Origin of the sequence: Moorena sp. SIO1G6 (assembly GCF_010672795.1) — a bacterium.
Classification (GTDB): domain Bacteria; phylum Cyanobacteriota; class Cyanobacteriia; order Cyanobacteriales; family Coleofasciculaceae; genus Moorena; species Moorena producens.
Map to the genome: position 1 here is coordinate 192,393 of NZ_JAAHFZ010000012.1, position 57,671 is coordinate 250,063.

The following is a 57,671-nucleotide window of genomic DNA, read 5'->3' on the forward strand; positions in this document are numbered from 1 at the left end:
GCGATCGCTTCTTTTATGAATTCAGTAACTACGGCAGCTACGAGAAACTCACTACGGATGGTTTGACTCAATGGCATCCCGCGTTTTTAAAGCTGGGTCATAGCCTAGATGAATGTGCTAGAAAATATCGCGGATTTTGTAACCGATACAAACCGAAAAGTAAACCAGCCAGGAAATGCCACTGGGGGAATAAATTCCTAGCTGGCATACAGGTTAATCCTCGAACCTCAGCCCCCAAACCCCCAACCTTGGGGGCTTTGAATCCGGGTTCCCCCCAAACTTGGGGGGCTAGGGGGGCAAGAGGGTGCCAGGTAAAAGAAAGTCCCGAGGTATACGAGATGAAGTTCATCGAGGCAAATCAGGCTCCGTGGCAAGCCAAACATGATGTCAAAGACGTTTAAGATTCGTGGTATAATTAGGTCTGACTCTCGGCTTCGTCTCCATCAAAAGAACACAAACATTTCTTCCTTGCTTCAGAAATAAAATCAAATGGTGCAAGGGCAGGAGCAAACGATTCATCTTGCAAAACTTCTTCTGACAACTCAGCTAACTCAGCAGGCAATTGACCAGAAGTAATCCGGTTGATGGGCTGGTTTTGTTCAGGGGTGATGTTTTTCTTATCCATGAGATTTTACTTGACCTGTGTTTGTTTACAGTTGATTCGTAACTCGTGAATCAGTCTCCTTCTACCTTGCGGTGAAGCTTGTTGTGGCAACTCGGTTGGGTCGGGTTGGGAGTTGCGGCAAAACTTTAATTTTTTGTGGGGCAAGCGATCGCTTCTTTTATGAATTCAGTAACTACGGCAGCTACGAGAAACTCACTACGGATGGTTTGACTCAATGGCATCCCGCGTTTTTAAAGCTGGGTCATAGCCTAGATGAATGTGCTAGAAAATATCGCGGATTTTGTAACCGATACAAACCGAAAAGTAAACCAGCCAGGAAATGCCACTGGGGGAATAAATTCCTAGCTGGCATACAGGTTAATCCTCGAACCTCAGCCCCCAAACCCCCAACCTTGGGGGCTTTGAATCCGGGTTCCCCCCAAACTTGGGGGGCTAGGGGGGCAAGAGGGTGCCAGGTAAAAGAAAGTCCCGAGGTATACGAGATGAAGTTCATCGAGGCAAATCAGGCTCCGTGGCAAGCCAAACATGATGTCAAAGACGTTTAAGATTCGTGGTAGAATTGGTCTCTACTCTGCGTCGTCACCATCAAAAGAACACCAACACCCCCGACCGGGAGTCGAAGAAAGGGGCTCAAGGGCAGGGGCAAACGACTCATCTTGCAAAACTTCTTCTGACAACTCTGCTAATTCAGCAGGCAATTGACCGGAAGTAATCCGGTTGATGGGCTGGTTTTGTTCAGGGGTGATGTTTTTCTTATCCATGAGATTTTACTTGACCTGTGTTTGTTTACAGTTGATTCGTGATTGAGTGAATCAGTCTCCTTCTACCTTGCGGTGAAGCTTGTTGTGGCAACTCGGTTGTAGAGGTTTGGGAGTTGCGGTAAAACTTAAAACTTTGGGGCATAGGGATCGCTTCCTCCTAGCTTTTTGCCCCCACCGGTCCCCCAAGTTTTGATCCTCTGTGTAGGGTGGGCAAAACCTTGTACCCCCTCTTGACTTGTTTAATAAGGGGAAGACCAAGAGCGAACTTCACCCAGGGTCACAGGAATCAAATCGCTAACATCGATGGTAAAGCGGTAGATTTTCTTCGCTCGACGACTGTTTTCGGGGTCAAAGAATTTCAGTTTCACATCCCAACAATCACTATCCATGCGACAGAAGGGACTTTTCTCCACGGTGACACTATCCAACTCCATCCCTTCAGCCACAGCTTGACCAAAGGTGGAAGCAGCTTGAAAGGCATTGGTCACTGAGAAATTCAACGCCCGGTCTTGAGAGGTAGTACCCAGGTTGCGTAAATCGTAGTACACCCGATTCAAGAAACTGCCCAAGGTGCGGCGCATGGCGTCTTCGTTGGCCTCGTTTTCTTCGGTGACCACCTGCATGGCGGCATTAACCAAACTATTGACTTTCCAGCCATACAGTCCCCTAGTATTTTGGGGTTGAATGAGGGGAACCACTTGACCAGAAAACAGCTTGACAGTTTTACCTGTGAGTACCCCAGGAATACTGACCCGTTCGATATAATCATCGCTATCTTCCGGTTGAATTTGACCAGAGAGGAGCTGTTGCAAGACTTGATAGATTTCCCGAGCGAAGGGTCCATGGGGTTCAATGGCATAAACCGGGGTGAGTTCAATATTTAATGTCCAAATTAGAGAACGGGCTTCTGCTAGGTTACTCTCTAAGTGATCCACCATTTGCCGGGCATCGTAGGGGTTGGCGGGAACCATGGTGCCAGCAATTTCATTGGCGGGCATTAACTGCTTGAAGGAGTCACGACGGGCTTCCGTACCAAAGTCATAACCGAGGGTTCCCAGGGCGTAAACCAGTGAGCCTAATTCTGCCAGTTGACTGGGGGCTTGGCTGGCGGTGACTAAATTTGAGGCTTGATTGGACATGATGGATGGTTGAGCAGGTTGAATACTAGGTGGAACAGTTGGGGACACTGGGGCAGGGTTGGGAGCCGTTTCAGATGGGGCTACATCGGCTGATTCTGGGGTGATAGCTCCGGGGTCTGGGGACTCCGTTAAACCACCGCCACAACCGCAGTCAGAGGCTTCTACGCCCTGGGCTAATACGGATGCTTCCGCCTGATTTTCAGTCATAGTTTCTCCTTGTAATAACGTTAATGCGCCGGAAATATTGAGTTTTCCTGCCAAACAGCGCTGGCCAACCTCTGACAGTTCGGCATCACAGGGTAAAGCACTCTGTAACAACAGCTTGCGAATTCCATGGGGATCGGGGGGCTTACCCTCCTGCACCTGTAAACTCAGGAGCAATGCTGCTACGCCGGAAACAATGGGGGCAGCAAAGCTAGTACCGTTGAGCCTATCTGTGCCACCCCCCGGTTTCGCCCCCAGGATATTCTCACCAGGGGCGAGTAATCCTTGGGATTGATAGGCTGCTCCCCAGTTGCTGAAGTCGCTGGGTTTACCCTGGCTATCCATGGCTCCCACAGCCAGTACGCTGGACAGGGCAGCAGGAACGTGCAGACAATCACAACCGTCATTTCCGGCGGCTGAGACAATCAGAACATTATTCTGTTGGCAGAGATTAACAGCATTTTCTAGCCAGCCCTCTGCTTCCCCAAAATCGGTGAGTTGACCACCGCTAATGTTAATAATGTGAGCCCCCGCCGCCACCGCCTGTTCAATGCCCCGCGCCAAGTCCAGTTGGGAAGCCCGTAGCCTATCGTCGGCAAATACGGGGATAATTAGACCCTTGCATTGGGGGGCAATGCCTTCAACGGGGCTACCGGGTTGACCAAAGATAATGCTAGCCACATGGGTTCCATGGGCGGACATGCTGCCGGAGGCTTGGGATTCTCCTTGTACTAAAGTGGGTAAGCGGGTGAGATTGGCTCCTTGAAAACACTTATGGTCTTGGTCTACGATGCCATCGAGTATGGCAATGCAAATTTGGCGATCGCCTTTGGTTAGGGATGATAAATTTGACAAGGGTATATTATCAAATCAAGTACATTAGGGTAATTGGTGTTAATTTATATTAAGATTCGCCACCTTCATCAACCAATCGCCAGTATTTTCCCATAAATAGGGTTTGCTGAAAAGTAAACTGAAACAATTCACAACAAAAATCAGCTAAGTAGGTGGGCGTAATTAAGTGTAAAATAGCTGAGGGGGTGACAACATGAGCCATGAAAAGCTTGCTCTATAAGGCTAATATGCCAATGAATTCAGGTAAGATCTAGTCCCAAATTAACTCTCGATTCATTGTCTTGATGCAGTCGCTCATGGGGGAAACCCCCTGTTCCCTTGCTGCATCGCTTTTTAGGTATTACTGTTTGATAAGATTCCCAAAAATCTGTATAACACACAGCACATTGTCGAACTACTGGAGGGAAAGACTTCCATAATTTATTTGCTGATCAAGGGCTGCGATCTCCAATATAAAATCCAACAATTTCTTTAGTTTCTTGTTCGCGTAGCGTGGCCAACGGCCAATGGCTAACCAAATCCATTGTTTATTATCTTTTTTTGTCTTGATCCCAAGCGCGAGTGGTTTGTTCGCGTTCGCCTTTGGCGTGGCCTACGGCCAAGCGTCGCCTTTGGCGATAGTTACCGTAAGACAGGCTCGCCTTAATCAATGGAGGCGCGCTTTCCGCTTGAAGAATTAAATTACGGGGTCGCGCCTCAAGTTTTAACCATGCATCTGCATAGCCTACCAACCATAAAGCCCAGTAGATATAGTAGATGTAGGGTGGGCAGTGCCTAATATAGCGCTACGCGCTCTACTTTTAATTAGAGTGTTCATGCAGCCAGTTGAGTAAGTCCTCACTGGTCTGAAAATCCCAGATGGCTTCTGATAAACGGTTTAGATCTTCGTTGGTCAAGGTTTCGATTAATTCGATGGCATTAATCGTTAGTTTGCCAAAGCGGCTCTCAAGCTGTCGCAATAGTAAATTTCTTTCCCCTTCTTCTCGTCCTTGCCTTTTCGCGAAACTCAATGCACCTCGCTTATCCTCCAAGACCATCTCCTGTTTGCGGAGTTTTTCCACTTCTGATACACTCAACCCCGCTTGATTCGCTATAGTTAACGCTTTTTCCAGCTGTGGGATTTCCCTGAACTTGTCAGGAATAATTTCTAAGTTGGGCGCTTCTTTAATAAAATATATCCACTTATCGATCACACTTTCTAACTCTTCCAGTTGCTTAGTAAATTTTGGAAGTTCCACAAACACCAGCTTTAACTCGTTCTCCTGATAAGGCAAGTGGTCTTCTTCCTCTTGAAAGTAAAAACAGCTAATTACTTTCTCGGTTGAGGGGAATAACTTAAAATCCGTGATGGTTAAAGCAATGACTGGATTTAGATCGAAATATCCCTGTCCCAATTGCAGTTGATTCCCATAGGTTTTGCACAAGTTATAAACCACTCGCTTCTTGAAAGCTTCCACATTCCAGAGTTGCATCTCGATGATGACAGTTGTTCCATCCTCTAATACTGCCTTAACATCCAGATAAGTGTCTTTTAAATCCACTACATCCCCCGCGCTATAGGGATCAATAATTTCTAAATCCTGGATGACGGAATTACCAGAGTAGATCATGGCATTGAGGAAGGAAATCAGAATATCCTTACTCTGATCTGAGCCAAAGATTTTCTTGAAAGCAAAGTCAGTTTTGGGACTGATGAATCTCATGGTTTTATACCTTTACTAGGTTTATTTATAGCAATTTTAAATTAGGTGAGGTACAGAGTAATGGGTTTTAGGGAATAGGGAACAGGGAACAGGGAACAGGGAACAGGGAACAGGGAATAGAAAATAGGCAAGAGGCAAGAGGCAAGAGGCAAGAGGCAAGAGGCAAGAGGCAAGAGGGAAAAAAGCCTGTGTACCTCATTATTTTAAAAAAAATCTATAGTAGTATTTTAACTAAGGTAGCAGGGAGCTTAGCAGCAGGAGTAATAAATGATAAAAGCTATAGCATTTATACAGTAAATATTAGATATATGTCTGGTTATTTACTATTATTTATTACCTATTTATTATTATAGCCATTTTCAATTTATTAATAAAAAAAAATTTCCTAAACCCCTTGACATTAAATTAATTTATGTATATATTAATAAGGTAAGCAGTTTTAAGGAATTACTACTGATGAATCACAACCTTCCACCCAACTCCGATGAAAATACCAACCCTGAAAACCCAGGTCGTAAACCTAAGAAAGTCAAGCACATCTTGGTCGGTTCTCCTAAACAAGTTCGCAAAACAATTAATGCTATCTATTCGCTTAAATACGCCTATCCCGACGAGTGGAGCGCTTTCGAGCCTACCGGAAAATCTGGTCAGGTTACGACCTTTTTGATTCGATACTTATACCTAGACTAGGATAGTAAATTGCCAGGGCGTCGCCCTGGCGACCAGGAATGGTAAAAATTGTTTTGTGGAGGGGTATATATCAGGATGAAGGATGAGTTGGTATGTAGTTACTTTCGAGTAGTTGCTGACTAATTCAATAATAATTTATTAGTTAATCAGTAGCGATGCAGCGCGGTCTTGGGGGTCCCCCCCATGAGCGACTGCATCAAGACAGTGATTTAGATTTGAGTGCAGCTCAGCTGTACTTGTGGAAGCTTACATAATATAAATCGGTCAAGACTTGGGGTTAACCAGAACTTGACCGATTTTTTTTTAGTTATTTATTGGTATAGTTATAGCGTTTATATAGCAATCCTATCTGATTCGTGAAATAAATCGGCTGCTTTAAGGCAGAAGGCAGAAGGCAGAAGGCAGAAGTGACAGGAGTTGGAGCTAGTTTTTAAAAACTTCAGTGATTTTACAAGCGATGCAGAGGTGCGACAATCAAGCGAATTTAATTCGCCTACGGAAAACGCACCATTACGGTCTTGGGGAGGCAGCGCGGTCTTGGGGGTCTCCCCCATGAGCGACTGCCGTGGTTTCCCCCACTCGCGCTTTGCATCAAGACAATGATTTAGGATTGCTATAGCGTTTCTCATACCTATGAGGTACAGTCTTGATTGGCGCTTATTGCCTTAAGACCTTCTTGCCTTGCTGCCTTCTGCCTTCTGCCTTCTGCCTTAAAAGGATAAACCTTGTCCTCATGGCTCTGAGAATTGCTATATCATACCTATGACGTACACAGGATTGATTTTTTTCCAATTCCGACTTCCCTGCTCCCAGCTCCTTTCCCGTAGCCTGGCCTACGGCCTCAGCTCCCTTTGCTATATTAATCAGAGTATTGCTAACAAGATATAATAATGACAGACCAAAATTTTGTAGCTGATAACGCTACTACCACAGAAATACTGGAACAAGTGATTGAGGAAATACAGCAAACTCCCCAAGAATACTTACCAAATTTGTTACAGATAGTTCGTCTGTTTCGTGAGAGTGTTACACAGAATAAGGTAGAAGAAAGTTTTCGTCAGGGATGGCAAGAAGCCATGACAGGGAATGCACTTCCTGTTTCAGAGCTTTGGGATGGGATTGATGCAGAATGAACCAGCAAAAATCGAAATCAAGGTTACCCCTGAGTTCAAGAGAAGCCTACGCACTCTAGCTAAACGGTATCGTAATATCCGCTCTGATGTCCAGCCGATTATTGAGCAGTTACAGTCAGGTGAAATTATTGGCGATCAGATCCCAAGCATTCCCTACACGGTATTCAAGGTCAGGGTTAGGAATAGTAATATTCAAAAGGGAAAAAGTGGGGGTTATCGCGTCATTTACTACCTCAAAACTTCAAGCAACATTATTTTGGTTACTATTTACTCAAAGTCAGATCAAGGAGATATTACATCCGACACAATCAAGAGGATCGTGGCTAATTTTGAATCCCATTAATCCCATTGCTTCACTGCGATCGCGAGCTATAGCGTTTCTAAAACCGTTGCTCATGGGGGGAACCCCATTTGGCCTCACTCGCTGCAATAGTTTTCCAGCACCCTCTGCTCTCCTCCCATTACTGCCATCGGTTCTGGCTTTAAATTGCGACAATGCAATAGTTTTTAACCACTCATACCCTTTATAAATCCCATAATTCCCATTACCCTCATCGGTTCTGGCTTTAAATTGCGACAATGCAATAGTTTTCCACCACCCTCTGCCCCCACACAACCCACACAACCCACCCTCTCCCCAAAACATCTAATTACTCAAAAAAGCCTCTTGTTCCAAATTATCCAGTAAATCCTCAGCAATTTGATACCAAGCTTGCCGGAATTGAACATCATCTTGTTTATCGGAAAGAGTCTTTCCCTTTAATTGGGGATATGTACTATAAAAAAATTGATCAACTTTCTGATAAAAAGTCCCTGGATCAATGTTCAAATCTACGCAACGCTGATAAATTTGCTTTTGCCGTTGCTGCTCGGTGTTACTCACAGATGGTTTAGAAGGCAATGATGGTATAGAGGGCAAAGACCAGGATATCTTGGGTAATTTTGGTGTAGGAAACCCTCCTCTGGCTACTGCTACCGTTCCAAACACTACTAATAAAGCAATGGACATAGAAAGACCAAAAAACTTTAGTTCACGGTTAGTGGATTGCTGTTTGCGATTCAGCACAGCAGTGAACGTTGTTTTAATGGTTTGACCAGGAGCAGCAACTAAGGTAGCAATCTGGGTAAATAGTGTATTTGGTTGTTTATTTGCTGGCTTAGTTGGTAGGTTATTTGGTTGTTTATTTGGTAGATTATTTGGTAGCTTAGTTGGCTGCTGGCTACTTACCGGCTGGGGAATTACGGTTTCTAGGGCTTCACTGACCTCTTGGGCTGACTGATACCGTTGTTTAGGAAGATTAGCCAGCATTTTAGCCAAGACCGATTTGAAGCTGGGGCTAATAGTTATCTCTTGCCAAAGCCAGGTAGCGTGATAACTATCATAAAAGTCTAGAGGCTGTTTACCGGTTAGCAATACTAAAGCAGTTACCGCTAAAGCGTAAAGGTCGCTAGTGGCATCAGCTTTGCCATATCGTAACTGTTCATCTGGGGAGTAACCCCGCTTTCCCACTTGAGTGCCAATCACATATCCGGTTGATTGGACAATCGCAGTGGTTACCATTTCTTTGACACAACCAAAGTCAATTAATACTGGCTTGCCGTCAGAATTCCGTTTAATCAGATTATCGGGAGAAATATCCCGATGAATGATCTGCTTAGAGTGGATATAATCTAAAACTGGCAAAATGTCTTGGAGCAGTTTAATCACATCTGCTTCCCTAAACTTTTGACCCTGGACTAAAAGCTGGTGATAGCTGAATCCTTCCACATAGTCTTGTACTAAAAATAGATGATTTTTACGACCGATACTGGTTCTAAGTAACTCTCGAAAACAAGGAATTTGGTTATGTCTGAGCTGGTATAACATCCCAGCTTCTCGCTCAAATAATTCTTGAGCTTTTTGTAATTCATAGTTGTTTTGAAGTTGGGGAGCAAATTCTTTGAGTACACAACGCTCTTGATAGCGATTAGCATCTTCAGCGAGATAAGTCCGTCCAAAGGTTCCTTGACCTAAGTCGCCTAAGATTGTATAGCGGTCTTTGATAATTGCTCCAGTTTTTAAGGTATTAGACATAATAGCCGCCAGTAATTGATAATCTATAACGCTGGGTGTGACGAGTGTGGGGAGTGTGGGGAGTGTGGGGAGTGTGGGGAGTGTGGGGAGTGTGGGGAGTGTGGGACGTTAGTCGAGTAACCAATCATCTGGATTGGTAATCATCTTGACTAATCCACTAAGGATTTGATTGTAACTTCCGTAGAGTTCTCTTACTTGTTCGACCGTGAGATACTGACATTTCATTGCAAACGTTAACCAAACTTGAGTCTCTGCTGCTTCTGCCTCACAATCATTCAGTTTAGCTACAAAAGCGGCTTTATATCTCCGTTTTCTCCAAGCTTCTGCGAGATTAGCACAGACTGAGCGAGAGGAACGACGAATTTGATCAGTTAAGGAATATTTTTCTTCAACTGGGAACTTTTTAGAATGTTCAAAAATTCGCATCGCTGTCTCAAATGCCAATTTATAAATAACCAAATCCTCATGAGTTCTAAAATACTTTTTCCGTTTTTCGTTTTCTGCTCCCATCTTCTTTAATTTCGATCGCTATCTTCTGCTCTAGATCTTCCCGCGCCCCCGCCCCAAGCTCCCAAAACTTTCCCATGTCACCATCTCCCCATCTCCCCACACTCCCCACACTTCCCACACTTCCCACACTCCCCACACTCTCTTAATGATCCAGCATCCCTTGTGCCTTCTTAATATTGTCACGAACTGATTCAGCGGATATCTTGAGGGAGGACAGTTCAAGATCTGTCAACTTTAATTCCAAAATTTTTTCGATGCCTCGACACCCCAATCGGGTGGGTACTCCTATAAAAATATCTTGCAAACCATATTCACCCTGAAGGTAGGCAGCTGCGGTGATTTGGCGGGATTGGTTGTGTAATATTGCTTCTACCATCAAACAGGCGGAGGATGCTGGGGCAAAATAAGCACTGCCAGTGCGCATCAGTTCTACAATTTCTGCCCCTCCTCGACGAGTCCGTTCGATCAGGGCTTCTATCCGGTCTGGTGTCATCAGTTCCGTGATGGGAACACCACTAACGGTAGAGTAGCGGGGTAGTGGCACCATTAAGTCCCCATGGCCTCCGAGCACTACTGCATTCACATCCGCAACGGATACACCATTTTCCATGGCAATGAATGTCCGGAATCGGGTAGAATCCAACACCCCTGCCATGCCCATGACGCGATGGGGTGGTAAGTCAGTAGCTTGCCAGGCTAGGTAGGTCATCACATCGAGGGGATTGGTGACCACGATTAACATGGCATCTGGGGATTTTGCGATCGCATTTTTAGCCGCTTCCACCACAATTCTGGCATTGATCTGTAGCAGGTCCTCCCGACTCATGCCTGGTTTGCGGGGACTTCCTGCCGTAATCACCACCACATCGGAACCAGCAGTATCAGCATAGTCATTAGTTCCGATAATTTGGCAATCGTGGCCTTCAATGCCCCTGGCCTCTAGTAAATCTAGAGCCATGCCTTGGGGCATACCTGGTACAATATCGAGGAGTACGACATCGGCCAGATTTTTTTCAGCAATCCGTTGGACAAGAGTACTCCCTACTCTACCACCACCGATGACGGATACACGGTTGTCGTGGCAAGCAATTGGGGAGTTGGGATAGGGTACCATGATCGGAATGGGTAGCGTGGAAATGCGTTCGCCTAGCGTGGCCTACGGCCAATCGCTTTTCTCGAACTCCCCCCGAGCGAGCAATCCCTCGCTCGGGGGGATTTAGGGGGCTATGGGTGCCAAAGCTCACAAGGGTAGGTTTGTGAACATTGGGGCGAGTATGTACTTTCGTTACTTATACTTCTAAATATGTATCTAATTATACAATATTTTTCGGAATAATTCACTCCATCTCCCCATTTCCCTACTCCCTACTCCCTACTCCCTACTCCTCAAGACGAGATTTCCAACTGGTCAATACGTAACCAAATGTTCGGGGTGGGTACCCGACCAAATTTGACCAGGGCATAATCCCCCTTGATATCAAGAATTTCCCCATCAGTTTCAAACAGATAAGAGGAAAAGCGGGGGTCACTTGCTTTGGCTTCCAGGCTACCTTCTAACTGGGCTTGGATAGCCCGAACCAATACTCCCTTTTTAATTTTCCCAGCCATAAAATCTTTTTTGTCTTTCCTCTTCTATTGTATCCAAATTTGATTACACTTCGCCGCAGTTGTCGGTAATCGAGATTTTACCCTTGAATTTCTGGATTGATTTGAGTCATTTCTGCTCACCACCACAAGTCAGCTTTGTGTCTTTATTTTTACCACGAAATATATCAAACCCCATGAGCCACTAATTAGTACAAAAGTACTAATTAGTGGCTCATGGCAAATGACTATTATTATCAATTAGTCTTGGTAACACTGGGGGGTGCGGAATGTGGGTATTAACGTGCCATAGCTCTTCTAGTTTACCGTTCGCCCACATCCGGTCACCCCACACCCAGTAAGGCTAATCATGCTGCTTGTCACCCCATCAGCGGAGTGAGTACAGGCAGCTAAGTCATTAACCTACATCACCAACCCCTTTCAGGCTCCATTCAGCACTAACAGGAGTGCCAATATTGATACCTCCGGTTCGTTGACCGTTACTCATCGCCCAGTAATGAACTTGTCCATCTCGCCGTTGCCAGACGATGTCATCCGTACCGTCACCGTTGACATCACCAACCCCTTTCAGGCTCCATTCAGCACTAACAGGAGTGCCAATATTGATACCTCCGGTTCGTTGACCGTTACTCATCGCCCAGTAATGAACTTGTCCATCTCGCCGTTGCCAGACGATGTCATCGGTAGATTGTCGGGTGTTTGCTAATGCAGAGCTAGGGTTTGAAATTAGTGACAAGCTCGCAACAAATAGCGTTACAACCAAAAAACGACTCACATTTTTCATTTTGGTTATTTCCCTTTGTTAAAGATAGAGGAGGAAGGTATCAAGGTCTCCTACAATTTATGTCAGCAGGGCATGCTGTATCCTCCAAAACCAAGCTAATTCTACCATTGTGGCTTTGAGATGTCAATATCGGATTGATAGAACCCACATTCGGCATGTTTGTCAGACGGCGTTGCTCAATTAAAGTAATGAATAGAAGTGGGGTGGGCATCCTGCCTGCCCGGAAATATTGGTAACGGGCAAGATGCCCATTCCACAACCAGATGCCCATTCCACAACCAGATGCCCATTCCACAACCAGATGCCCATTCCACAAAACTATTCAAATCATTCCATTATTAAGCAACGCCCAATAACCAGCCCGATAGCTGTTCTGATCAACGCTGACAGTTCGGACAAAAGTGAGTTGAGCGACCGACTAACTTGGTTCGCTGGATGGGGTTGCTACAGATACGACAGGGTTCTCCGGTGCGACCATAAACCCAGGCAATCCCTTTATAGTTGCCATTGACTCCCTGGACGTTGATAAAATCACTAAAGGTGGTACCACCAGACTCAATCGCTTTTTGCAATACTTGGATAATCGAGATGCTCAGCTTTTCGATCTGCTCTAACCCCAAATCTTTACAAAGGGTTTCTGGTCGAATACCACTCAAGAATAATGCTTCATCGGCATAGATATTACCTATTCCTGCTACCAGGGACTGATCGAGCAAGGCTGTTTTAATCGCACGCTGGCGGTGATGTAGCTTACTGACTAGGTAATCTGTAGAAAATTCCTGGGAAAACGGTTCTGGTCCGAGTTGCTTTAGACCAGTGATAATGGTTTCTGGTAAATGGGATGGCGGAATCCACCACATTCGACCAAAAGTGCGCTGGTCGATAAACCTTAACTCCTGGTTGTTTGGGAAAAATAATCGCACTCGCGTGTGTTTTGGCTGAGGCTGGTCTTGACTTAGCCATAGCAGTTGACCAGTCATCCGGAGGTGAACACCTAACCAACCGGCTTGATCAGTATCTGACTTGGTTAGTTTAGCGAGTAGGTATTTGCCCCGTCGATGCCAATCACTAATGGTGACAGTTTTGAGTTGGGCTAAAAAATCTTTCGGAGAAATAGGGTGGGCGATGGTGCGCGATAGTAACACCTCTCCACCCTGGATTTCCTGGCCTGTGGTCACTTGATTTAGACCCAGGCGAATTGTTTCAACTTCTGGTAGTTCCGGCACGATTTAGTGCTTTAGTTGATCAATGGTGAGTGCTACCGTGTTAACTTAGCACTCTACAGACACCAGGAACTCAAATTCCTGAGTCTGGCTAGGTTAACCAACTACTTCCAGTTCAGTGGGTGCAAAGTTATTGGTGTTCACCCCAGAGGGGCTACCACTATAGCCAGCGTAGTTGACCTTATCAAAGCGGACAATCACTGGGTATTTGATACCACTTTTGTCTACACTAGCCACAGTTCCCACATCGTTATACCAGTAGGATTCTTTTCTTTTAATCCGAACTTTTGCACCACGTTTTAGTTCTGCCATAAAAAAATTTACCTTACGCTCTAGTTCTACAGCGTACTACTCAATTAGGCTTCTCCGTTGACTTGATTGTTTAAGTTTTATTAATTTACCTGTAGGGAGTCGGGAGTCGGGAGTCGGGAGCGGTGCGACCCAAGGGCGATTTACTCGCCCATTGGAAAGCGCACCGAGGGAATCGGCAGTCGGCAGTCGGCAGTCGGAAGAGTGAGACTACAAACGCTGCCAATTCAGCTTTGATGTTTCCTCATCCAGATGCCAGCGTAATAACTGAGCTGGTTGACCAATGGTGAGGCTTGGTAAACCGATGGCTTGGCGAGGGGAAACCGTTGCGAGGGCAATGCCATTCTCAACGCTACAAATCCCCCACTGGACTAAATTCTCTACTCCCACCAATAAGGGCAAGGTTGTCCCAGATAATGTCCCATCTGCTAGCTGTGCTGTTCCGTTTTTGACCTCTATCTTGCGGGTGTCCCAGGGATAGACGCCATCGGGTAATCCCATTGGTGCTAGGGCATCGCTAACTAGAAAAATCCCTTGTTGATAACCCCCAGCACGGAGCAGCAATTGGATCATGGTGGAACAAACGTGCTGACCATCGGCAATTAGTCCACACTGGACACCGGGAGTAACTAGGGCAGCTCCCAGTAATCCTGGTTTGCGGTGATGGAGTCCTGGCATGGCATTAAAGGCATGGGTTACCATGGATGCCCCATCTTCAAAAGCTCTTTGGGCTTGCTCTGCTGTGGCTTGGGAGTGACCGAGACTAACAATTATGTTGCGCGATCGCAAATACGGAATCACCTCACCAATGCTCTCTAACTCTGGCGCTATTGTAATAATCTTGACCAGATCACCATAGTCTCCCAAAACTTCCTTGACATTTTCAAGATTAAGTGGTAATAGATACTCAAGAGGATGAGCCCCCCGTTTTTGGGGATTGAGAAAAGGCCCTTCTAGATGGACACCCAAGATGCGGGCGCTTGGGGTCTGGTAAGGTTGGGAAGGGATAAATTCAGCAAAGACAGAAAGCGTACGCTGAATCTTCTCGACCGAGGTAGTGACCAGAGTGGGTAAAAACTGATCCACACCCTGATGCCAAAGGAATTGACAAATCTCCTGGAGTAAAGGGATGTGGTGAAAATCGACATCGGTGAAGGCTAAGCCTAGCCCCCCATTAATCTGCAAATCCACACCCCCTAGGGAGACCCAATCCCCAGCAACGTCAAGGATAGCCGGGTTAGGAAGAGTATCTAGCTTAGGAAGAGTTTCTAGCTTCGGTGCGATCGCGTCAATAATTCCATGATCATTAATATGAATATTCTGTAAACCTTGGTAACTAGGGACACGAGCATTGATAATATCTAGAGTCATTAGGGAATGTGGCGAAGTCTAATCATATACCATCAAACATGATTCATGACCAATAACCAACCGTTAATTGGGATTATTATGGGCAGCGATTCCGATTTGCCCACCATGCAAAATGCGATCGCAGTATGTGAAGACTTCGGTGTTCCTTGGGAAGTAGCGATTGTCTCCGCCCACCGCACCCCTGAACGGATGGTAAATTATGCCCAAGATGCTCACAAGCGTGGACTCAAAGTTATTATCGCTGGAGCTGGGGGGGCAGCTCATCTGCCTGGGATGGTAGCGGCTCTAACACCCTTGCCTGTGATTGGGGTCCCAGTGTCTAGTCGTCAAATGAAGGGTATTGATTCCCTATACTCCATTGTTCAAATGCCTGGGGGAATTCCCGTCGCTACTGTAGCAATTGGTAATTCCAAGAATGCAGGATTGTTAGCAGTGCAGATTTTGGGCACTCATCAGCCGGAATTACTAGAGAGAGTGCAGCAGTATCGCCAGAATTTAGCGGAATCAGTGATGGAAAAGCAAGCATTGCTTGATGAGTTAGGTTATCAGCAATACTTAGGGCAGATGGGTTAATCTGGTTCAGGAACCGTGATAAGGTGAGCCTTGAAAAAGGGCAAAAATCCCCATTAACTTGGTTGGCATCAGGGTAAGCCACTATAGGGGGGATGTGACAGAAAATAATTCGAGGGCAATCCGACTCGTTCTACTACCTGAAGCTGGGGTCTCTCAAGAGCATCCCACCGAAGGGAAGCATTTGTTATAAATGAGCCGAGACTAAAGGCCATAGGACTTACGAGGTTGAGTTTGGTGTTCAGCTGAAATACCAATACCCTATCCACACCAAATCCAAGTCATGTCAACCAAAAATCTAGGAGGTAAATAGAGTTCATGGAACATCGTGGTGTTACAGTATGGTTAACTGGTCTTAGTGGTGCTGGAAAGACCACTATTACTAAGGCATTAGAAGAAAAACTAAACGCCCAAGGATGCAAGCTGGAAGTCTTGGATGGGGATATCGTCCGTCAGAACTTAACCAAAGGACTCGGATTCAGTAAAGAAGACCGGGATACAAACATTCGCCGCATTGGCTTTGTTGCCCATCTTTTAACCCGCAATGGAGTTATTGTATTGGTATCAGCGATATCCCCTTACCGCGAAATTCGAGAGGAGGTCAAGCAACGGATTGGTGACTTTGTAGAAGTTTATGTTAATGCTCCCCTAAACGTTTGCGAAGGCCGAGATGTCAAAGGACTTTACAAACGAGCTCGTGATGGAGAAATTAAGAATTTTACTGGTATTGATGACCCCTACGAGCACCCATTAAATCCGGAAGTGGAATGTCGTACTGACCAAGAAGAATTATCAGAAAGTGTGGACAAAGTTATCAAAAAGCTGGAAGAGTTAAATTATATTTCTAGTACTTGAAGCAGAATCTTTATAGAAATCTGAACTCAAGAAGCACACCTACACAATTTGGAGTGGGAGTCATATCTTGAGACAATTCTTGAGACAATTGTAGAATCTAATTATTATTCCTAGAGTATGCAAAGCCCGGTGTTAAGCCATCCTTCACAAACTATCCCAGCTCACGGTGGTCAACTGGTCAACCGTATCGCTACACCCGAACAACGGCAGGAATTTTTGGAGAAAGCTGAATTTCTGCCCAGAGTCACATTAGATAAACGGGCTGTCAGCGACCTTGAAATGATTGCTATCGGTGGCTTTAGTCCTCTGACTGGCTTCATGACGAAAGAAGACTACCAATCAGTGGTAGACCGGATGCGTCTCGCCAATAACCTACCGTGGTCAGTTCCAATCACCCTCTCGGTTACCTCTGAAGTAGCTGCTCCTCTGCAAGAGGGGGGGTTAGTCCGTTTGGATGATACCAGTGGTCAGTTTATTGGTGTATTAGAACTGACGGAAAAATATCCTTACGACAAAACCCATGAAGCAGTGCAAGTTTACCGCACTGATGAAGACAAGCATCCTGGTGTGAAAGTCGTGTATGACCAGGGAGAGATTAATTTAGCTGGTTCGGTATGGTTACTGGAACGGTTACCCCATCCCCAGTTTCCCCCCTACCAAATCGATCCAGAAAAATCGAGAGCCATGTTCTCGGAACGGGGTTGGAAAACAGTGGTAGGTTTCCAAACCCGTAATCCCATTCATCGGGCTCATGAATATATCATCAAGTGCGCTCTAGAAACTGTAGACGGTCTACTCCTTCATCCCTTAGTGGGTGCTACTAAAAGCGACGACATCCCAGCCGATGTGCGCATGCGTTGCTATGAAATCATGTTGGAGAATTATTTTCCCAATAACCGAGTGATTCTGGCAATTAACCCTGCTGCCATGCGTTATGCTGGCCCAAGAGAAGCCATTTTCCATGCTTTGGTACGGAAGAATTATGGCTGTACCCATTTCATTGTAGGACGGGATCACGCTGGTGTGGGAGACTATTACGGTACCTATGATGCCCAACACATTTTTGGTGAGTTTGAGCCAGGTGAGTTGGGGATCATGCCGATGAAGTTTGAGCACGCTTTCTACTGCACTCGCACCCAGGGTATGGCTACCGCAAAGACGAGTCCAAGTACACCAGAGCAGAGGATTCATTTATCCGGTACTAAGGTACGGAAAATGCTACGTCAGGGAGAGTTACCACCACCGGAATTTTCCCGACCTGAAGTGGCAGCAGAACTAGCTAAGGCAATGCACGAGACGAGTTGAAGGTTGAAGGTTAGACCGTTGAAGGTTGAAGGTTGGAGGTTATTTGGTTGAAGGTTGAAGGTTGAAGGTTGAAGGTTGAAGGTTAGACCGTTGAAGGTTAGACCGTTGAAGCTTGAAAGTTGAAGGTTGGAGGTTGAAGGTTAGACCGTTGAAGGTTAGACCGTTGAAGGTTGGAGGTTAGACCGTTGAAGGTTGAAGGTTAGACCGTTGAAGGTTGAAGGTTGGAGGTTAAACCGTTGAAGGTTGCCGGTGACGCGGTTATTTGGTTATTTGGTTAGGCGGTTATATTCCAAACCTGTAACCAAATAACCTGTAACCTGTAACCTTAAACCAAATAACCTGTAACCTGTAACCTTAAACCAAATAACCTGTAACCTGTAACCTTAAACCAAATAACCTGTAACCTGTAACCTTAAACCAAATAACCTTCAACCTTCAACCGTCTAACCTTGGCCATATGGCACGCGCGTCGCGTTCAAGCTTTAACTAGTGAACTAGTGAACTAGCTGAACTGGAAATCCCACAGCTTGTGGCCGTGGGAGCCCCAATCCTGGTAGGCTGATAGCTGAAATCTGAAAGCTGAAGCGCGGATATGGGACTTAATCGCCGGACTTTTCTGCAAAAAGCTAGTTTGGGATTGGCAACATTAGGAGTAAGTGAAACATTACTATCCCTCCTAGGGAATAGTGGTTTAGCTGTTCCTGGAATAGACCGTTACTTCCAAGTATTAGCACAACCCCTTGGGCGAAAGTTAGCCCTACTAGTGGGTATCAACAAGTATCCTCGTAGCACACTATTGGATGGCTGTGTTACTGATGTAGAACTACAACAAGAACTATTGATTCATCGGTTTGGCTTCAACCCGAAGGATATACTTATACTTAACGATGACCAAGCGACTCGCGAAAATATTGAAACGGCTTTTATTGAACATCTGACGGAGCAAGCGAAAGCGGGTGATGTGGTAGTCTTCCACTTCAGTGGCTTCGGTAGCCAGGTTAAGCTATCTCCAGGATATCAAACCGATAGGTCTGTTGCACTTCAAAATAGCTTGGTTCCAGTAGATGGGAGCCTTACCAAAAAAAATCCTAAGGTAGCCAACGATTTACTGGAAGAAACGCTAGTTTTGCTATTGCGATCGCTCTTCACTGACCAAGTCACTACAGTACTCGATACTAGCCACACGGTAGCTGATAGCCTCCTCCAAGGAAATATTAAGGTACGCTCTAGTACTAACCGACCAGCCCGAGAGGCTAGTCGGGACGAACTGGCTTTTCAAGAGGAACTGCGGCGGCGGATACAGGATTCTGGGAAAGGGATTGTAAACCGGCAATCCGTCTCGGTTGTTCCTGGATCGATGAATCCGATGGCAGGTATGGTGCTCACGGCTGCTGAACCAAATCAAATAGCAATGGAGGCTAAATGGAATAGTTTCAGTGCTGGCTTATTTAGCTATGGTCTTACTCAGTATCTGTGGCAGGCAATACCAACAACGACAAGTCAGGTGAGCCTGACTCACGCTGGTGTGATGGTTAATCAACTGACAGGTACACAGCAACAGCCAAAGCTAGGAGGTCAAAGTAGTCTTGAGCCAATACCTACCTATTATCTCCCTGCTGACCCTAGCATGGGAGCGGATGGTGTGGTCACTGCCGTGGAAGATAATGGTCAAACTGCACAGTTGTGGTTAGCAGGATTACCAGCAACAGTTGTGGATTACTATAGCAACAACTCTGTATTGTCTGTATTGGAATTAGTCGGTGCTAAATCGGGAGTCTCCCAACTACAAATAACGTCTCAAGATGGTCTGACTGCTAAGGCAAAATTTATTGGTGGTACTACTGATAATAACAATCAGCTACAAGTTGGGCAGCTGGTGCAAGAAGCTGTCCGGGTGTTACCCCGTAATATTGGTCTAACGGTAGCTCTGGATGGGAACCTAGAACGAATTGAGCGAGTAGATGCTACCAGTGCCTTTTCTGGTATCTCTGCTGCATCGGTAGTGCAAGCAGGGGAACAACCGGCTGATTATTTGTTTGGGAAAGCACTCTCTTCCACAAATGGTGGAGGAGGGGGTTATGGAATCTTCTATCTAGACGGTGAACCCATACCCAATGGAGTTGGAGAAGCTGGGGTAGCCGTGAAGTCAGCAGCTATGGGATTGGCTGGTAAACTGAACACCTTGCTGGCCGCAAAATTGCTGCGTCTAACCGCAAATGATGGGTCTTCCGGTCTAGGTATTCGGGTATCCCTGGACATGGTTGAACCAGAGCAAAAGGTAGTGATGCAACTCGAAACATTACGGACGGCTTCCTCCTCACGGGTAGGTTTCGTAGGTGAGGGGGAAGCTAAATCTCAGGGTGAGTTGACGGAAACTGTGGCAGGAGCAGGTGTTCCGATCTTGCCGATTGGGAGTCGTCTCCATTATCAGATCGAAAACTACGGTGACCAACCGATCTATTTCTTGCTATTAGGCTTTAATACCAATGGCAATGCGATCGCACTATATGAACTGCCATTTTTGGAAACATCACAGACTTCAGAAAACTCTGCATTTATCACAAATGCCGTAATTGCTCCTGGGGAAACTCTAACCCTGCCATCAGCTGTAGCTTCTGTTGGTGGGATTGTCTCAGGTCCTAGTGGACTGGTGGAAATGCAACTGATTTGCAGTCGCTCCCCCTTCACTCAGGCCGCTACAGCTCTCGACGCTGTGCCATCTCGTCGCGGAATCGGAGCACCAATTGATGATTTGTTTAACCCCTTGGACGTAGCCCAGGCGGTGCTGCAAGACATACACAATGCTAGTGCAAATTCCCTAGATTCTTCCCTCAGTATAGGTGCTGATTCCTACGCCTTGGATGTCAATACTTGGGCAACTCTAAGTTTTCTCTATCGGGTAGTTTGATTTTAGGTTGTTAATTGTCAATTCCTAATTGGCAATTAACAATTGCTCCATAAGTGTTTAAGAGGAAATAGGAAACAGGGAACAGAGAACAGGGAATAGGGAACATCACTAATAATTTTTAGGTATTTTTTTTGTTAAACTATTCTTATAATTTTGGTTATTTCAACAACATAACTTTTATTGATTTTGACTAATTAACCCTTCTTAGGTAACCTCGCTTTCCCAAACACTTGCTCCGGAGTAAGTTCCAATCCTTCAAAAAGCGAATCAGTGATCAGCGCAGCTTTGGTATAAGTCCGTGGTGGCGCATCTGGATAAAAAATTGTGATACTTCTCGCCTGAGGATCAACAACCCAAACTCGTAATACTCCCGCTTCTAAATAATCCGTTGCTTTCTCGGCTAATTGGCCAAAAGTTTGTCCCGGTGAGATAATTTCAATGGCTAACTCTGGAGGTACTGGACAAGCCTCATCTTCTATAACTTCTGAGGGCAGACGCTGAACAGAAATGTAGGTTAAATCAGGCACAGGTACCCAGTTTTGACCGTGACGTTGCAAGGCTATTGCCCACTCTGGATTGACTTCACCCTTTTCCTGACACCACTGATCCAAAAGTGTATATAAAGCACCAGTTACCCTAGCATGAAAACGTTTAGGAGACATTTTCGGTACTGGAAGCCCCTCAACTAATTCATAGGTTACATCGGTCGAAGGCATTGCCAGAAATTCTTCCAGGGTAAGTAGAGTTTTAGTTTTGAGTTGTGGCATTTTTATAGGGACCCCGAGATCATTTATCTGGTGTCAGTGGCTTTAGTATATACTGGTAAGTATTCAGCTATCAGCCGTCAGCCGTCAGCTAATCAACGGGAGGTAGTAAACAAGCTTACGGGCTGGTACGGTTGGTTGAAAATCTCTGCTCGTTTTACTCATCCGACTCCGTTCAGTTAAAGCGCCTGCTAGCTGCTAGCTGATAGCTGCTAGCTGATAGCTGATAGCTGACGGCTGAATGCTTACATATACTGATTTAAAAAAATAGCGTTGATCATATTTATGAGGTACATTCAATTTTAGCAATCCCTACTCCCTACTGCCATTAACCCAGAACGAAAGTTCCTCACCCAATTAAGATTTGGGGCAATCTCTTAGGTTTTGCAATGCTACGATAAAAGGCAAAAACAAGAAGTGGTAACCTTGTGTCTGTCTCTACTCAATCGAGGGGAAAAAACTTTGAACAGCCTTTAGCGGTACCAACGGAACCGGTCTGGCGCTTTAAGGTTGAACAATACCACCAGATGATTCGCTGGGGTATCCTGGGCGAAGATGACCCAGTGGAACTGCTGGAAGGGTGGCTCATTCCTAAAATGCCGAAAAATCCACCACATCGTGCCTCTACTAAACTAACTCGGAATGCACTGGAAGCGATTATTCCAAACGGATGGTACGTAGATGCACAAGAACCAATTACTTTAGACAATAGTGAGCCAGAACCGGATATCGTGATTGTTAAAGGCGATACTCGCGATTATCTTGACCGCCATCCTGGTGCGTCAGACTTAGCTTTAGTGGTTGAAATTGCCGACTCCACCCTAGAACGAGACCGAACGTTGAAGAAACGCATCTATGCTCGTGCAGGTATTTCAGTTTATTGGATTGTCAATCTGATCGACAAGCAACTCGAAGTTTATACCCAACCTATTGATATATATACAACGCCAACCTATCAGCAATTTCAAGATTACAAACTGTCGGAACAAGTGTCTGTTTTTATCGATGACTCTCCTATTGGTTCCTTGACTGTGCAAGAGGTCCAACAAAAACACGAATTTTCTGCCCTAAACCTTGTCAAACACTATTCATGCTCTTACAATGAAATCAGTCAGTAACTTGTTTAACAAGCGAACACTACCGCCCAACGAAGAACTAAAAGCGAAGGCAGCTGGTCGTAAGTTAAGCGACGTAAAATAATGGACTGAGTGAAGTTACAGTGCGGTTTAAGAGTAGGCCGAGAGCCTCCATCAAGAAAATTAGCGCTTTGTCTTTGGCATTGCTTTGTCGGCAACAACCATTAGTTAAAACTAATGCTATACCATCGTCCTATCTGCTTGTAAGTAGGTTTGTACAGGTTAAATGTTGCACCTGAGCGGAGAATATATAATCCTACGGCAGGGGTGTTGGCTAGCACTAAGGTTTGGTTTGCACCGCATATCCGCTCTTCCAGCTTAGGTGCTAGATTCTGTAACACCTCCTGAGTCAAAATACTCAGAGCAGTTCGTTGTTTTAGCCACGTCACTAAGTCTGGAAGGGTCATGATTGGCTCTGGGATAGACAGTGATGGGAAGTTCAGTTAATCAAAATCTTATTAGACATCTCCAAAAATTAACCTCAAACCCTTGCACTGCCTGGGTCAAAACCGAGTTTCTGGAGATGTCTATTATGGTTAGGGGAATTTTGTTAATTGTTAATTGTTAATTGTTATTTTTTAACTGAATAATAATAAGTAAATCTACAACTTTCACGGCAGTTAACCTCTGGTCGTGCTTAACGCCAGAGCTATCCCTTCATAGAATACAAGTAGGATTGCTAGATCAACTTATCGAAACGAGCACGGAGGGATTTGAACCCCCGACACCCAGAACCGGAATCTGGTGCTCTATCCACTGAGCTACGCGCCCTTATGCTTGAGTGAATATATCAAGCGTTAATCTATTTGATTAGCTTTGATAATAGCACACTATTGCAATTATTTATTATACACCACTTGAGCACGGAAAAGTGTAAACTGTTTGAAATCTGTCCTAGCAAGTGCCATCAGCTACAGATAACTGGTCGGATCGACAGGTTCACCGTTCTTACGAACCTCAAAATGGAGGTGGGGACCGGTAGAGAAACCCGTAGACCCAACGGTTGCGATCGCATTTCCTCGTTTGACCGATTCTCCCTTACTCACCAACAGTCTACTGGCATGACCATATAGGGTAGCAATACTGTCGCCATGGTCAATAATTACTGTATTGCCATAACCACCATACCAACCGGCAAAAATTACTGTACCGCTATCTGCTGCTCGAATAGTACTGCCATAACTAGCCCCAAAGTCAATCCCAGAATGGAAGCGAGATGTGCCTAGAATGGGGTGACGTCGCCAACCAAAACTGCTGGTAATGGAGCCATTACTGGGATAAAGCAGCTGACCAGTATTAAAAATAACCGTTTTGCGAAGCCTTGCCTTCCTAGCTGCCGCAATCTTGTTTTGACGGGCAATCTCTCGTTGAATCAAGATCACAAGATTTTTAGAATCTTCTGCTAACTGCGCTTGGGATGCTTCTAAAGCTTCTCGGTTAGAGTTAAGTCGCTCAATCAGTTGTTGCTGTGTCTTCAGCTGGGCTTCAAACTGCTTCTTTTTGGCTAGGAGTTGCTGTTTAAGTAGGGAAACTCGGTTTTTCTGAGCCTCTATCTCGGTTTTGCGTTGGTTAATGCTGTCGGCTTCAGCTTTTAAACTAGTTAAGATTTGCTGGTCTGTTTGATAGACTAACTTCAATCGGCGGCGTTGAGCCAGAAATTCGTTGATATCTTGACTCTTGAGCAGGATATTCGACCCAACTTCAGCCGTGGGCTGGCGCTGTAGAAAACGCAGTCGAGCAATGATTGCAGCCCGCTTTTGGTAATAGCTGCTCTCGGCAATTGCTAAATCCTCCTGCAACTGGTCTAGACGCTGGTTAGCGAGTTGGATTTGCCCATTGTAATCCTGGTTAGCCGTATCAGTAGACTTGAGATTAAGCTCAATCACACCCAGCTTCTTCTGGGCAGATTGCTCGACATTGGATATGCGATCGCTTTCCTTAATAATAGTAGACCGTTGCTGCTCAATATGTTTCTGTATCTGTTCCAGGGTATCTACTGCTCCTGGGTTAACTGCTCCTGGGTTGATTGCTTCTGGGTTGGTTGAGGGCGCAGTACTTGCTGGAATTGTGACGATTAGCAGCCAAAGCACACAGCCTAGACAAACTCTCCCTATTCCGTGTAAGCCATACCAATCCCTAACCCTACCAAAAGCGTTGAGGTTTTTGGTATAGGTTCCCCTCTGCCGAATTTCCTTAACCACAGAGTATCTCAGTATTGTGAACAATCATCGAAAAAATTCCCGAATACAGCTGTCAACGGTTGTAAATCAATTTATGCTGACGAAAGTCAAACACTCCTTGGATATTATCTACTACCACTGGCCGATAGTGAAGACTGAAGGGAAACGATTAGTGTTGTCATTATGGGGACTGGTCTGTACTATGTAGGTATCTAAGGTATTTGAGCTGGGGAATCATACACCAAAGTAAACACCACAAACCCTAGCAACAACCTCAGCGCAAACCTCAGCCCTCTAGTCTATTTAAGTAAGGGAAATCAAGTATACAGCGGGTTTCAATGCCGTGAAGTACAGTATATATAGCGTTTTTTATCGTTTTTTGGGAGATGACGACCAAGGCAGATAATTTCAAATCCGGTCAAATAATGATTATATCCCTGATCGGGTAATTGGTAATTCGTAATTGGAAATTAGTAGTTGACGATTCCCTATTTACCATTACCAAACATCCAGAGGTGCGACCCGAAGGCGCTTTGAGCGAATTTAATTCTTAATGGGTCAAGCCCACCTAGGAATAGTTAACAAACCAGTAATTAACCGGACTTGATATCATCTCGCCTTTTCAGTCAATCAGACCTGAAAACTTGTAATTAAAGCAATATTAGGATTGAATTTCGTTATGACGGTACTAGCAGGATTTTACGTTTCTGGCGCTCTCTACTTTTTCTCGATCTGGTTTCAAGCGTTCCAGAAAGACACTAATTTATCTCCTGATCAAATCCGCTCTTCTTGGATAGTGTTGACGATAGCAAGCATTTTTTGGCCAATTGTTGCCCCGATTGCTAATCTGGAGAAGAGTTCTAGAAAAAAAGATAGTTTAGTTCAGGAACAAGAGTTGGATCCTAATAAAACAGGTATTTCACCTGAGCTATCCCGCACTTAATTGGTAAATATCAATTGAATGATACTGATATTAGATCCGGGAACATCAGTCTTGTAAAAATTGGGTAATGGTAAATGGGTAACTATGATTACTTCCAAGCCATTACCCATTCTAATATCTTGCACCTTCACTTAAAAGCTCTAAAATTTAGTAATCTTAATTCAGGAGCTTCGAGTCAGAATAAGTCAAAGTTATGTTGTTGGAATATAAGAGTTTTTATGCTGCTGATACGCGCAGCCTACTCAACCAACCATCAAGATCTGCCAAAGCGCGATCGCGATATGCTCCATACCGTTCTCGCTTATTCTTAATCCGCACTGGCAATTCGGGTAAAATGCCAAAATTTGGTGGCATAGGCTGAAAATGCTTAGGTGATGCGGAACTGATAAAGTCAAACAAGGCTCCCATCATCGTAGTGGGTGGCATCGTTACCAGTTCCAATCCCAATACCAGTCGCGCCGCATTGGTACCAGCCAGCCACCCTCCCGCAGCTGCTGCTGTATAACTTTCTGTTCCTACCAATTGACCAGCTGCCAACAAAGTAGACCGTTTTTTGAACTGTAGGGTTGGTTGCAATAACTCAGGAGCATTGAGAAACGTGTTCCGATGCATCACTCCCATGCGCACAAACTCTGCTTCTTCCAAACCCGGAATCAGTCGAAATACCCGTTTCTGCTCACCCCAGCGCAAATTGGTTTGGAATCCCACCATATTCCACAGCTGACCTGCTTTATCTTCCTGTCGCAGCTGTACCACAGCATAAGGACGCTGGTGCTGATTTTCTGGGGCGCGGAAGTCTCCCTTACGGGCATCAAACAGTCCCACTGGCTTCAGAGGACCGTAACGCATAGTATCTTCCCCCCGACGAGCCATCTCCTCAATCGGTAGGCACCCTTCAAAAAATTTAGCAGTTTCTTGCTCAAAGTCTTTCAATTCTGCCTTTTGAGCTGCACACAGTTCTTCCCAGAAGTGACGATACTGTTCCCGATTCATGGGACAATTAAGATAAGCAGCTTCTCCTTTGTCATACCGGGATGCCATAAAGGCAATATCACGATTGATGGATTCCCCCACTACAATCGGTGATGCGGCATCAAAAAAACTAAAGTATTCTAAACCAGTGAACTGTTGCAGGTCTTCGGCTAAAGCAGGACTAGTCAACGGACCGGTTGTAAGTACCACCACCCCTGTGGTAGTAATTTGCGGAACTTCCTCCCGCTGCAACTCGATCAGGGGATGACTAGCTAAGGTTTCCGTCAATTCCCGACTAAATACTGCTCGGTCTACAGCTAAGGCACCCCCAGCTGGAACAGCATGTTGATCAGCTTTGCCAATAATAATTGAACCAAGGCGTCTCAATTCTTCGTGCAACAAACCCGCAGCGCGATCGCTTGACTTAGCACCAAAGGAATTACTACATACTAGTTCTGCCAATTCGACCGTATGATGAGCCGGGGATAGTCGCACTGGTCGCATTTCGTGCAACACCACTGGTACTCCAGCCTGAGCAATTTGCCAAGCGGCTTCTGTACCCGCTAATCCACCACCGATAACATTTACTTGTTGTTTGTCATTAGTCATTATATAGCAAAGGGAACAGGGAATAGGGAACAGGGAATAGGGAGTAGGGAGTAGGGAGTAGGGAGTAGGGAGTAGGGAGTAGGGAGTAGGGAAAAGAGAACAGGAAAAAAATCCTGTGTACCTCATTTCTATGACAACCACTTTATTCAATTGTTAATTATTAATTGTTAACTTTTAATTGTTAACTTTTAATATCAACCAATTCACAATTAACAATTTTATATTCTCAATTATCACTCCTCAATTTTAAATTTTAACGGGACACGATCTGACTAAATAGTTAACAATTTAGTGATTGTTCCTGGTACTGGCAAAATAATAGTGACTAAAATCAACAAGGCTATAATTCCGCACAAATCTCGCCAGTTGTCAAGTTCTGAAACATCATTAAGGGCTGGTTCATCTGCCACTGGCATGAATAAAAGAATAATTCCCCACAGGAGTAATTCTGGCTGGATAAATACTAGGAGCATCATTAACAGCCGGGTAATCTGACCAATGGTCATACCAGTTCTTTGACCCAACATCGCATGGACGATATGTCCACCATCCAGTTGTCCGACTGGCATTAAATTGAAAGCAGTAACAACTAAACCGACATAACCAGCGACTGCCACAGGATGAAGGTTAATGGCTGTGTTGGAGACAAATTCACTGCCCAATGCCCATTTACTTAGTAAGCTTAGCAAAAGGGAAAATCGGGGATCGAGGGATTCTAGGTTCAAGATTCCTGAAGAGTCAGACAAAGGCACTACAGTGGAATGGGCTAATCCCCACATTAGGATTGGTAGGGTAACCACTAAACCGACTAGTGGACCAGCAATGCCTATATCAAATAAGGCTTTACGGTTAGGAACAGGAGAGCGTATATGAATAAATGCTCCCAATGTTCCCAAGAATAAAAAGGGTATGGGGATAAAGTAAGGCAGAGTTGTACGCACCTTGTAAACCATTGCGGCGAAATAATGACCGAGTTCATGAATGCTGAGAATTGCCATTAAGGCCAGGGCATAGGGCAGTCCTTGCAGTAAAACTGCTGGGTCAGTCAGGGGATTTTCCGACACCCCAGTTATCTGAGTGCCCATCCAGGTGGTGGTAAACAAAGTAATCACCATCAGCCCCAATGCTAAACCAGGTCGCGTTAATGATTCAGACCCCCTGTAAGGTTTGGTTGATTTTTTGGTATTGGGCACTAGAGCAAAAAAGGGTTTGCCGCTAAAGCTTTCTTGAAAGACTACGAAGAAGCGATCGCCAAACTCGGCTTCTATATTTGACCGCACGGTACGGTAGGCTTGCTCTGGGTTAGTGCGCAGTTTGCCGCGACACAACACTACTTGAGGTCGGTACTCAATATTCTGGAGATAGTAGATTCCCCAGGGAAAACAATTTCTGAGGTCTTTTTCTTCTTCTTTAGTAATGGGACGAAGGCTTGACTTTTCAGTTGCCGATGCAATTTTGGCGACCGGGTCTGAGGTACTTGTTTTAGTCGGATTGTCTTTGGTCATGGTTGAATTGGGAGCTGGGCGTCCCCACTGAATCAGCAGCCAGTACAACGGCAAGCAAATCACAAATGGACCGAGCAATAGGGCTGGTGGTATTGGTGTGTTCTTACCATTGAACAGAGTCCAACCAATCCAGACTAGTGGTGGAGTCATCATTACCAGCCACAGTAACCATACTGGTGTCCGGGTGAGGCTGGCAACGGTGCGCTGGATAACGAAGTAGGTAATCACAGCGAGTAAAATAAATGTAAATGGGAGTAGCCAGAGTTCCATGATGAAAGATCACACCGTCTACTAAAAACTACAATTAAACTACAAGCATTGTGCAACCCGATCCTCCAGCAAAAGGCGATTTTTCTCTTACGCCAAGCGCATCGTCTAATCAGCAACCTGCTGCATCCAAGCCACCACGCCTTGTTCTAGATACCATTTTTGCTTTTCCACCCAATCGAGATACGTTAGGTGGTACGGCTTATATTATTGTAGGAAATTCCTTCAACCTATTGATTGATTGTCCTGCCTGGAATGAGACTAACCAACAATTTTTGCGTGAGCAAGGGGGAGTCTCATTACTGTTTATTACCCATCGGGGTGGTATTGGTAAAGCAAAGGAAATTCAGGAGAGTATGGGGTGCCAAGTCCTGATTCAAGAACAAGAGGCTTACTTACTGCCGGGATTGGAGGTAGTTACATTTCACCAGGAGTTGACTATAAATCCCTACTGCTACGTCATTTGGACTCCTGGTCACTCTCCTGGTTCTTCTTGTCTTTACTACACTGGTGCAGGGGGTGTGCTATTTTCTGGGCGTCATTTGCTTCCTAGTAAACAGGGAGAACTGTTGCCCCTGCGAACCCCGAAAACATTTCATTGGCCGAGACAGATTCGGAATGTGCAATCTTTGCTTGAGCGTTTTACCCCAGAGACTCTTCAATTTATCTGTCCTGGTGCCAATACTGGTTTTTTGCGAGGCAAAGGCGTGATTGACCAAGCTTACGAGGGTTTATCAGACGTAAGGGCGAAGTTTGAAAACCCAGAAGCGTTATATATCTGAGGCCCTGAGGCTCTGACGCCCTGATCTACAGATAATCTAACTTGCCTTAGCTAGAAAAGGATCAGATGTTAACAAATTGATTGCTTCCTGATACTGACTATCTGCTTCTGTCCCCACTTGGCTAATAGTAATTGCTTCTAAAGGCACCTCCAAGTCTGGCTCAATCCCTAATTTATTAATATCCCGGTGATTGGGGGTCTCGTACTTGGCAACGGTAACTGCTAATCCTGAGCCATCTATTAGTTCAAATAAGGACTGAATTAACCCTTTGCCAAAGGTTTTTTCCCCGACTAGCTTTGCCCTACCATTGTCCTGTAAAGCGCCAGCTAGAATCTCACTAGCACTGGCGCTGCCTTGATTAACTAATACAACCAAGGGGTCTTCCGTAAGAGCGTCACCATAGGCTTCAAAGCTACCAATGGTGCCTTGGCGGTTAACGGTGTAAACAATAGTGCCTTCATCTAACCAGAGGCGAGCAATTTCAATACCTGCCTGCAATAGACCCCCTGGATTATTCCTGAGATCAAGAATATAGCCATCTGCACCCATCTCCTTGAGTTTAGCAACGGCGTGGGCAACTTCCATTGGGGCGTTAGCACTAAATTGAGACAGACGAATATAACCGACTGGGTCTCTATTTTCCTGGGTATCGAGGACTGAATACACTGGGTTTAGGGAAATGCGATCGCGCACTATTTCCACCAATTTTGGCTGTTCTTTCTGGCCTTGAATTTTCAAGGTAACTGTTGTACCAATTGGTCCACGCATCCGTGCTGCCGCTTCATCGAGAGTCATTTCCCTAGTCAACATGCCATCAATTTCTAGGATGTGATCCCGTGCTCGGATACCGGCTAAATCTGCTGGTGATTGAGCAATTGGGGTGATTACTTCTAACTCACCAGTTTCCCCATCAATGGCAATTTGTAGCCCGACACCGGAGAGTTCACCAGAGGTGCTGATTTGCAAACTATGATATTGGTCGGGTCTGAGCAATCGTGTGAAGGGATCCCCAAGACTCCCTAACATGTTTTCTATGGCCGTATAGGTAGCTTCACGATTAGGCAGCCGCTTTTTCAAGGTCTTCTGACGTAACAACCACCAATTCTGATGGTTAAAGGTATCATCAACGTAGGATTGAGAGACAATCCGCCAAGCTTGGGAAAAAAGCCTTTGCTCCTGAGAGAAGGCAGCTGCTGTTGGTGTCCACCAGGCAGACAATAGCATGATTGGGAAGGTTAGTAAGAGTCCAACCCAGAAGGCTCGTTTGTGCATGATCAAAAATTTATGAGAGTACTTGTTAAGTTATGTTACCTGTAACCGCGATCAGGTATAATATTTGGGCTGTAACCGCCAGAGTTGACGGCAAATTAATGAAGCAGGTCATGTTAAAATTAACATCATGTAACATATAGGCTGTATTCGTTGTAAATTAAGGAGTTGAACACTCCGACGTTCAACGTCTGACGGCAAAATCCTTTCGGAAACTCTGGCCTCATGTTTTCTAAGCAAATCACTGACTCGAAAGTATACGACTGGTTTGAGGAGCGTCTGGAAATTCAGGCACTTTCCGATGACATCACTTCAAAGTACGTACCTCCCCACGTTAATATTTTTTACTGCCTGGGTGGAATTACTCTAACTTGCTTTATAATCCAGTTTGCCACTGGATTTGCCATGACCTTCTACTACAAGCCGACGGTCGCTGAAGCATTTAGCTCTGTACAGTACATTATGACTGACGTGAGCTTCGGCTGGCTGATCCGCTCTGTTCACCGCTGGTCTGCCAGCATGATGGTGCTGATGATGATTTTGCACGTCTTCCGGGTCTATTTGACTGGTGGTTTCAAAAAGCCCCGTGAACTGACCTGGGTGACAGGGGTAGTTTTAGCAGTAATTACCGTCTCCTTCGGTGTGACTGGCTACTCCTTGCCTTGGGACCAAGTTGGTTACTGGGCGGTCAAGATTGTATCTGGCGTTCCTGAAGCTATTCCCGTGGTTGGTTCTTTAATCGTCGAACTGCTGCGGGGTGGTACTAGTGTAGGTCAGGGTACTCTGAGTCGCTACTACAGTCTACATACCTTTGTGCTGCCCTGGTTTATCGCTGTCTTCATGCTGCTGCACTTCCTGATGATTCGCAAACAGGGCATTTCTGGTCCGTTGTAAATCTGTACTGACTAAAAGTCAGGAAAGTGTTAAAACTAAATGCAAACCTTGCTGCTGCCACCTGCTTACCTTTACTTATTAAGGAGAAGAATTTAAGCAATGTCAGTTCTTAAAAAGCCGGATCTAGACGATCCAATTTTACGTGCCAAACTAGCCAAGGGGATGGGTCATAATTATTATGGCGAGCCAGCTTGGCCTAATGACCTCCTCTACGTTTTCCCAGTGGTAATCATGGGTTCCATTGCTCTATGCATTGGTTTAGCTGTGCTTGATCCAGCTATGATTGGTGAACCAGCCGATCCCTTTGCCACACCTTTAGAAATCCTCCCGGAATGGTATCTATATCCTGTTTTCCAAATTTTGCGGATTCTCCCTAATAAACTTTTGGGTATTGCTGCTATGGGATCAGTTCCCTTGGGTCTGATGCTGGTTCCCTTCATCGAAGGTGTGAACAAATTCCAGAACCCATTCCGCCGTCCAGTGGCAACTACGGTATTTTTATTTGGTACCCTAGTCACCATCTGGCTTGGTGTTGGTGCTACCTTACCCATTGATCAGTCTTTGACTTGGGGTCTGTTTTAAGATTCGCTTAACCATCAGTCTCATCCTACAACTAGAGTTTGAACTAGAGTTTGTGGGATTTCGAGTGGTTAGTGATTAGTCATTAAAAAAAAGCTTTTCTGAAAATCCCACGGCTCAATGTACGTGGGATTTTTGTTTGATAGCAATTTCCAAGAATTTCCTCCGTGCCAAGTATCTTAACCTACATTCCGCAGCTTAGCTCGCAGAGCTATGGTATTTTTGAACAAGACGTGAGACGCATTCCCCCACCTGGCCGCAGGCCACGCTACGCGAACGTTCAGGTGGGGGTTAGTCCACGCCAGTAACAAAAAAATAAACAATAAAAAACCTCTGGCAATCTATATTTTCATAGGTTAATATATTAGTTAATATAGTTGTTTTATATTAGTGAAGACACCAACCAAAGTGATCAGAACTGATAAGTGGAAGCTTAATCCTTCTCCCTCGCAAAAAGAATTATTTGCGGAGACGGTCAAAGTTTATCGTCAGGCTTGCAAGTATTTGGTTGGTATCATCTACACTCACTGGTCTGAACTTGGTGGATTGACAGCAGATCAATTAACTCCTGCTGTAGAGCGGCTAATGCATCAAACCGCCAAGCGACCTAATATAAAATACCCTCAGTTCAATCAAGCTTTTTACAAATTTCCCAGCTACTACCGTCGGGCTGCGATCTCGTTTGCGGCGGGACAGGTTAGTAGCTATGTCACTCGTTATAGGGACTGGCAATCTGGAAACAGAAAAAGAAAAGATAGTAAGCCACCAAAACTAAATGCTGGGACTGGTTGCTATCCTGCTTTATACAAAGGACAGTGTTATAAGTTACATGGTTTCGACCAAGTAGAAATTAAGGTTTTTGATGGTAAAAACTGGGACTGGACGAAAGTTCAAATTACCGGATTAAGAAACCGCCACACCTGTGGGACTAACAAAATCATGTCCCCGTCATTGATATTCAATGATAGGTACTGTCATTTATCTGTTCCATTTGCTTGCAAGCCAGAAAAGCGCAAGCCAGAAGGCAACGTTACTGCGGTAGATCTAGGCATCAATACCACCGCAACAATAGCAGTTGTAACCCACACCGGCACTGTAATCCACCGTGATTTCGTTCACCCCGGAAGAGACATAGACCGTAGGGACAAACGACTAAGATCCGTATCCGTCCGAGCCTCCAAGACTATGGGCAAAGGGGGGAAACTTCATAAAGGTTTCTGCTGTTTGACCTACCAAAAATGCCAAAGAATCAACAACCAAATTAGCCATATAGTTTCTAAACGAATTGTTGAGATTGCTGAGAAATTCAATTCTGAAGCAATCGTGTTTGAGAACCTCAAAGGATGGAAGCCTAAAGGTGGAAAAAAGAGATCTAACCTGAGGCAGAAATTTCACGGGTGGCTCAAAGCTAAAATTCGTGATTTCACAGAAATGAAGTGGACTGAACTTGGCGGAAAAGTTGTAGAAGTCGTGGCTGCTTACACTTCCAAACTGGCCTACGATGGCTCCGGTACGGTTAAACGAAATTCAAGAAATTACTCCCTAGCAACCTTCTTATCAGGTAAGTGTTTCAATGCCGACCTCAACGGCGCTTACAACATCGGGGCTAGAGGTGTACTTAAACTCGTTCGCAGAAATGGCAACGAGGGTCGTTCCAGCAAAAGATCTCGACGACCGCCTAGAAGCTGGGCGTGCTTGTGTGATCTGTGGACTAGCGGTAGTTCCAGATTAGCATAGGACACCACCACCTCGGTTAGCCAGGTGGTGGAAGCTTCATGCATGACCCCTAACTCTATTTACGCCTAGGTAATGGTAAAGATGTAGTGATTTGGCTAGGGTCTGGTCAAGGTAACGGGAGCTAAAGTCACTACTTGTGTACCACTACCTACGCCTAATAGGGGATGCAATCCGGCGATCGCAATCGCTTTATTTGGCTAGATAAGCTTGTCTGAGTTGCCAAATTAGTTCCCGATAAAGTTCATTTTTGACACGATTTCCCCGCTCGCAGTGTTCTAGCTTAATATCATCTACAAAAAACTTGACAGTCAAAACTTTGTTGGAGTCCATTTGTGATCCTCCCACCATCTTAATTTCTTCCATCCAAATTTTCGGATTTTGCCATTCGATGCGGGAGCGTTTAAATCGTTCTTGTAACCACATAATCAGATCATCAACAACATCATCAAATCGGGTATCATCAATGGAGAGATTATTCGCTCTCAGCCATAATTGATTGGCTTTGCGCTTAAGAATGGTAATTTTTTGTTCCCAAGACTCGCGCAGTAATTTATGATCTTCTAACAACAAATCTGGATCTTTGCACCAGGTGTTATACCATTCTCTGACTAAACCAATCAGGGAGTCTCCTCCAGATTGGGCATGCTCTCCTTCTTCTAAAGTTAATTTTCGTTGACGATTTCCCAAACGAACCGCTTGTGTCGATAAACCCATTTGCTCACAAATATTCAAATAATCTCCCTGAATTATACGGATTTCACTGTATTCTAAGCCTTCATTTTCAAACCGATCCACTTGCTCGGACAAGCGATCAAACGCATTTTCAATTTCCTCTAACTTATGATTCACTTTTTGTTCTGCTTTTAACCGGATTAAACCCACTTTTCGCTTCTGTTCTGCTCTGATTCCCGGCTTAGAAAATCCATAAAACTTTTCTAAAAGTTCAAGCTTGCGATCGATTAGTCCCATTGTGTCGGGGTGAGCTAAGATCACGTTTTCAATCAACTGAATTGCTTGACCGGGATCAACTGTTGACATGATCGGAAGTTCCAGTTGATCGTAATAATGGGGAGTTGGACGAGTGAGATTAACAATTTCTTTTGTTTCAAAGGTAGAATTAGGAAGGTAGACATCACTGTGGTTACTCACAACATACAGATGAGTAACTCGCAAACCAACTTTTTTGATCACTGCAAGTTGACCGGAAGACAGTAAAATCACATCTCCAAATTGAAAAGGAGTATCGACTAATAAAACCAAACCGCTCAGAAAATTGGCGAGGGAATCTTTGAATGCAAAGCCAAGAATAAAAGATGCTCCTCCAAGGGCGACCCAGACTCCAGCCACGTTTATTCCTAAAGTTTGTAAGAATAGTGAGCCGCCAATAACATAGACTAAAATAGGCAAGATGCCTTGAAGAATGGGAAGCAAAACATCATCCCACATGGCTTCTGTTTGCTCTGAATACTTCTTTAAGTAGTAGAGAATAACTTTAGTTAAAATTTGAGCGGTGACATAAGTGATTATCGCAATCATTGCAGCGGTTAATCCTCGATTTACCCAAACTTCATAATTTTCGCTTAGTTTAAGTTTAGGAATTAATGAAATTTGAATTCGTAAAAGTAGTACAAATAATAATAAAGGTTGACGTATAATTTTTAAGCTTGTGATTGCTGCGTCAGAGGAGAATCGACGAAATATAGGCGGAAGAATCACAAAGGTGATAACATATAATACCGCAATAATTCCTCCTAGAATTGCAAGGCTTTTTAAATATTCACTTAATACAATCATATTAACCTCTTGCTACTGGCTTCTGTAATAATTTTCACTTTTGCCCACACAACATTGAACTTTTTCCCCTGATTGTACACCATCAAGCCAGAATTGTATCAGGGTAAACGCAAGAAAAATGAACCCATAATATGAAATAACCGGGCGACTGAAAGGCGCTCTTGGAAGTGAAAGGCTAGAACCCTTTCCTAGTCTTGGATTCAGACTAGTTTCCACCCGAAGGAGCGTAGTGAGATGGATATCGCGGCTAAGGCTACGACACTCCCGAATCACTAGGTTTCAGAGCTAGAGGGGAATGCGCAACAAATCTTTACATGCCGTGGAGAAGATGTTGTTGGGTTAGGAAAAGAATCATTTGGTTGAAAAGTGATGAATCGCCACTACAAGGCATCGTTACGATAGACACTTTCCGATAAAGCGGCAATGGAAGGTGTAAGCTCCTGGATTAGCCTCGCGTTAAAGGGGCAATCGAATCCCACTTTGGACTCGGTGTATAGGCGGCAACCTCAGATTCGTAACTTCTTAGTGTGTCAACAGGTAAGCCGAGGTTGAGTCCTAGATCTAGGTCGATTGATGTAGGTAGCCAAATCGTAAGAGGAGGTATAACTCTCAGCCCGGTAGAAGACTGAACCAAGCAAAAGCCAACAGCCGAAAGGCAACAGGAAAATACGAAAGTATATAACTGGTTGGATAGAGGGAAATCCCTTAACTTGAAAGAGTGCTGAATTTCAGAACTGACTTCGAGCTAGGGAAATAATACGTAAGTACCTTAATTGTATATGGAAAAGATAGAACCGCAACCTTACGGGAACGGTATCGTAACTAAACAAACCACTGACTGGCACGCTATCAATTGGAAACGTGCCTACAGGACGGTCAGGAAACTTAGACGTAGAATTTTCAGAGCGACACGTGAGGGTAATTGGAAAAAGGTCAACAAACTACAAAGACTAGCTCTCCGTAGCTATTCCAATATCCTGATATCAGTCAAACAAGCAACCCAAGTAAATAGTGGTAAAAAAACAGCAGGGATAGACGGAAAGAAAAAATTAAACCCTGCGGAAAGAGGTCTAATGGTCGATTCCCTCACCACATATAAGACATGGAAGCCAATACCAACCAAACGCATCTACATCCCAAAATCCAATGGAAAGAAAAGGCCATTAGGGATTCCTTGCATAACCGACAGATGCCTACAAGGTATAGTCAAAAATGCACTTGAGCCATCATGGGAAGCAATGTTTGAACCAGTATCATACGGGTTCAGACCTGGAAGAAGTACCCATGACGCCAGACAGAGGATATTCCTAAACATCAAAGGAGAGAATAATAAAAAATGGTGGGTAGTAGACGCGGACATCTCAGGATGCTTCGATAATATTGCACATGAACCACTATTGGAAGCAATCGGTAGCTTTCCAGCAACCAAACTCATAAAAGAATGGCTCAAAGCAGGATACATCCACAAAGGGACATTCTACGATACCGAACAAGGAACACCACAAGGTGGGATAATCAGTCCACTATACGCCAACATAGCTCTCCATGGATTAGAAAAGGAACTAGGTATTAAATACTACTGGTGTAAAGACAAGAAAGCCAAAAACGGCGGAAATTGGAAAAATAGGACACCAAGGACTTACGTCCGCTTTGCCGATGACTTTGTAATCCTCACCGAAAGCAAAGAAGATGCGGTGAATGCATTGAAAATCGCTGAAGAGTGGTTATCCAAAAAAGGACTAACATTATCCTTCGAAAAAACTAGAATATCCCACTTGACCACCGGATTTGATTTTCTGGGGTGGAACTTCAGGAAACATAATACCAGTACAAGAAAATCAGGGTATATAACCATCATTAAACCTTCAGATAAGAATGTAGCGAAATTTAAAACCAAACTTAAAGAGGAATTCAAGAAGGTACGATCAGCTCCACAGGAAGTGGTAATCAAAAGACTCAACCCGATTATAAGAGGGTGGGGAAATTACCACAGCGGAGCAGTATCTTCAGAAATATTCAATAAGATTGACAGCTACATATTCTGGAAGTTAACAAGATGGGGATTAAGAAAGCATCAAAAATCCCGGGAATGGTTGTACAAGAAGTATTTCGGTAAATTATGTCCCGGAAGAGACGATAAATGGGTATTTGGAGAAAGGAAAGTTTATCTGACTAAGCTTGCATGGGTCAATATCGAAAGACACACCCAGGTCAAACATACTCATAGCCCGGACGACCCAGAACTCAAAGAATACTGGGAAAAGAGGGAAAATAAACAGAAACAAAAGACCGCAAGAAATAGACTATCCAACGGAAAAAACAAAATAGCAAACAGACAGAACTACATATGTCCTGTCTGTAATCAAACCCTTGGAAGGTATGATAATGTGCATCTACATCACATAACACCAAAAAAGGATGGCGGCACAGATAAGTATGACAATTTAATATACTTACACAATGACTGCCATCACTCAATCCATGCCCTGGGTGCGACAAATCCCGAAATACAACAAATGCTAAAAATGGGATTAAAAAAACCCTCCAAGAAGAAGGGACAAAAGCCAAAAGGTACAAACCCGGATTCAAGGAAAAGTAAGTCGCAAAAGAAAACGTGTTCTAAAGAAGTTGGGCGCGCCGTGTGCTTGGAGACTCGCTCGCACGGTGCCTTGGGGACGAAGCGGGAGTAATCCCGCAGATTTACCCGATGATGTCATCTCAAAATTTCCAATGGTTTTTGGCTTCGATACCCCCACTAACTTAACTGCAACCAGTCGCCAATCCTTGCCACTGCTGCCTGCAACCGATTGTGAACAGATTCAGCTAGCTTCTGACCCATCAGTTTGAGAACCTGGCTGATCCGTGAGGGAACAAAGGAGTACTTCATCCATTTGTGAGCATTGTGATGATTGCGCTGGAGCGCCACCATCGGAGGTGCTCAGGGGTGGGAAGACATAGAAACCCTGATTGACTGACAAGACCCTTGAAATGCTGATTATCCCGTAGGGAGCGCTTAGCCATAGGGTAACCCAATGAAAACCTCACTGGTCTTGGGTTTCGTTGCCTCAACCCAACCTACGCCATGATCTAAAGTCAGTCAACCAGCCTGCGGAATGTAGGATCTTAAGCGTATCTGCCATGGCTACAAGTTCTTGGTTGTTTTTCCCTAATATCCCTAATGCTATTAGAAATAGTTCGAGGCTAAGATAGGTGAATCGAATTCAAAACTAACGAATTTGAGCGGCACACAGAAAACAGCATCTAACTACGTATTCATTTTCCTAGAGATTTTTGAGTGTGAAGGGGGCATCCAATCCTACGTCAAAGATATTTTCGAGGCATATTTGTCTGTTGCTGCTAAGACTGTTACCAGTTCTAGCGCTGAAATATTTTTGCTGCGGGATGGTCTAGGTTGTGAAAATCCCTTTGATCTCTACCCACTCAGATTCCATTACCTGAAAACCAAGTCTCCTGTGCTAGGGCGTGTTCGCTTAACAATAGCGCTGGGGTTTTATTTATGGCAAAAACGTCCCAAACACGTTTTCTGCGGTCATATCAAACTGGCTCCCCTGACTCAGCTGTTGTGCAATAGTTTGGGGATTCCCTATACAGTTTTGACTTATGGCAAGGAGGTTTGGGAACTCTTACCCCTGAAAGAACGTAATGCCCTAGACCGGGCAGCAGCAATTTGGACAATCAGTCGTTACAGTCGCGATCGCGCTTGTGCTGCCAATAACCTAAATCCTGAAAAGGTAAAGATGTTGCCTTGTGCTGTTGATGGCAATAGGTTTACTCCTGGTCTGAAATCACCAGCCTTAATCGAAAAGTATGGTCTGACTGGTGCTAAGGTGTTGATGACTGTCGCTCGTCTGTGGTCTGGGGATATTTATAAAGGAGTTGATGTTACCATTCAAGCACTTCCTGCGATCGCTAAAATCTTTCCAGAGGTTAAATATCTAGTTATTGGTCGTGGTGATGATCAACCGAGACTGGCGCAGCTAGCCAAAGATTTGGGTGTTGGGGATCGGGTGGTCTTTGCTGGTTTTGTCCCTACACCAGAATTAGTGGAACATTACCGAGTGGCTGATGCCTACGTCATGCCCTCCCAAGAAGGCTTTGGGATTGTATACCTAGAGGCCATGGCTTGTGGTAAACCTGTCCTTTCTGGGGATTCTGATGGTTCTGCTGATCCTTTGCAAGATGGTCAGCTTGGTTGGCAAGTTCCCTATCGAGACCCCGATGCAGTGGCTGCGGCTTGTATTGAAATTCTCAAGGGAGAGGATCAGCGCTGTGATGGTCAGTGGTTACGAGAACAATCCCTAGGGTTATTTAGTAAAGAGGCTCTGACAAAGCAGTTAAAAGAGTTACTCGATACTGCGTAAAAATTGAGTCGCCCCTTGCGGAGCATAAGCAGCGAGGGGTAATTTCTATTCAAGTTAAGACGAATCTGAACTAGGATATAACTACCCGATCATATTTGTTATTGTTAAAAGAAAACAGTGAATCAAAATACCCCGAGACAGTTTCAGTTCAACCTGTCAGGTATGGGCTGTTGGCTAGCGTTCTTCTTAACTTGTTTCTTGCTAGGCACAGTTGGCTTGGGATGGGTAGTCAATGGTTTTTTGATTTTAATTGCTTTTTTAATCATCTCACCAGTGATTGCCTGGTTTGGAGTTCGCTGGTGGCTCAGACGTAATCTAGTGGAAGATAAATGTCCAGTCTGTGCCTATGAGTTGACTGGGTTTAACAATACCCAGTGTCAGTGCCCCAGTTGCGGGGAAGTTTTGAAGATAGAACACGGACATTTTAACCGCTTAGCAGCTCCAGGTACGATTGATGTGGAAGCGGTTGAGATATCGGTTCAGCAGATTGAAGATTAGAGTAATCGCTAATCACCCATAGACTTCGCTGCAGTTGTCAGGGAAAAGGCTTGCACCCAAAAGGCTTGCCTACAATAATTATTGAGTGTTGAACTTTGAGTTCTGCACCCTGGTACTAGGGAGTTTTAGTGATCGATAAAGTATAAGGATGCTGTTCACCATTGCGATCGCCGACGTAGAATGAGTAGCTGCCTTGCTCCCAATACCCGATTTTAACAATATTCCCCCCAGATAAATTATCGGCCTGTGTACATGAGGTACCATTTGGCTCCTGAATTAATAGAGTGGGCTGGCCTTGGCTTTCTAGGTTGAAGCGCAAGTAGGTAAAATCTTGGTTCAAATTAATGACATGATTGGGCTGGGTACTAATCATACCGCATTGGCTCTTATTTGATCCTCCAGAGTTTCCAGTAACTACGATGGGATCAGGCTGGAATCCAGGCTCAAGGTTGATGGTTTCGGCGTTGGCGACACCAGCGCTACTTAAGCTTACAGCTATGGTGATCGGAACAATCATCCACTGTGGGAATAGTTTAGTCATTGTCATCCCCTAAAGTCTTGTGATCTATTACTAATACACTTGTCCTAGATTACTTGACTATCTAGAATTAAATTTGTTTCGGGTAAGCTATCAGCTATCAGTTATCAGCTATCAGCTATCAGCTATCAGCTATCAGCTATCAGTTATCAGCTATCAGCTATCAGCTATAAGCTATCAGTTATCAGCTATCAGCTATCAGTTATCAGTCAAAGGCTGACGGCTGACGGCTGACGGCTGACGGCACCTCAAGTAGCTTGCGCGTAGCGCATATGCTTACTCTAGTCCCATTAACCCCAAGGGCGGGGTACCTCACCCAATTGAAAACTGCTATATAATAATGAGGCTGATTTCATAGCGGATCAGTGCTCTCGCCGGTATTCAACCGGTTGAGTCTGGACGTACTTATATATAGTCATCAGGTGTTTGCCCCAAAAAATGGTATGAAGCAAAATCTGCGATAATCTCGCCCTTATTTGCTTACTGATCCTTGAAATCAGTGTTCACAGTCATTAAAAAGCCAAAAATCGCAGCCTGAGTATTAAATATGGCTAGCCCCACTCTAAAAACAGGTCAACACCGAGAAGGTAGCTGGTATTTTCCGCTGCGACTGAACTTGGTTCTGCCACTGGTGACTAGGCGTTGCGTGGCAGCGCTTTTGGAAGTATCGCTGGTAACTACTAGTGCATTGCTCCCTTACGGGATTGGTTTGTATGCAGAAAAATACTCGAAGGCAGAACCGGTTCCCCTTAACCCAGTTTTGGGGGCAACCCAGAATGCGATCGCAAAAACTCTAGCTTACCCCCGCCTACAACTAACCAAGCGAGTCACTCCCCTGACCAATTTTTTTTGGTGTGCTTCGTTAGTGATGCCAGTAGGAGTAACCCTATGGCAACTTTATCTGCTGGGAAAAACTGGTCAAACTACTCCCAAAGGTTGGTTTGGAGTGCGAGTGGTTACCGCTTCGGGAAAACCCCCTGGTTTGATCGGTGCGGTGTGGCGTGAGGCAGTGGGACGCTGGGGATTACCACTCGGAAGTGCTTATTTACTCTGGCGCTACACTGGAGCGTTTCCTGACTTGTTAATTTTGTTGGGATTGGCAGGATTGATGCTATTGGCAGAGAGTTTTTGTTCTGTATTAAATCCTCAACATCGCAGCCTCCACGACTACATAGCCGGAACTTATGTCTCGGATTCCTCTCGGTTGCTCTTACCGTACTGGTCAAGTTTTGAATCCTCCCCAACACCCGAGTATGAAGAGGTTGAGCTAGAGGAGGAAACTGATGGGCAATGGTCTAATCACCAGGAAGCTACCTCGGGTTACCGTAGCGCAACAGTTAATCCCATTACCCTGATCTCATTATCGCAACAGCACTCCCCCAATCTTTGGTTGTGGATGCGCCGACATCCCGGTCTTACTCTGCTAATTGTTACCTTTGGCGGGATGGGTTCTGTACTGGGCACGTTTGTGGGAACCCAAATCTATATTCAAAGTCAGGCCAATTGGCGAGCGTTCAATCAGCAGAAAAATGAGGTCTTTCTGACCTTAGTGAAACAATTAAGCTCTACTGATAGCACTGCTCAAGAAAAACGTTTGGGATCAATTCTGGCTCTAGGTAGGATAGACGACCATCGTGCTGTACCGTTTCTGGTGGATTTGCTGGGTCAGGAAAATACCCCTAGCTTGATTGATACCCTCCAACAAACTTTGGTCAGTAAAGGTGTTCAACCCCTTCCCCATCTACGAATATTGAATCAATCTTTGGCAAACGACCAGAAAACCCTAACCAGGGAAGGTAAACCAGGGGTTGGGGGAGTGCTAGCGGTGCGGCACCGAGCAACTAAGCAAGCTATCTCGAAAATTCTGACTATCTACGACGGTCAAGTGCATAATGCTAACCTGAGCTATATTAACCTCAGTAAGGTTAATCAGGGTTATGGCTATTTTAATCCAATTCTGGACAACCTGAATTTGTCGGGCATTAATTTCCGCTACGCTAATTTGTCCGGTGCTAATTTGCAGGGTAGTCGCTTCTATGGCCCTGGTGAGGATCAACATTTTGGCACTTTTGATGATTGGGTCAGCGACTTCAGCGGAGCTGATCTGAGGGCAGTTAACCTCACTGGTGCTATTCTCGATAATGTCTTGATGAATCGCACCAATTTAATCGGGGCAACCCTGAACCGAGCTAGATTTTATAACAGCAGCCTGATCGGTGCCAATCTCAGCAGTGCCCAGTTGATTAATGCTGATTTCCGTAGAGCTATCTTAGAAAATGCTAGCCTGACAGGAGCCAATTTGGGGGAAGCAAAATTCAGTCTCTCTAGTCTCCATGGTGCTCGTTTGGGCAAAGTTAGTGCTGTGAGGAGTGATTTCTCTTCTGCTGATTTAAGTCAATCAAGCTGGCAAGGAGCGAATCTTTCTAGGGCAAATTTGAGTAATGCTAATCTCAAAAATGTTGATTTCAATTCAACCCAATTGGTAGGGGCTAATTTACGCAATGCTAAGCTGTACAATGCTAAGCTACGTTACGCTAATCTCAGTGCTGCGGATTTGCGAGGGGCTAATTTAGCTGGAGCAGATTTTAAGGGAGTTACCTTTGCTATGGCTAAACAGACTAAGGCTAATCAATTTATTACTTTGCCTCCACCTAAATCGAATTTAGCCCGGATCAAGGGGGTTGATTTTGCTAATGTTAAAAATTTAGATGAGCAGCAACTTCGATATATTTGTACCTATGGTGGACTTCATCCTCGATGTTTGTGACACTCTTTTAGAGTAGGGAACAGGGAACAGGGAATCGGGAATCGGGAATCGGGAGTCGGGAATCGGGAATCGGGAGTAGGGAGTAGGGAGTAGGGAGTAGGGAGTAGGGAGTAGGGAATCGGGAGTAGGGAATCGGGAGTCGGGGTAAGCTATCAGCTATCAGCTATCAGTAACGGGCAAGATGCCCGTTCCACCCACCGGGTCAAAAAGCTTTTAGGAGATGCACCCAACAAGGAAGAAACAAGTGGTAATAAACAAGTGGGAAAAAATCAAGTAGGCTAAAGTTTTTAACAAGAGAAAAAATTAGCGATGCTCGGTAAGATCCGCTACGCGATGCTCGGTAAGATCCGCTACGCGATCGCATAAATTCAAAAGTTACTGAGTCGATTCACTATCTTCGAGTTGACTTCAGTTTAAAACCCGCTTAACCACCATAGTTATTGCTTAATTGATTGCGTTTGATGTCAAGTTAACTATCAACAGTAAAAAAAACAAACATCAACCTGTATATTAGGTTTGTATAGCGTTTTTCATAGCTATGAGGTATATTCAATTTTATTACCTCTGTTCCCTGTTCCCTATTCCCTGTTGCCTTTGCTATATTAGTTTCACCGCAGCAATTAAGCTAAGATAAGCGAGAAAGCAGCCATCATTAGAATTAGGTATTGAGGAGTTGAGGAAATGGGTAATGCTATTGGTTTATTGTCCACACTAGGAACGCTAGTGCTGGTGAGTCTGGCTAGTTTAATGATTAAGTCGCAACCAGCATTTGCTCAAGCTGCCTACGGAAGTTATGTGGGAATCGGTCCTACGTTTGGTATTACAAAGGATGATGATGGAGAAGGTCAGCAAATTGGTGGATTAATTGCGTTTCGCTACAAATTCCTAGAAATCCCCATTTCCTTCCGGACACAAGCCCTGATTGGTGCTGGCACTGCTATTGTGCCAACAATTTCCTACGATTTCCCCCTTAACTGGCAAACCGATGCTTACGTGGGAGCAGGGGCTGTATTTGCTAGCGGTCACTCTCCCTCACCAGTAGGAGATAAGACAAGTTTTGCTATACAACCTGGTATTGATTTTATGATTCCTAATAGCCAAACGGTTTTGTTTGGTAATGCGATTATTGCTTTTGATGCCTATCGGGAGGGTGGCGGCGTGGCTGCCTCTGTTCAAGGTGGATTTGGTTTAAGATTTTAGTTTGAATCGTCGGGAGTCGGGAGTCGGGAGTCGGGAGTCGGGAGTCGGGAGTCGGGAGTCGGGAATATTTGCTCAGAAATGTTGAATCGAGTAGTAAACGATTACCAACATGGCTGATGTCTGTCTATCGTTGTTGTCAACACAGACATTCTTCCCCCTGTTCCCAGATCCGCTGTTCCCTATTCCCTATTCCAAAGTTCAACAAGTCTGCTTTTTACTTCAATTCAAAATAGCCCCGTCCGGTATAGTTTCTTGTTTCATTGTCCAAAATTGGCTCAGTACATGAATTTGCTTTAATCCCACAATTAAATTCAAACCAGGTATGAAAATCCACCACACTACCAGAGGTTCTGTGAGTCCTTCTTGTCGATACAGTTGGTTAACTGTGCGGTAAAGCCTGAACTGCACAATGTAAATCCAAACTATACCGATCAGGGAAAACCAACCAAACCAGCCAGGCACATCGGGGTCTAATATCCATAAGGCTTGTGGACCCGCGACACCTAAAAGAAAAGGTACTAAGCACAGGGTACCAGACCAACCAGAATTGTTATAGTGTCGCAACTCTTCGTGAATGATCCACTTGTACCAACTGTAGTAGACCATTAATGTGGCTACCGATAGCAGGATCACTTTTATCAGAGGACGAGGTTTACCTAGGGGTTGGTCAGACATAAGGCAAAACTATTGCATTGGAACATCACTCTGTATTTTAAAATCCCTTAACGTAAGCATTCAGCTATCAGCTATCAGCGAACAGCGATTAGCGCTACGCGCACGCTACTTGAGGTGCCGTCAGCTATCAGCTATCAGCGTGTCGCGTATCAGCTAATGCACTACAGATGGTGCTACTTGAGGTGCTATCAGCCACAAGCCTTGGCCACGCTACGCGAATGGCCAAGGCTTGTGGCTGACGGCTGACGGCTGACGGCTGACGGCTGAATGCTTACCCCTTAACAAAAATTAATACAATTTAAGGTAAAATAACAAAGCGTTGGACTGAGGCAGAGTAAGAACAAACACCATGGTGAAAGCACAAATTGGGATTATTGGCGGTAGCGGACTTTACAAAATGGCTGCTCTCAAAGATGTGCAGGAGGTACCCATTGACACCCCCTTTGGTCCTCCGTCCGATGCCTTGATGGTGGGAACCTTAGAAGGAACTACTGTAGCTTTCCTAGCTCGTCATGGTCGCAATCATCATTTGATGCCTTCGGAGTTACCCTTCCGAGCCAATATCTATGCCATGAAGCAGTTAGGCGTAGAGTATATCATCTCTGCCTCAGCAGTGGGTTCTCTCCAGGAAGAGGTCAAACCCTTGGATATGCTGGTACCGGATCAGTTTATTGACCGGACGAAGAATCGGGTTTCCACCTTTTTCGGGGACGGGATTGTGGCTCATATTGGGTTTGGACACCCGGTGTGCAACCAACTGGCGGGAATTTTAGTGGATGCGATCGCAAGTTTGGAGTTACCAGAGGTTACCGTACATAACGGTGGCACTTATCTGTGCATGGAAGGGCCAGCATTTTCCACCATGGCCGAATCTAATCTCTACCGCAGTTGGGGCGCAAAAGTAATTGGCATGACCAACTTGCCAGAGGCCAAGTTAGCACGGGAAGCCGAAATTGCCTATGCTACCCTAGCCCTCGTCACCGATTATGATTGCTGGCATGAGGATCATGACCATGTCACCGTGAATATGATACTTGATAATCTACAGCGCAATGCGATTAATGCTCAGAAGGTGATTCAAGAAACAGTGCGCCGGTTAGTTGATAATCCACCTGTTTCTAAAGCTCATTCTGCCTTGAAGTATGCTATTTTTACTCCCTTGGATCAGGCTCCAGAAGCAACTAAGGAGAAGTTGGAGTTGATATTGCGGAAGTATTTGTAAAATCGCCAAGAGCTAAAGGTGGCGCTGGATATATATAGCAATTCTCTTTCCCATGAGGTACAAAGGGATCCCCCTAAATCCCCCTTAAAAAGGGGGACTTTGAGGTTGATAAGTGTACCTGATACAGGCAATAAACGCTATATATAGCGTTTCTATCAAGGAAGCAGGGACTGAGGCCGTGGGCCACGCTACGCGAAGGGAACAGGGAAAAGTAGGAAAGAGCTTGGATAATTTTTTCCCACTCCCTCGGTGCGCTTTCCGCATTAAGAATTAAATTCGCCACGGGTCGCACCGCTCCCGACTCCCGATTCCCGATTCCCGATTCCCGATTCCCGATTCCCGATTCCCGACTCCCGATTCCCGATTCCCGATTCCCGATTCCCTAAAACCAAATAATTAACACCTCACCCCAATAATAATTGCTATTAAAAATGAGAAATGATCTACAGCAATCCCTAACTCGAAGTTATATAGACCCCTCGAATCTGAGTATTTTCCAAAGAATTCTGTTAACGACAGATGGCACAGTAACAGATATGTTAGAAGCCTATCTGTTTGAACAGATTCGTCTAGTTAAGTTGTCGGAAGAATTGGTAACAACAACTGATGATATAGAGCCAATGCAATTAGAGAAAGGAAGCTCAGTACTTGATAGAAAAATACTGTTACAGGGCAAAATAAGTCGCAAAAATTATATCTATGCTGAGTCAATTATTGTTATTGATCGCCTAGATGATTACTTTCAAAAAGATTTACTTAAAACTAAAACCCCCATTGGCAAAATCTGGCGAGAGCAGAGATTCGAGACCTTTAAAGAAATTGTGGATACTGGCAAAAAGCCAGCTAACGAATTAGCTGATTATTTCCAGATTGAACCGGAAGCAAATTTACTGTTTCGTACCTATTGCGTCTTTTCTAATCGCCAATCGGTGATGATGATTAGTGAATATTTTCCTGAAAGTTATTTTTTGAATAGACTATAGGGAGTAGGGAGTCGGGAGTCGGGAGTCGGGAGCAGGGAGTCGGGAGGGTGGGAAGTGTGGGGAGGGTGGGGAGCTTGATTAACTCTTGCCTTTTGCCTTTTGCCTCTTGCCTTTTGCCTTTTGCCTTTTGCCTTTTGCCTTTTCCTAAGGGATTCTGTTCACAACTCAAATGGAAATTCTAAATGAAACTAACTGGACAGCAATATCAACAATTAACGAATGCTTTACTTGATGCTTTCCCATTAAAAATAAGACTTGCTGAATTAGTTGAATATAAATTCAGCAAAAATCTAGATTCTATTGCGATGGGAGATGACTTAAAAGAAATTGTATTTAAGTTAATTAAAGCTGCTCAAGCAGAAGGATGGGTTGATAAATTAATTGCAGGTGCCCGTGAATCGAATCCAGGTAACCCAGCGTTATTCGCCTTTGCCCAGGAGTTTAATATTGCGATTGCTATGCCGCAACCGCTATTAGCAAAAGGTCGATTAGAAAGACTGATTAAGAAAACTAATTCTTTTTTAGATGTAAATCAGTGGCGGGAAAAGTTAGGTCAAATTGAAGGGCAAGTCTGTCGTGTAGAAGTTACGAATAAGGATAATAGTCTGGAATTTGGGACAGGTTTTCTGATTGCTCCCAATGTGGTTATTACTAATTACCATGTGGTGGAATCGGTAATTTTAAAACAAGCAACGTCTAGTAATGTTATCCTGCGTTTTGACTACAAGCAGTTAGGGGATGGTAAAGTTATCAATCCTGGTAAGGAGTATCGCTTAGTAGAGGATGACTGGCTAATTGATCAAAGTCCTTATACCAACAATCCATTACCAACCCCTGAGCAATTGGATTATGCCTTGCTGAGAGTAGATGGAGTTCCTGGGGAAGAACCGATTGGGAAAAATCCCGATCCCAATTCTCCAAAGCGCCAGTGGATTGAGTTACCCCAACAGCCATATTATCAGTTTGTGCCCAATACTCCACTGTTTATTGTGCAGCATCCCCAGGCCGAACCCTTAAAATTGGCCTTTGACACCGAGGCTATTATTACTATTAACGAGAATGGTACAACGGTTAAGTATAAAACCAATACCGAACCCGGTTCCTCTGGTTCTCCATGTTTTGATATTAACTGGAATTTAGTAGCCCTGCATCATAGTGGTGACCCAAGCTGGAATCCTAGTTATAACGCTGGCAGTCCTTTCAGTGCTATTTGTGAGCGGTTAGAGAAGCAAGGGTTATTGACAGATTTACTTAAAGGTGAAGCAATGTGGTGAATGGTTGTCTGTAAGCTATCAGCATTCAGCTATCAGCATTCAGCTATCAGCATTCAGCTGATGCGCTACGCGCTGCATCGCTACTTGAGGTGCTTTTGAATACAACAGGTAAGCATTTGTTTAATCTGAGTTAACTCCCAGGGTCGAAGCCTGTGCCACGGCTGACCGCTGACCCCTGACCGCACCTCAAGTAGCGTGCGCGTAGCGCATATGCTTACGGTTGTCTGAACCTGTAAACCACCACCAGGTTGCCAAATGCCAGGAAATCAAGGAAAATTTACGGAACTCGGTCTAATCATAGTATAGATACTTAATTAGAGTCAGAATATCAAGTTCTATTTTTCACAGGTATTGAAGTAACCATCAATGAATGCTGGACATACCCCTGGTTATCTACTCGCGCAAATAGAGTCAGCACTGTGTAGTGCTTTCCCTAGTAAAACTAAATTAGAAATGATGCTAGGACATCAATTAAATACAAATCTGGAAGAGGTTGCTAGTGGTGGCAATTTGAAGGAAATTGTTTACAAAGTAGTACAAGATTTTAAGAGTAGCAATAAGAGTTTAGCAAAATTAATTAATAAAGCTCTTCAAGAAAATCCCAAGAATCCTGACTTAAATGCAATCAAGGAAAAATTTAAAGTTACGACTAGTTTAGTCAATATCTTGCTTCCTTTAGAAAACAACTTGATGAAGCAAATGCAACAGGCTTATCAAGCTTGTTGTCCCGATGAATTATTGGATGATTGGGAAGATGAACTCCCTGAAAGTTTAGAGGAAATTCTAGAGAGTTTAGATAAAATACCTCAATACTACAATGATCAGGAAATACCTATTATACAATTTGGCGCTCGTTTATTAGAAACTGAAGATATTCCCAACCCAATTGGTGTTCAACTAAAGCAATGGTTATACGAAAATGCCAAGCATGATTTGAGCCCTGGGACGGGGAGGATTGGGAAAAAATCCTCTAAAACCACCCATATCCTCCACCTCTCGGACCTCCACATCACCACCCCTAAGCAAGCTACCCTTTGGTCAAACCAACTCGCCCAAGACCTGATCCAAGACCTTGACATCCCTAACCTCGATGCTCTGATCCTATCGGGTGATATCGCTAATTATTCCACCGCAGAAGAATACCAGGCTGCACAACAGTTTCTCGACAACCTCCGCCAAGACTTCCCCCTAGACCCGAAACAAATTGTTCTAGTTCCGGGTAACCATGACCTCAACTGGACACTAGCAGAGGACGCTTATGATTTATGCGATCGCAAAAAATACCAAGGTACACTCACAGAGGGTGACTACATCGAAGAAAGTCCAAATGTAATTCGAGTCCGAGATGAAACCAAATACCAACAACGGTTTGCCCACTTCAGCCAATTCTATCAAGCTATCAAAGGTCAACCCTATCCCCTCGACTATGACCAGCAAGCCATTATCGACCATTTCCCAGAGCAAAACTTGCTGATCCTAGGACTAAACTCCGCTTGGGAACTGGATCATCACTTCAAAACCCGTGCTAGCATCCACTCCGGTGCTCTGGCCAACGCCCTGACCAAGATTCGCCGTAACCCAGACTACCGCAACTGCCCCTTGAAAATAGCGGTTTGGCACCATCCCCTCAATAGTGACGGAAGCGATCGCATTATTGACAAAGGCTTCATCGAACAACTGGCCGTTGCTGGATTTCGCTTGTTCCTCCACGGACACATCCATAAAGCCGAAACCAGTCTTTTCCGTTACGACCTCAGCCCAGGTGGACGGAAACTCGACCAAATTTGTGCTGGTACCTTTGGCGCACCGACCTTTGAACTACGATCCGCTTATCCCTGGCAATATAATCTACTGACATTTGAAGGTAATCAGCTCACTGTCCACACTCGCCGTCGCGAAGAACTCAATGGTGCTTGGAAACCTGATTCACGGTGGAGTCAGGGCGCGGGACAAAGTGCTTTGCATTATTATTGTATTGAGTTGTAATCAGTTTTTGGCAAATCTATCCCTTAAACGATTGAAGTAACTGTAAATGAATGGTGGAAATACCCCTGGCTATCTCCTCGAAAAGATAAACGAAGCACTGTGTAGTGCTTTCCCTGATCAAGGAAAATTAGAAATGATGGTTCTTTATAAATTAAATATAAGTCTGAAAGAGGTTGCTAGCGGTGGAAATTTAAAGCAAATCGTTCACGAATTACTAAATTATTATGTTGCTCAAAATAAGTTGCCAAAATTAATTGATGGAGCACTTAAAGAAAATCAAAATAATCCTGATTTAAAGGCAATCAAGGAAAAATTTAAAATTACAACTAGTTTAGTCAATATCTTGCTTCCTTTAGAAAACAACTTGATGAAGCAAATGCAACAGGCTTATCAAGCTTGTTGTCCCGATGACTACTTGATTTGTTTGGAAGAAGATGAAATCCCTGAAAATTTAGATGAAATTCTAGAGAGTTTTGAGGATATACCTCAACCAAATGATGATGAAGAAATTATTGTACAATTTGTTGCTCATTTATTAAAAACTGGAGATATTCCCAAATATCATGGTGATAAACTCAAGCAATGGATAAAACAAAATGCTAATAACCCTTCTGATTTATTACCTCAGACTAGCAGTCACTATCAAAATCATCAGCAACCAAATTTAGATGCACAACCTTATCTGCTTGTAAAGGTAGATTCCAGTAAACAATATCAGCAACAACGTCAACCTAATTATTTAGTCTCGGCTTGGTTTATTCCTGACCTAAGTAATTATGATTACGTGCAAAATCATCAAAGCTGTAAATTTTTAGAGACTACACTAGCTGATGGAGAATCTGAACAAGATCTATTTTCTATTGAAGAGTTACCAAAGTTAATAGAATCTTTTTTAAATCAGTCACGTCAATATGACCGGGAATTTTGCGATGATACAATACTTGTATTTTCATTGCCTTATCAACTATTAAACTATGAAATTGAAAGAATTAATATTACAAATTATTTTGGTTTAACACTTCCTATATGTAAGGAGTATAAAGTAGTTATTCGATCTGTGAAACGTTTTGAGCGTTTCAGAAAATATCCTAAGGATTATTACCGAAAAACTTGCATCACAAAATGGAAAATAATCAAATATAGTAGTGAAAATAAATGCCATCAAGAATTTGTTGATGTTAGTAAATTTGATTTTAATTGGGAAAAGTTGCATGCTTATTTAAAACCAGAAAAAATGACAAAAAAAGCGATAGCATTAAAATTATATAACCCCCCATGTGATAATATATTAAAAGTAATTGACACGACGGCAATCCCAGTTGCTTTATGGCTGAGAAAGAATGATTTTACAACTATAAATTGTCAAGATGAACTCGATAAATTACTCAATTGTAAAATAAATGAACTTCCCGAAAAAGTACAAGAACAACGTTTAAAAGCTCCTAATGAAGACAATGGACAAGAACATATCGGACACCATCTTGCTCTTTTGTGGGAAGACCCCTATCTACTACCACCCCAGATTGACTATACAACCCTATGACTAATAAATCTTGGAAAATCTTTCGCGGCACTCCCGAACAACCCCACGAAGGCATTGAACGCCTGCCTGAGCCTCCTAGCTGGCGGAAATTTGACAAAAAAGAACGGGGTACAACCTATCAGACCAGGCCAGAGGAAATAGAGTTAGTCAATGCCGCGTTGTATCTGCGTCGTCCTTTATTAGTAACGGGAAAGCCAGGCACAGGAAAAACATCTTTGGCCTATGCAGTTGCTCAAGAGTTACAATTAGGAGAAGTGTTACGCTGGAATATTACCACTCGCTCCCATTTACAGCAAGGACTTTATAGTTATGATGCCATTGGTAGATTACAAGATGCTCAAGGAAGCGGCAAGGATAATTTAAGGGAAATTGGTAAGTATATTCAATTGGGTCCCTTGGGAACGGCGTTACTTCCCTCAAATTATCCCAGGGTATTATTAATTGATGAAATGGATAAAAGCGATATTGATTTGCCCAATGATTTATTGACTATTTTTGAGGAAGGAGAATTTGAAATCCCGGAATTAACACGAATCAGTGACCAGTTTCCAGACATTGTTGTCAAAACCTGGGATAATCAAACCACAACCATCCCCAGGGGAAAGGTAATCTGTGAAGCATTTCCCTTTGTAGTCCTTACCAGTAACGGAGAAAAGGCATTTCCCCCGGCTTTTTTACGACGCTGTTTACGATTAGATTTACGGGAACCAACTCCCGAGGAATTAGAAGCAATTGTCAAAGCTCATTTAGGGGATACTCTTAAACAAGCAGAAAAGATTATTGAAAAATTTCTCAAGCGACGGGATAAAGGAGACTTGGCTACAGACCAATTGCTCAATGCCATTTATCTGTTAACTAACACAGTCAATACAGAGGATTCTCCCATGGGTGACTCTCAAGAGGAAGACAAAGACCAGAAAAAAGCAAAGTTAATTGACCAATTGCTACGGTCCCTAAGTAGTATATAGTGTTGATCATAGCTATGAGGTAAACAGGATTTTTTCACTCTTGTCTCTTGCCTGCTCCCTGCTCCCTGCTCCCTAAAACCCAGAGATTTGTAGGTCATGATTAGAAGAATTGCTATATAAGGGATATGGTTGAAGATGCGATCGCTATTCTACAACAAGCAGGATTTGATTTAACTGCTCGGGAAATAGCAGAAATTTTCTGGTTGGCTGTTCATCTAGACGAGTCAATAGACCAGTCAGAACCATCAACTCTATCCCAAGACCAATCACAGCAACCACAGCAGCCATCGCAAGCATCAACGGTATCCCAAGACCAATCACAGCAACCCCGAAATCAAACTCCAAATATCCAACCAGATACCAAAAAATCACCACCTAAAGCCAAAAAACCTGGTGCTGATGTTTATCTACCCTTTTCCAAACCTAAAAAGACTAAAGAAAGTCGAGAAGCAATTCCGATTAAAGTGCCAGCAGCGGTAGCATTGAGAAATAGTTTGGCGTTGGGACGGGCACTTCGTCCGTTAATGGGGAAAGTCCCATCTGCTATAGAAACAATATTGGATGAAGAAGCTACTGTTTACCAAATTGCGGAATCAAACATTTGGCTACCAGTTCTGAAACCTGCTTCCGAAAGATGGTTAGAGTTAGCGTTGGTAGTTGAAAAAACTAGTTCAACTGCGGTTTGGAAACAGACAATCATTGAACTGCAACATTTAGTCAAGCATCATGGTGCGTTTCGGGATGTACGCACGTGGGAATTAAGGATTACTGAAACGGAAGAAATCAATAACCCAGATATAGACTTATTTCCTCAAACTAGCACCGGTCGGTATGATTCCACTCCCCATCCTCCCCAGGTATTAATTGACCCCAAGAAACAACGTTTAATTTTATTGGTGAGTGATTGTATTTCTGTGGCTTGGCGCAGACAATTAATTCATCCAGTGCTAGAGTTGTGGGGACGCAATGGTTTACTTACTATCCTTCAGCTACTCCCTGAACGGCTTTGGGAACGCACGGCTTTAGCTTCAGAAACTCCAGTACAACTGCATTCTCTTAGTCCTGGAGTTGTCAATTCTCAGTTGATTGTTAAACCTTGGGATGAAGAGTGGGATGAAGAGGACATTGAGCATAAATCTTCTTCTGTAAATGTTCCCGTGGTTACTTTAGAACCCTACCCCCTACTGGCCTGGTCACAGGTAATAGCTGGTCAGGGAAATGTTACTACAGTGGGGTTTAATTTTGATGTATCCCAAGACCCCCAAGCACAGAGAAGAGCAGTAGATGGTGAACTTACTCAAGCCCAACTCGAAGCACCAGCATTAGTTAGTCGATTTCGTGCTACGGCTTCTCCGATGGCGCGTCGGTTAGCTGGATTAATGGCAGCTGCTCCGGTTAGTTTACCTGTAGTGCAACTCATTCAGCAAACCCTGCTACCAAAATCCGCCCAAATTCATGTAGCGGAGGTGTTTATGAGTGGACTGCTCCAGTCTATAACCCCTGTAGACCAAGATTCAAATCCCGATTATATTGAGTACGACTTTAAGCCAGGGGTAAGGGAGTTATTAGTAGATTCTGTACCCATTAGTAAAACCGTTTCAGTTATTGATAAAGTATCTGAGTTTATTGCTAAAAAATTAGGGTTATCAGTACAGGACTTTGAAGCGTATTTACTTAAACCGGAAACTGCAAGTAATGATTGGTTAGAAGAAAAAATTCGTCCCTTTGCACGTCTAAAGGCTCAAGTCTTAGGCCGATTAGGAGGGGAGTATGCTCGTTTGGCTGAAGAACTTGCAAGCGCAAGAAAAAAAGAGTTAAAGCAGTTTTCTTTTGAAGTAGTAACAGTTGACCCTACAGGAAAAATAATCAAGCGAGAAAATAAACAAGCAAGTTATTTCAATCAAGATCTCGGGAATGGAATAGACCTAGAGATGGTATATATTCCAGCAGGACGCTTCTTAATGGGTTCCCCGAAAAGTGAGAAGGGGAGTAATGACAGTGAAAGACCTCAACACCAAGTAACCATTCAACCCTTCTTCCTAGGGAAATATCCGGTCACCCAGGCGCAATGGCGAGCTGTGGCCAAGCTTCCAAAAGTTAACCGGGACTTAAAGCCAGACCCCTCTCACTTTAAAGGAGACAATCGACCAGTAGAGCAAGTAAGCTGGGACGATGCGGTGGAATTTTGCGTACGCCTCTCTAAACATACAGGAACGGAATACAGATTACCGAGTGAAGCGGAATGGGAATACGCCTGTAGAGCAGGAACTACCACGCCATTCCATTATGGAGAGACCATAACCAGTACGTTAGCTAATTATCGTGCTTCCAATACTTATGCAGAGGAAGCAGAAGGGGAATATCGAGTAGAAACCACCGAAGTAGGATATTTTCCCCCCAATGGCTTTGGCTTATACGATATGCACGGCAATGTTTGGGAGTGGTGTGCGGATCCAACTCATGATAATTACAAAGGAGCTCCTAAAGATGGGAGTGTCTGGTTTAGCAACAATAATAATGATTATCAAATACGGGGCGGCTCATGGGACTTCAATCCTAGGGGCTGCCGTTCTGCCTCCCGCGACGACTATGACGCGCACGTGTACATCATCAGTATCGGTTTTCGCGTGGTTCGTGGTGTTGGGAGGAGCTAGCCCTTGCGCAAGTCAGAAGTTAGAAGTCAGAAGTCAGAAGTAAGCGATTACTTACGTTTCGGAGTTTAGGAATTTCCTAAGCTTAATGCATAGTGCAATACCAATAAAAAAAATCGGTCAAGTTCTGGTTAACCCCAATGCTTGACCGAATTATATTGTGTAAGTCACCACAAGTACAGCGGAGCTCAACTCAAATTTAGATACTGCTGATCACTGATAGCTGTTCGCGTAGCGTGCGCGTAGCGCATAAGCCGATAGCTTCAAAATAACCTCCACAATTCCTAGTCGCCAGGGCGAAAACACCCTGGCAAAACCCTATCCTAGTCTACATAGAAATATCGAATCAAAAAAGTCATCACCTCACCAGGCTTTTCAGTAGGTTCTGGAGTGCTCCACTCGTCGGGATAAGCGTATTTAAGGCCATAGATGGCATTAATTGTATGCCGAACTTGTTCAGGAGAACCGATCAAAACGTACTTGACTTTCTTAGGTTTACGACCAGGGTTTTCAGGAGTCTGATTGTCATCGGAGTTAGGCGGAATGTTTTTAGTCATGATCAACAGTATCCTTAAATGGGGTATATTATTAATATATACATAAATTAATTAAAAGTCAAGAGGTTTAGGAATTTTTTTTTATTAGGAAATTTAAAATTGCTATAATAGTAAATAGGGCATAAGTAAGATGCTAATGTGGTTAGTATGGGTAGTGTGGGTAGTGTGGAAATTTTCTTAAAACTTTTGCCTAATTTTAAAAGCGATAGAGCAAAGTAATAGGGTAAATAAAATTGACTATATATAGCGTTGATTGAATTTATGAGGTACACTTATCAAACTCAAAGTCCCCCTTTTTAAGGGGGATTTAGGGGGATCCCTTTGTACCTCATGGTAAATAAAACTGACTGTATAGTTTGACCCGGTGGTGCG

The 57,671-nt window shown here is 44.2% G+C and carries 58 protein-coding genes, 1 tRNA gene and 1 pseudogene; 28 read left to right on the forward strand and 32 right to left on the reverse strand.

What is annotated here, in order from left to right; genetic code table 11:
• Window positions 1–401, forward strand: a pseudogene (locus tag F6K63_RS14130) (transposase); the annotation flags it as partial.
• 14 nt (window positions 402–415) lie between these two features.
• Here the strand turns inward: F6K63_RS14130 and F6K63_RS14135 are convergent.
• Window positions 416–625 (reverse strand): DUF5837 family cyanobactin class RiPP, encoded by a 210-nt coding sequence (locus F6K63_RS14135; RefSeq protein ID WP_287312426.1) that lies wholly within the window; start codon window positions 623–625, stop codon window positions 416–418.
• Window positions 626–708: 83 nt separating this feature from the next.
• Between F6K63_RS14135 and F6K63_RS14140 the strand changes: the two genes are divergently transcribed.
• Entirely contained in the window at window positions 709–1,170 is a 462-nt protein-coding gene (locus tag F6K63_RS14140) for a transposase (protein ID WP_287312427.1), read from the forward strand.
• A 21-nt stretch (window positions 1,171–1,191) separates the two neighbouring features.
• Here F6K63_RS14140 and F6K63_RS14145 read toward each other — a convergent pair whose 3' ends face one another.
• The 5 genes from F6K63_RS14145 to F6K63_RS14170 all read right to left on the reverse strand — a co-directional run bounded on the left by F6K63_RS14145 (window position 1,192) and on the right by F6K63_RS14170 (window position 5,486).
• On the reverse strand, window positions 1,192–1,386 hold the full coding sequence (locus F6K63_RS14145) for a DUF5837 family cyanobactin class RiPP (RefSeq protein ID WP_287312429.1): 195 nt from the start codon (window positions 1,384–1,386) through the stop codon (window positions 1,192–1,194).
• Window positions 1,387–1,625: 239 nt separating this feature from the next.
• Complete coding sequence (locus F6K63_RS14150; protein ID WP_287312431.1) at window positions 1,626–3,584, reverse strand: S8 family peptidase; 1,959 nt, start codon at window positions 3,582–3,584, stop codon at window positions 1,626–1,628.
• Between the two features lie 530 nt (window positions 3,585–4,114).
• A complete protein-coding gene (locus tag F6K63_RS14160) occupies window positions 4,115–4,315 on the reverse strand; it encodes a hypothetical protein (protein ID WP_287312432.1) in 201 nt (66 codons plus the stop codon).
• A 69-nt stretch (window positions 4,316–4,384) separates the two neighbouring features.
• On the reverse strand, window positions 4,385–5,287 hold the full coding sequence (locus F6K63_RS14165) for an Rpn family recombination-promoting nuclease/putative transposase (RefSeq protein WP_287312433.1): 903 nt from the start codon (window positions 5,285–5,287) through the stop codon (window positions 4,385–4,387).
• Between the two features lie 67 nt (window positions 5,288–5,354).
• Window positions 5,355–5,486: a hypothetical protein gene (locus F6K63_RS14170; protein ID WP_287312434.1), complete on the reverse strand. Its 132-nt coding sequence runs from the start codon at window positions 5,484–5,486 to the stop codon at window positions 5,355–5,357.
• A 257-nt stretch (window positions 5,487–5,743) separates the two neighbouring features.
• Between F6K63_RS14170 and F6K63_RS14175 the strand changes: the two genes are divergently transcribed.
• From F6K63_RS14175 to F6K63_RS14185, 3 genes are all read left to right on the forward strand, one after another.
• Window positions 5,744–5,977: a hypothetical protein gene (locus F6K63_RS14175; protein WP_287265753.1), complete on the forward strand. Its 234-nt coding sequence runs from the start codon at window positions 5,744–5,746 to the stop codon at window positions 5,975–5,977.
• An 890-nt stretch (window positions 5,978–6,867) separates the two neighbouring features.
• Window positions 6,868–7,110, forward strand: a complete 243-nt coding sequence (locus F6K63_RS14180; protein WP_287312436.1) for a hypothetical protein — start codon at window positions 6,868–6,870, stop codon at window positions 7,108–7,110.
• Window positions 7,100–7,453, forward strand: coding sequence for a type II toxin-antitoxin system RelE/ParE family toxin (locus F6K63_RS14185; protein ID WP_287312438.1), 354 nt, complete (start codon window positions 7,100–7,102; stop codon window positions 7,451–7,453). The genes F6K63_RS14180 and F6K63_RS14185 overlap by 11 nt, the downstream gene beginning before the upstream one ends.
• 303 nt (window positions 7,454–7,756) lie before the next feature.
• On the opposite strand, the gene F6K63_RS14190 is transcribed toward F6K63_RS14185, so the two are convergent.
• The 11 genes from F6K63_RS14190 to nagA form a co-directional block, all read right to left on the reverse strand.
• A complete protein-coding gene (locus F6K63_RS14190) occupies window positions 7,757–9,184 on the reverse strand; it encodes a serine/threonine-protein kinase (RefSeq protein WP_287312440.1) in 1,428 nt (475 codons plus the stop codon).
• 108 nt (window positions 9,185–9,292) lie between these two features.
• On the reverse strand, window positions 9,293–9,694 hold the full coding sequence (locus F6K63_RS14195) for a four helix bundle protein (RefSeq protein ID WP_287265757.1): 402 nt from the start codon (window positions 9,692–9,694) through the stop codon (window positions 9,293–9,295).
• Window positions 9,657–9,821: a hypothetical protein gene (locus F6K63_RS14200; protein WP_287312441.1), complete on the reverse strand. Its 165-nt coding sequence runs from the start codon at window positions 9,819–9,821 to the stop codon at window positions 9,657–9,659. Before F6K63_RS14200 ends, F6K63_RS14195 begins: the two co-directional genes overlap by 38 nt.
• Window positions 9,822–9,836: 15 nt before the next feature.
• The gene (gene mdh, locus F6K63_RS14205; RefSeq protein ID WP_287312443.1) at window positions 9,837–10,808 is read right to left on the reverse strand and encodes a malate dehydrogenase; all 972 of its coding nucleotides are present in this window, start codon (window positions 10,806–10,808) and stop codon (window positions 9,837–9,839) included.
• 272 nt (window positions 10,809–11,080) lie between these two features.
• Window positions 11,081–11,302 (reverse strand): NAD(P)H-quinone oxidoreductase subunit O, encoded by a 222-nt coding sequence (locus tag F6K63_RS14210; protein ID WP_009149183.1) that lies wholly within the window; start codon window positions 11,300–11,302, stop codon window positions 11,081–11,083.
• A gap of 394 nt (window positions 11,303–11,696) precedes the next feature.
• On the reverse strand, window positions 11,697–12,035 hold the full coding sequence (locus F6K63_RS14215) for a hypothetical protein (RefSeq protein ID WP_287312444.1): 339 nt from the start codon (window positions 12,033–12,035) through the stop codon (window positions 11,697–11,699).
• Window positions 12,036–12,259: 224 nt separating this feature from the next.
• A complete protein-coding gene (locus F6K63_RS14220; RefSeq protein ID WP_287312445.1) occupies window positions 12,260–12,409 on the reverse strand; it encodes a hypothetical protein in 150 nt (49 codons plus the stop codon).
• A 51-nt stretch (window positions 12,410–12,460) separates the two neighbouring features.
• On the reverse strand, window positions 12,461–13,309 hold the full coding sequence (locus F6K63_RS14225; RefSeq protein WP_287312446.1) for a DNA-formamidopyrimidine glycosylase: 849 nt from the start codon (window positions 13,307–13,309) through the stop codon (window positions 12,461–12,463).
• A gap of 93 nt (window positions 13,310–13,402) precedes the next feature.
• Window positions 13,403–13,618 (reverse strand): photosystem I reaction center subunit IV, encoded by a 216-nt coding sequence (locus tag F6K63_RS14230; protein WP_009149180.1) that lies wholly within the window; start codon window positions 13,616–13,618, stop codon window positions 13,403–13,405.
• An 85-nt stretch (window positions 13,619–13,703) separates the two neighbouring features.
• Complete coding sequence (locus tag F6K63_RS14235) at window positions 13,704–13,841, reverse strand: hypothetical protein (protein ID WP_287312447.1); 138 nt, start codon at window positions 13,839–13,841, stop codon at window positions 13,704–13,706.
• Window positions 13,826–14,986, reverse strand: coding sequence for an N-acetylglucosamine-6-phosphate deacetylase (gene nagA, locus F6K63_RS14240; RefSeq protein ID WP_287312448.1), 1,161 nt, complete (start codon window positions 14,984–14,986; stop codon window positions 13,826–13,828). Before nagA ends, F6K63_RS14235 begins: the two co-directional genes overlap by 16 nt.
• A 45-nt stretch (window positions 14,987–15,031) precedes the next feature.
• On the opposite strand from nagA, the gene purE reads away from it, so the two are divergent.
• From purE to F6K63_RS14260, 4 genes are all read left to right on the forward strand, one after another.
• Window positions 15,032–15,559 carry a 5-(carboxyamino)imidazole ribonucleotide mutase gene (gene purE, locus F6K63_RS14245; RefSeq protein ID WP_287265763.1) on the forward strand — a complete coding sequence of 176 codons (528 nt, stop codon included), beginning with the start codon at window positions 15,032–15,034 and terminating at the stop codon, window positions 15,557–15,559.
• A gap of 315 nt (window positions 15,560–15,874) precedes the next feature.
• Window positions 15,875–16,411: an adenylyl-sulfate kinase gene (gene cysC, locus F6K63_RS14250; protein WP_287249265.1), complete on the forward strand. Its 537-nt coding sequence runs from the start codon at window positions 15,875–15,877 to the stop codon at window positions 16,409–16,411.
• Between the two features lie 117 nt (window positions 16,412–16,528).
• Window positions 16,529–17,716, forward strand: coding sequence for a sulfate adenylyltransferase (gene sat, locus F6K63_RS14255; protein WP_009149176.1), 1,188 nt, complete (start codon window positions 16,529–16,531; stop codon window positions 17,714–17,716).
• Between the two features lie 592 nt (window positions 17,717–18,308).
• Window positions 18,309–20,624, forward strand: coding sequence for a caspase family protein (locus F6K63_RS14260; RefSeq protein ID WP_287312449.1), 2,316 nt, complete (start codon window positions 18,309–18,311; stop codon window positions 20,622–20,624).
• Between the two features lie 194 nt (window positions 20,625–20,818).
• Here F6K63_RS14260 and F6K63_RS14265 read toward each other — a convergent pair whose 3' ends face one another.
• Entirely contained in the window at window positions 20,819–21,391 is a 573-nt protein-coding gene (locus F6K63_RS14265; RefSeq protein WP_009149173.1) for a Uma2 family endonuclease, read from the reverse strand.
• A gap of 30 nt (window positions 21,392–21,421) precedes the next feature.
• Between F6K63_RS14265 and F6K63_RS14270 the strand changes: the two genes are divergently transcribed.
• Both F6K63_RS14270 and F6K63_RS14275 read left to right on the forward strand, forming a co-directional pair.
• Entirely contained in the window at window positions 21,422–21,571 is a 150-nt protein-coding gene (locus tag F6K63_RS14270; protein WP_154659881.1) for a hypothetical protein, read from the forward strand.
• Between the two features lie 245 nt (window positions 21,572–21,816).
• Window positions 21,817–22,506, forward strand: coding sequence for a Uma2 family endonuclease (locus F6K63_RS14275; RefSeq protein ID WP_009149172.1), 690 nt, complete (start codon window positions 21,817–21,819; stop codon window positions 22,504–22,506).
• 182 nt (window positions 22,507–22,688) lie between these two features.
• Here F6K63_RS14275 and F6K63_RS14280 read toward each other — a convergent pair whose 3' ends face one another.
• The 3 genes from F6K63_RS14280 to F6K63_RS14290 all read right to left on the reverse strand — a co-directional run bounded on the left by F6K63_RS14280 (window position 22,689) and on the right by F6K63_RS14290 (window position 24,614).
• Window positions 22,689–22,931 (reverse strand): cyclic nucleotide-binding domain-containing protein, encoded by a 243-nt coding sequence (locus F6K63_RS14280; RefSeq protein WP_287312451.1) that lies wholly within the window; start codon window positions 22,929–22,931, stop codon window positions 22,689–22,691.
• 291 nt (window positions 22,932–23,222) lie between these two features.
• Window positions 23,223–23,295 (reverse strand) — tRNA-Arg (locus tag F6K63_RS14285).
• Window positions 23,296–23,435: 140 nt separating this feature from the next.
• Entirely contained in the window at window positions 23,436–24,614 is a 1,179-nt protein-coding gene (locus F6K63_RS14290; RefSeq protein WP_502708314.1) for a murein hydrolase activator EnvC family protein, read from the reverse strand.
• 769 nt (window positions 24,615–25,383) lie between these two features.
• On the opposite strand from F6K63_RS14290, the gene F6K63_RS14295 reads away from it, so the two are divergent.
• A complete protein-coding gene (locus tag F6K63_RS14295) occupies window positions 25,384–25,647 on the forward strand; it encodes a hypothetical protein (protein WP_009149169.1) in 264 nt (87 codons plus the stop codon).
• Between the two features lie 216 nt (window positions 25,648–25,863).
• On the opposite strand, the gene trmFO is transcribed toward F6K63_RS14295, so the two are convergent.
• Window positions 25,864–27,228: an FADH(2)-oxidizing methylenetetrahydrofolate--tRNA-(uracil(54)-C(5))-methyltransferase TrmFO gene (gene trmFO / locus F6K63_RS14300; protein WP_287249281.1), complete on the reverse strand. Its 1,365-nt coding sequence runs from the start codon at window positions 27,226–27,228 to the stop codon at window positions 25,864–25,866.
• 272 nt (window positions 27,229–27,500) lie between these two features.
• Window positions 27,501–29,003, reverse strand: a complete 1,503-nt coding sequence (locus F6K63_RS14305; RefSeq protein WP_009149166.1) for a site-2 protease family protein — start codon at window positions 29,001–29,003, stop codon at window positions 27,501–27,503.
• Between the two features lie 50 nt (window positions 29,004–29,053).
• Here F6K63_RS14305 and F6K63_RS14310 point away from each other — a divergent pair, with 50 nt between their 5' ends.
• Complete coding sequence (locus F6K63_RS14310) at window positions 29,054–29,782, forward strand: MBL fold metallo-hydrolase (RefSeq protein WP_009149165.1); 729 nt, start codon at window positions 29,054–29,056, stop codon at window positions 29,780–29,782.
• 36 nt (window positions 29,783–29,818) lie between these two features.
• Here the strand turns inward: F6K63_RS14310 and ctpA are convergent, their stop codons facing one another.
• Window positions 29,819–31,054 (reverse strand): carboxyl-terminal processing protease CtpA, encoded by a 1,236-nt coding sequence (gene ctpA, locus F6K63_RS14315; protein WP_287249257.1) that lies wholly within the window; start codon window positions 31,052–31,054, stop codon window positions 29,819–29,821.
• Between the two features lie 222 nt (window positions 31,055–31,276).
• On the opposite strand from ctpA, the gene petB reads away from it, so the two are divergent.
• The 3 genes from petB to F6K63_RS14330 all read left to right on the forward strand — a co-directional run bounded on the left by petB (window position 31,277) and on the right by F6K63_RS14330 (window position 34,261).
• A complete protein-coding gene (gene petB, locus F6K63_RS14320) occupies window positions 31,277–31,945 on the forward strand; it encodes a cytochrome b6 (RefSeq protein ID WP_009149163.1) in 669 nt (222 codons plus the stop codon).
• Between the two features lie 99 nt (window positions 31,946–32,044).
• Window positions 32,045–32,527 carry a cytochrome b6-f complex subunit IV gene (petD, locus tag F6K63_RS14325; protein WP_009149162.1) on the forward strand — a complete coding sequence of 161 codons (483 nt, stop codon included), beginning with the start codon at window positions 32,045–32,047 and terminating at the stop codon, window positions 32,525–32,527.
• Between the two features lie 387 nt (window positions 32,528–32,914).
• Window positions 32,915–34,261: an IS200/IS605 family accessory protein TnpB-related protein gene (locus F6K63_RS14330; RefSeq protein WP_502708310.1), complete on the forward strand. Its 1,347-nt coding sequence runs from the start codon at window positions 32,915–32,917 to the stop codon at window positions 34,259–34,261.
• Between the two features lie 189 nt (window positions 34,262–34,450).
• On the opposite strand, the gene F6K63_RS14335 is transcribed toward F6K63_RS14330, so the two are convergent.
• Entirely contained in the window at window positions 34,451–36,055 is a 1,605-nt protein-coding gene (locus F6K63_RS14335; protein WP_009149160.1) for a mechanosensitive ion channel family protein, read from the reverse strand.
• Between the two features lie 779 nt (window positions 36,056–36,834).
• On the opposite strand from F6K63_RS14335, the gene ltrA reads away from it, so the two are divergent.
• A complete protein-coding gene (ltrA, locus tag F6K63_RS14340) occupies window positions 36,835–38,745 on the forward strand; it encodes a group II intron reverse transcriptase/maturase (RefSeq protein ID WP_287312455.1) in 1,911 nt (636 codons plus the stop codon).
• Window positions 38,746–38,810: 65 nt separating this feature from the next.
• Here ltrA and F6K63_RS14345 read toward each other — a convergent pair whose 3' ends face one another.
• A complete protein-coding gene (locus F6K63_RS14345; RefSeq protein WP_009149157.1) occupies window positions 38,811–38,984 on the reverse strand; it encodes a hypothetical protein in 174 nt (57 codons plus the stop codon).
• A gap of 307 nt (window positions 38,985–39,291) precedes the next feature.
• Here F6K63_RS14345 and F6K63_RS14350 point away from each other — a divergent pair, with 307 nt between their 5' ends.
• Both F6K63_RS14350 and F6K63_RS14355 read left to right on the forward strand, forming a co-directional pair.
• A complete protein-coding gene (locus F6K63_RS14350) occupies window positions 39,292–40,437 on the forward strand; it encodes a glycosyltransferase family 4 protein (RefSeq protein WP_287297535.1) in 1,146 nt (381 codons plus the stop codon).
• Between the two features lie 117 nt (window positions 40,438–40,554).
• Window positions 40,555–40,935, forward strand: coding sequence for a hypothetical protein (locus tag F6K63_RS14355; protein ID WP_009149155.1), 381 nt, complete (start codon window positions 40,555–40,557; stop codon window positions 40,933–40,935).
• A 115-nt stretch (window positions 40,936–41,050) separates the two neighbouring features.
• Here the strand turns inward: F6K63_RS14355 and F6K63_RS14360 are convergent, their stop codons facing one another.
• Complete coding sequence (locus F6K63_RS14360) at window positions 41,051–41,476, reverse strand: hypothetical protein (RefSeq protein WP_009149154.1); 426 nt, start codon at window positions 41,474–41,476, stop codon at window positions 41,051–41,053.
• Between the two features lie 544 nt (window positions 41,477–42,020).
• On the opposite strand from F6K63_RS14360, the gene F6K63_RS14365 reads away from it, so the two are divergent.
• Together F6K63_RS14365 and F6K63_RS14370 are read left to right on the forward strand one after the other, a co-directional pair.
• Window positions 42,021–44,240 carry a pentapeptide repeat-containing protein gene (locus F6K63_RS14365; RefSeq protein WP_009149153.1) on the forward strand — a complete coding sequence of 740 codons (2,220 nt, stop codon included), beginning with the start codon at window positions 42,021–42,023 and terminating at the stop codon, window positions 44,238–44,240.
• 681 nt (window positions 44,241–44,921) lie between these two features.
• A complete protein-coding gene (locus F6K63_RS14370; protein WP_009149152.1) occupies window positions 44,922–45,440 on the forward strand; it encodes a hypothetical protein in 519 nt (172 codons plus the stop codon).
• A gap of 219 nt (window positions 45,441–45,659) precedes the next feature.
• Here the strand turns inward: F6K63_RS14370 and F6K63_RS14375 are convergent, their stop codons facing one another.
• A complete protein-coding gene (locus F6K63_RS14375; RefSeq protein WP_287312457.1) occupies window positions 45,660–46,115 on the reverse strand; it encodes a hypothetical protein in 456 nt (151 codons plus the stop codon).
• A gap of 349 nt (window positions 46,116–46,464) precedes the next feature.
• Here F6K63_RS14375 and F6K63_RS14380 point away from each other — a divergent pair, with 349 nt between their 5' ends.
• Window positions 46,465–47,337, forward strand: coding sequence for an S-methyl-5'-thioadenosine phosphorylase (locus F6K63_RS14380; RefSeq protein ID WP_287312458.1), 873 nt, complete (start codon window positions 46,465–46,467; stop codon window positions 47,335–47,337).
• 73 nt (window positions 47,338–47,410) lie between these two features.
• On the opposite strand, the gene F6K63_RS14385 is transcribed toward F6K63_RS14380, so the two are convergent.
• Window positions 47,411–47,620, reverse strand: a complete 210-nt coding sequence (locus F6K63_RS14385) for a hypothetical protein (protein WP_193431395.1) — start codon at window positions 47,618–47,620, stop codon at window positions 47,411–47,413.
• A complete protein-coding gene (locus F6K63_RS14390; RefSeq protein ID WP_271969136.1) occupies window positions 47,601–47,729 on the reverse strand; it encodes a hypothetical protein in 129 nt (42 codons plus the stop codon). Before F6K63_RS14390 ends, F6K63_RS14385 begins: the two co-directional genes overlap by 20 nt.
• 39 nt (window positions 47,730–47,768) lie before the next feature.
• Here F6K63_RS14390 and F6K63_RS14395 point away from each other — a divergent pair, with 39 nt between their 5' ends.
• On the forward strand, window positions 47,769–48,320 hold the full coding sequence (locus tag F6K63_RS14395; RefSeq protein WP_287312459.1) for a chorismate--pyruvate lyase family protein: 552 nt from the start codon (window positions 47,769–47,771) through the stop codon (window positions 48,318–48,320).
• Here the strand turns inward: F6K63_RS14395 and F6K63_RS14400 are convergent.
• A complete protein-coding gene (locus F6K63_RS14400) occupies window positions 48,277–48,489 on the reverse strand; it encodes a hypothetical protein (RefSeq protein ID WP_287312460.1) in 213 nt (70 codons plus the stop codon). The genes F6K63_RS14395 and F6K63_RS14400 overlap by 44 nt on opposite strands.
• A gap of 13 nt (window positions 48,490–48,502) precedes the next feature.
• Here F6K63_RS14400 and F6K63_RS14405 point away from each other — a divergent pair, with 13 nt between their 5' ends.
• From F6K63_RS14405 to F6K63_RS14425, 5 genes are all read left to right on the forward strand, one after another.
• Window positions 48,503–49,594: an effector-associated domain EAD1-containing protein gene (locus tag F6K63_RS14405; RefSeq protein WP_009149141.1), complete on the forward strand. Its 1,092-nt coding sequence runs from the start codon at window positions 48,503–48,505 to the stop codon at window positions 49,592–49,594.
• Window positions 49,595–49,960: 366 nt separating this feature from the next.
• Window positions 49,961–51,580 (forward strand): effector-associated domain EAD1-containing protein, encoded by a 1,620-nt coding sequence (locus F6K63_RS14410; protein ID WP_287312462.1) that lies wholly within the window; start codon window positions 49,961–49,963, stop codon window positions 51,578–51,580.
• Between the two features lie 46 nt (window positions 51,581–51,626).
• Entirely contained in the window at window positions 51,627–53,123 is a 1,497-nt protein-coding gene (locus tag F6K63_RS14415; RefSeq protein WP_287312464.1) for a VMAP-C domain-containing protein, read from the forward strand.
• Entirely contained in the window at window positions 53,120–54,091 is a 972-nt protein-coding gene (locus F6K63_RS14420) for an AAA family ATPase (protein WP_287312466.1), read from the forward strand. Before F6K63_RS14415 ends, F6K63_RS14420 begins: the two co-directional genes overlap by 4 nt.
• A 125-nt stretch (window positions 54,092–54,216) precedes the next feature.
• Window positions 54,217–56,745, forward strand: a complete 2,529-nt coding sequence (locus F6K63_RS14425; protein ID WP_287312468.1) for a formylglycine-generating enzyme family protein — start codon at window positions 54,217–54,219, stop codon at window positions 56,743–56,745.
• 320 nt (window positions 56,746–57,065) lie between these two features.
• On the opposite strand, the gene F6K63_RS14430 is transcribed toward F6K63_RS14425, so the two are convergent.
• Complete coding sequence (locus F6K63_RS14430; protein ID WP_287312470.1) at window positions 57,066–57,299, reverse strand: hypothetical protein; 234 nt, start codon at window positions 57,297–57,299, stop codon at window positions 57,066–57,068.
• Window positions 57,300–57,671: the final 372 nt, after the last annotated feature.

Excerpts from the sequence above, each read along its gene's own strand:
- F6K63_RS14395 (WP_287312459.1), top strand. The coding sequence starts at position 47,769 with ATGAGAAATGATCTACAGCAATCCCTAACTCGAAGTTATATAGACCCC.
- F6K63_RS14190 (WP_287312440.1), bottom strand. The coding sequence starts at position 9,184 with ATGTCTAATACCTTAAAAACTGGAGCAATTATCAAAGACCGCTATACA.
- F6K63_RS14430 (WP_287312470.1), bottom strand. The coding sequence starts at position 57,299 with ATGACTAAAAACATTCCGCCTAACTCCGATGACAATCAGACTCCTGAA.
- F6K63_RS14265 (WP_009149173.1), bottom strand. The coding sequence starts at position 21,391 with ATGCCACAACTCAAAACTAAAACTCTACTTACCCTGGAAGAATTTCTG.
- purE (WP_287265763.1), top strand. The coding sequence starts at position 15,032 with ATGACCAATAACCAACCGTTAATTGGGATTATTATGGGCAGCGATTCC.
- F6K63_RS14375 (WP_287312457.1), bottom strand. The coding sequence starts at position 46,115 with ATGTCTGACCAACCCCTAGGTAAACCTCGTCCTCTGATAAAAGTGATC.
- F6K63_RS14210 (WP_009149183.1), bottom strand. The coding sequence starts at position 11,302 with ATGGCTGGGAAAATTAAAAAGGGAGTATTGGTTCGGGCTATCCAAGCC.
- trmFO (WP_287249281.1), bottom strand. The coding sequence starts at position 27,228 with ATGACTAATGACAAACAACAAGTAAATGTTATCGGTGGTGGATTAGCG.
- F6K63_RS14420 (WP_287312466.1), top strand. The coding sequence starts at position 53,120 with ATGACTAATAAATCTTGGAAAATCTTTCGCGGCACTCCCGAACAACCC.
- F6K63_RS14195 (WP_287265757.1), bottom strand. The coding sequence starts at position 9,694 with ATGGGAGCAGAAAACGAAAAACGGAAAAAGTATTTTAGAACTCATGAG.
- F6K63_RS14410 (WP_287312462.1), top strand. The coding sequence starts at position 49,961 with ATGAATGCTGGACATACCCCTGGTTATCTACTCGCGCAAATAGAGTCA.
- F6K63_RS14185 (WP_287312438.1), top strand. The coding sequence starts at position 7,100 with ATGCAGAATGAACCAGCAAAAATCGAAATCAAGGTTACCCCTGAGTTC.
- petD (WP_009149162.1), top strand. The coding sequence starts at position 32,045 with ATGTCAGTTCTTAAAAAGCCGGATCTAGACGATCCAATTTTACGTGCC.
- F6K63_RS14360 (WP_009149154.1), bottom strand. The coding sequence starts at position 41,476 with ATGACTAAACTATTCCCACAGTGGATGATTGTTCCGATCACCATAGCT.
- F6K63_RS14365 (WP_009149153.1), top strand. The coding sequence starts at position 42,021 with ATGGCTAGCCCCACTCTAAAAACAGGTCAACACCGAGAAGGTAGCTGG.
- F6K63_RS14165 (WP_287312433.1), bottom strand. The coding sequence starts at position 5,287 with ATGAGATTCATCAGTCCCAAAACTGACTTTGCTTTCAAGAAAATCTTT.
- F6K63_RS14230 (WP_009149180.1), bottom strand. The coding sequence starts at position 13,618 with ATGGCAGAACTAAAACGTGGTGCAAAAGTTCGGATTAAAAGAAAAGAA.
- F6K63_RS14370 (WP_009149152.1), top strand. The coding sequence starts at position 44,922 with ATGGGTAATGCTATTGGTTTATTGTCCACACTAGGAACGCTAGTGCTG.
- cysC (WP_287249265.1), top strand. The coding sequence starts at position 15,875 with ATGGAACATCGTGGTGTTACAGTATGGTTAACTGGTCTTAGTGGTGCT.
- nagA (WP_287312448.1), bottom strand. The coding sequence starts at position 14,986 with ATGACTCTAGATATTATCAATGCTCGTGTCCCTAGTTACCAAGGTTTA.
- F6K63_RS14170 (WP_287312434.1), bottom strand. The coding sequence starts at position 5,486 with ATGAGGTACACAGGCTTTTTTCCCTCTTGCCTCTTGCCTCTTGCCTCT.
- F6K63_RS14405 (WP_009149141.1), top strand. The coding sequence starts at position 48,503 with ATGAAACTAACTGGACAGCAATATCAACAATTAACGAATGCTTTACTT.
- sat (WP_009149176.1), top strand. The coding sequence starts at position 16,529 with ATGCAAAGCCCGGTGTTAAGCCATCCTTCACAAACTATCCCAGCTCAC.
- mdh (WP_287312443.1), bottom strand. The coding sequence starts at position 10,808 with ATGGTACCCTATCCCAACTCCCCAATTGCTTGCCACGACAACCGTGTA.
- ctpA (WP_287249257.1), bottom strand. The coding sequence starts at position 31,054 with ATGCACAAACGAGCCTTCTGGGTTGGACTCTTACTAACCTTCCCAATC.
- F6K63_RS14135 (WP_287312426.1), bottom strand. The coding sequence starts at position 625 with ATGGATAAGAAAAACATCACCCCTGAACAAAACCAGCCCATCAACCGG.
- petB (WP_009149163.1), top strand. The coding sequence starts at position 31,277 with ATGTTTTCTAAGCAAATCACTGACTCGAAAGTATACGACTGGTTTGAG.
- F6K63_RS14415 (WP_287312464.1), top strand. The coding sequence starts at position 51,627 with ATGAATGGTGGAAATACCCCTGGCTATCTCCTCGAAAAGATAAACGAA.
- F6K63_RS14305 (WP_009149166.1), bottom strand. The coding sequence starts at position 29,003 with ATGGAACTCTGGCTACTCCCATTTACATTTATTTTACTCGCTGTGATT.
- F6K63_RS14260 (WP_287312449.1), top strand. The coding sequence starts at position 18,309 with ATGGGACTTAATCGCCGGACTTTTCTGCAAAAAGCTAGTTTGGGATTG.
- F6K63_RS14145 (WP_287312429.1), bottom strand. The coding sequence starts at position 1,386 with ATGGATAAGAAAAACATCACCCCTGAACAAAACCAGCCCATCAACCGG.
- F6K63_RS14175 (WP_287265753.1), top strand. The coding sequence starts at position 5,744 with ATGAATCACAACCTTCCACCCAACTCCGATGAAAATACCAACCCTGAA.
- F6K63_RS14380 (WP_287312458.1), top strand. The coding sequence starts at position 46,465 with ATGGTGAAAGCACAAATTGGGATTATTGGCGGTAGCGGACTTTACAAA.
- F6K63_RS14335 (WP_009149160.1), bottom strand. The coding sequence starts at position 36,055 with ATGATTGTATTAAGTGAATATTTAAAAAGCCTTGCAATTCTAGGAGGA.
- ltrA (WP_287312455.1), top strand. The coding sequence starts at position 36,835 with ATGGAAAAGATAGAACCGCAACCTTACGGGAACGGTATCGTAACTAAA.
- F6K63_RS14425 (WP_287312468.1), top strand. The coding sequence starts at position 54,217 with ATGGTTGAAGATGCGATCGCTATTCTACAACAAGCAGGATTTGATTTA.
- F6K63_RS14295 (WP_009149169.1), top strand. The coding sequence starts at position 25,384 with ATGACGGTACTAGCAGGATTTTACGTTTCTGGCGCTCTCTACTTTTTC.
- F6K63_RS14280 (WP_287312451.1), bottom strand. The coding sequence starts at position 22,931 with ATGACCCTTCCAGACTTAGTGACGTGGCTAAAACAACGAACTGCTCTG.
- F6K63_RS14180 (WP_287312436.1), top strand. The coding sequence starts at position 6,868 with ATGACAGACCAAAATTTTGTAGCTGATAACGCTACTACCACAGAAATA.
- F6K63_RS14345 (WP_009149157.1), bottom strand. The coding sequence starts at position 38,984 with ATGGTGGCGCTCCAGCGCAATCATCACAATGCTCACAAATGGATGAAG.